This window comes from Bradyrhizobium sp., from assembly GCF_036009065.1.
Lineage (GTDB): Bacteria > Pseudomonadota > Alphaproteobacteria > Rhizobiales > Xanthobacteraceae > Bradyrhizobium.
Genome location: NZ_DASYMN010000072.1, coordinates 1 through 45,675, shown reverse-complemented (window position 1 = coordinate 45,675; position 45,675 = coordinate 1). Strand labels below are relative to the sequence as shown.

The 45,675-nt window shown below is 63.1% G+C and carries 45 protein-coding genes and 1 tRNA gene; 26 read left to right on the top strand and 20 right to left on the bottom strand.

The genetic code is table 11. The features are described from left to right. The 5 genes from VGP39_RS04960 to VGP39_RS04940 all read right to left on the bottom strand — a co-directional run. A partial coding sequence (locus VGP39_RS04960) for a D-alanyl-D-alanine carboxypeptidase family protein (protein WP_414644568.1) occupies window positions 1-359 on the bottom strand: 359 nt, incomplete at its 3' end. A 167-nt stretch (window positions 360-526) separates the two neighbouring features. Beyond that, entirely contained in the window at window positions 527-2,332 is a 1,806-nt protein-coding gene (locus VGP39_RS04955) for a glucan ABC transporter ATP-binding protein/ permease (protein WP_327566989.1), read from the bottom strand. A 94-nt stretch (window positions 2,333-2,426) separates the two neighbouring features. Further along, window positions 2,427-2,738 (bottom strand): HigA family addiction module antitoxin, encoded by a 312-nt coding sequence (locus VGP39_RS04950; RefSeq protein WP_327566988.1) that lies wholly within the window; start codon window positions 2,736-2,738, stop codon window positions 2,427-2,429. A 40-nt stretch (window positions 2,739-2,778) separates the two neighbouring features. Beyond that, the gene (locus VGP39_RS04945; protein ID WP_327566987.1) at window positions 2,779-3,054 is read right to left on the bottom strand and encodes a type II toxin-antitoxin system RelE/ParE family toxin; all 276 of its coding nucleotides are present in this window, start codon (window positions 3,052-3,054) and stop codon (window positions 2,779-2,781) included. An 83-nt stretch (window positions 3,055-3,137) separates the two neighbouring features. Next, window positions 3,138-4,208 (bottom strand): ABC transporter substrate-binding protein, encoded by a 1,071-nt coding sequence (locus VGP39_RS04940; RefSeq protein ID WP_327566986.1) that lies wholly within the window; start codon window positions 4,206-4,208, stop codon window positions 3,138-3,140. 228 nt (window positions 4,209-4,436) lie between these two features. On the opposite strand from VGP39_RS04940, the gene VGP39_RS04935 reads away from it, so the two are divergent. The 5 genes from VGP39_RS04935 (at window position 4,437) to VGP39_RS04915 (ending at window position 7,695) form a co-directional block, all read left to right on the top strand. Next, on the top strand, window positions 4,437-4,877 hold the full coding sequence (locus VGP39_RS04935) for a hypothetical protein (protein WP_327566985.1): 441 nt from the start codon (window positions 4,437-4,439) through the stop codon (window positions 4,875-4,877). A 120-nt stretch (window positions 4,878-4,997) separates the two neighbouring features. Further along, window positions 4,998-5,396 carry a phosphoribosyl-ATP diphosphatase gene (hisE, locus tag VGP39_RS04930; protein ID WP_327566984.1) on the top strand — a complete coding sequence of 133 codons (399 nt, stop codon included), beginning with the start codon at window positions 4,998-5,000 and terminating at the stop codon, window positions 5,394-5,396. A 63-nt stretch (window positions 5,397-5,459) separates the two neighbouring features. Beyond that, complete coding sequence (locus VGP39_RS04925) at window positions 5,460-6,041, top strand: YqaA family protein (RefSeq protein WP_327566983.1); 582 nt, start codon at window positions 5,460-5,462, stop codon at window positions 6,039-6,041. A gap of 44 nt (window positions 6,042-6,085) precedes the next feature. After that, window positions 6,086-6,622: a hypothetical protein gene (locus VGP39_RS04920; RefSeq protein ID WP_327566982.1), complete on the top strand. Its 537-nt coding sequence runs from the start codon at window positions 6,086-6,088 to the stop codon at window positions 6,620-6,622. Window positions 6,623-6,726: 104 nt separating this feature from the next. Next, window positions 6,727-7,695: a nitronate monooxygenase family protein gene (locus VGP39_RS04915; protein WP_327566981.1), complete on the top strand. Its 969-nt coding sequence runs from the start codon at window positions 6,727-6,729 to the stop codon at window positions 7,693-7,695. Between the two features lie 38 nt (window positions 7,696-7,733). Here the strand turns inward: VGP39_RS04915 and VGP39_RS04910 are convergent, their stop codons facing one another. Both VGP39_RS04910 and VGP39_RS04905 read right to left on the bottom strand, forming a co-directional pair. Beyond that, window positions 7,734-9,242 carry a sensor histidine kinase gene (locus VGP39_RS04910; protein WP_327566980.1) on the bottom strand — a complete coding sequence of 503 codons (1,509 nt, stop codon included), beginning with the start codon at window positions 9,240-9,242 and terminating at the stop codon, window positions 7,734-7,736. 14 nt (window positions 9,243-9,256) lie between these two features. Beyond that, the gene (locus tag VGP39_RS04905) at window positions 9,257-15,535 is read right to left on the bottom strand and encodes a HAMP domain-containing protein (protein WP_349256802.1); all 6,279 of its coding nucleotides are present in this window, start codon (window positions 15,533-15,535) and stop codon (window positions 9,257-9,259) included. Between the two features lie 444 nt (window positions 15,536-15,979). Between VGP39_RS04905 and VGP39_RS04895 the strand changes: the two genes are divergently transcribed. The 6 genes from VGP39_RS04895 (at window position 15,980) to VGP39_RS04870 (ending at window position 22,200) form a co-directional block, all read left to right on the top strand. Continuing rightward, complete coding sequence (locus VGP39_RS04895) at window positions 15,980-16,753, top strand: thioesterase family protein (protein WP_327566979.1); 774 nt, start codon at window positions 15,980-15,982, stop codon at window positions 16,751-16,753. Window positions 16,754-16,871: 118 nt separating this feature from the next. Next, a complete protein-coding gene (locus VGP39_RS04890) occupies window positions 16,872-17,315 on the top strand; it encodes a GFA family protein (protein WP_327566978.1) in 444 nt (147 codons plus the stop codon). 59 nt (window positions 17,316-17,374) lie between these two features. Further along, the gene (locus VGP39_RS04885; protein ID WP_327566977.1) at window positions 17,375-18,874 is read left to right on the top strand and encodes an ATPase domain-containing protein; all 1,500 of its coding nucleotides are present in this window, start codon (window positions 17,375-17,377) and stop codon (window positions 18,872-18,874) included. After that, window positions 18,871-20,925, top strand: a complete 2,055-nt coding sequence (locus VGP39_RS04880) for an ATP-binding protein (protein ID WP_327566976.1) — start codon at window positions 18,871-18,873, stop codon at window positions 20,923-20,925. The genes VGP39_RS04885 and VGP39_RS04880 overlap by 4 nt, the downstream gene beginning before the upstream one ends. Window positions 20,926-21,179: 254 nt before the next feature. Further along, complete coding sequence (locus VGP39_RS04875) at window positions 21,180-21,425, top strand: hypothetical protein (RefSeq protein WP_327566975.1); 246 nt, start codon at window positions 21,180-21,182, stop codon at window positions 21,423-21,425. Between the two features lie 118 nt (window positions 21,426-21,543). Then, window positions 21,544-22,200, top strand: a complete 657-nt coding sequence (locus tag VGP39_RS04870) for a hypothetical protein (protein WP_327566974.1) — start codon at window positions 21,544-21,546, stop codon at window positions 22,198-22,200. A gap of 189 nt (window positions 22,201-22,389) precedes the next feature. Here the strand turns inward: VGP39_RS04870 and VGP39_RS04865 are convergent, their stop codons facing one another. Then, window positions 22,390-23,298: a DUF72 domain-containing protein gene (locus VGP39_RS04865; protein WP_327566973.1), complete on the bottom strand. Its 909-nt coding sequence runs from the start codon at window positions 23,296-23,298 to the stop codon at window positions 22,390-22,392. A gap of 93 nt (window positions 23,299-23,391) precedes the next feature. Here VGP39_RS04865 and VGP39_RS04860 point away from each other — a divergent pair, with 93 nt between their 5' ends. Further along, a complete protein-coding gene (locus tag VGP39_RS04860; RefSeq protein ID WP_327566972.1) occupies window positions 23,392-24,297 on the top strand; it encodes an NAD(P)/FAD-dependent oxidoreductase in 906 nt (301 codons plus the stop codon). A gap of 303 nt (window positions 24,298-24,600) precedes the next feature. Here the strand turns inward: VGP39_RS04860 and VGP39_RS04855 are convergent, their stop codons facing one another. Then, the gene (locus tag VGP39_RS04855; protein ID WP_327566971.1) at window positions 24,601-26,097 is read right to left on the bottom strand and encodes an alkaline phosphatase family protein; all 1,497 of its coding nucleotides are present in this window, start codon (window positions 26,095-26,097) and stop codon (window positions 24,601-24,603) included. Between the two features lie 229 nt (window positions 26,098-26,326). Next, window positions 26,327-26,411: transfer RNA gene (locus tag VGP39_RS04850), tRNA-Leu, on the bottom strand. A 196-nt stretch (window positions 26,412-26,607) separates the two neighbouring features. Between VGP39_RS04850 and VGP39_RS04845 the strand changes: the two genes are divergently transcribed. Next, entirely contained in the window at window positions 26,608-27,147 is a 540-nt protein-coding gene (locus VGP39_RS04845) for a disulfide bond formation protein B (RefSeq protein ID WP_327566970.1), read from the top strand. 164 nt (window positions 27,148-27,311) lie between these two features. Here the strand turns inward: VGP39_RS04845 and VGP39_RS04840 are convergent, their stop codons facing one another. After that, the gene (locus VGP39_RS04840; RefSeq protein WP_327566969.1) at window positions 27,312-28,379 is read right to left on the bottom strand and encodes an AbrB family transcriptional regulator; all 1,068 of its coding nucleotides are present in this window, start codon (window positions 28,377-28,379) and stop codon (window positions 27,312-27,314) included. Between the two features lie 141 nt (window positions 28,380-28,520). Between VGP39_RS04840 and VGP39_RS04835 the strand changes: the two genes are divergently transcribed. The 5 genes from VGP39_RS04835 (at window position 28,521) to VGP39_RS04815 (ending at window position 32,059) form a co-directional block, all read left to right on the top strand. Continuing rightward, on the top strand, window positions 28,521-28,988 hold the full coding sequence (locus tag VGP39_RS04835) for a hypothetical protein (RefSeq protein WP_327566968.1): 468 nt from the start codon (window positions 28,521-28,523) through the stop codon (window positions 28,986-28,988). A 199-nt stretch (window positions 28,989-29,187) separates the two neighbouring features. Next, window positions 29,188-29,574, top strand: coding sequence for a CidA/LrgA family protein (locus VGP39_RS04830; RefSeq protein ID WP_327566967.1), 387 nt, complete (start codon window positions 29,188-29,190; stop codon window positions 29,572-29,574). Then, window positions 29,571-30,293: an LrgB family protein gene (locus tag VGP39_RS04825; protein ID WP_327566966.1), complete on the top strand. Its 723-nt coding sequence runs from the start codon at window positions 29,571-29,573 to the stop codon at window positions 30,291-30,293. Before VGP39_RS04830 ends, VGP39_RS04825 begins: the two co-directional genes overlap by 4 nt. A gap of 264 nt (window positions 30,294-30,557) precedes the next feature. Continuing rightward, a complete protein-coding gene (locus tag VGP39_RS04820) occupies window positions 30,558-31,337 on the top strand; it encodes a sulfite exporter TauE/SafE family protein (protein ID WP_327566992.1) in 780 nt (259 codons plus the stop codon). Between the two features lie 101 nt (window positions 31,338-31,438). Then, window positions 31,439-32,059 (top strand): DsbA family protein, encoded by a 621-nt coding sequence (locus tag VGP39_RS04815; RefSeq protein ID WP_327566965.1) that lies wholly within the window; start codon window positions 31,439-31,441, stop codon window positions 32,057-32,059. A gap of 113 nt (window positions 32,060-32,172) precedes the next feature. Here VGP39_RS04815 and VGP39_RS04810 read toward each other — a convergent pair whose 3' ends face one another. The 3 genes from VGP39_RS04810 to VGP39_RS04800 all read right to left on the bottom strand — a co-directional run bounded on the left by VGP39_RS04810 (window position 32,173) and on the right by VGP39_RS04800 (window position 34,793). Beyond that, window positions 32,173-32,379 (bottom strand): hypothetical protein, encoded by a 207-nt coding sequence (locus VGP39_RS04810; protein WP_327566964.1) that lies wholly within the window; start codon window positions 32,377-32,379, stop codon window positions 32,173-32,175. 197 nt (window positions 32,380-32,576) lie between these two features. After that, entirely contained in the window at window positions 32,577-33,455 is an 879-nt protein-coding gene (locus tag VGP39_RS04805; protein WP_327566963.1) for a hypothetical protein, read from the bottom strand. A 9-nt stretch (window positions 33,456-33,464) separates the two neighbouring features. After that, entirely contained in the window at window positions 33,465-34,793 is a 1,329-nt protein-coding gene (locus VGP39_RS04800; protein ID WP_327566962.1) for a hypothetical protein, read from the bottom strand. A gap of 140 nt (window positions 34,794-34,933) precedes the next feature. Between VGP39_RS04800 and VGP39_RS04795 the strand changes: the two genes are divergently transcribed. After that, complete coding sequence (locus tag VGP39_RS04795; protein WP_327566961.1) at window positions 34,934-35,251, top strand: hypothetical protein; 318 nt, start codon at window positions 34,934-34,936, stop codon at window positions 35,249-35,251. Continuing rightward, window positions 35,235-35,900 carry a nucleotidyl transferase AbiEii/AbiGii toxin family protein gene (locus VGP39_RS04790; protein WP_327566960.1) on the top strand — a complete coding sequence of 222 codons (666 nt, stop codon included), beginning with the start codon at window positions 35,235-35,237 and terminating at the stop codon, window positions 35,898-35,900. The genes VGP39_RS04795 and VGP39_RS04790 overlap by 17 nt, the downstream gene beginning before the upstream one ends. A gap of 22 nt (window positions 35,901-35,922) precedes the next feature. On the opposite strand, the gene VGP39_RS04785 is transcribed toward VGP39_RS04790, so the two are convergent. Next, window positions 35,923-37,011: a DUF2252 family protein gene (locus VGP39_RS04785; RefSeq protein ID WP_327566959.1), complete on the bottom strand. Its 1,089-nt coding sequence runs from the start codon at window positions 37,009-37,011 to the stop codon at window positions 35,923-35,925. A gap of 182 nt (window positions 37,012-37,193) precedes the next feature. On the opposite strand from VGP39_RS04785, the gene VGP39_RS04780 reads away from it, so the two are divergent. Further along, window positions 37,194-37,694 carry a GNAT family N-acetyltransferase gene (locus VGP39_RS04780; protein ID WP_327566958.1) on the top strand — a complete coding sequence of 167 codons (501 nt, stop codon included), beginning with the start codon at window positions 37,194-37,196 and terminating at the stop codon, window positions 37,692-37,694. An 89-nt stretch (window positions 37,695-37,783) separates the two neighbouring features. Here the strand turns inward: VGP39_RS04780 and VGP39_RS04775 are convergent, their stop codons facing one another. The 3 genes from VGP39_RS04775 to VGP39_RS04765 all read right to left on the bottom strand — a co-directional run bounded on the left by VGP39_RS04775 (window position 37,784) and on the right by VGP39_RS04765 (window position 40,412). Then, window positions 37,784-38,341: an HNH endonuclease gene (locus tag VGP39_RS04775; protein WP_327566957.1), complete on the bottom strand. Its 558-nt coding sequence runs from the start codon at window positions 38,339-38,341 to the stop codon at window positions 37,784-37,786. Window positions 38,342-38,444: 103 nt separating this feature from the next. Next, window positions 38,445-39,878 (bottom strand): alpha/beta fold hydrolase, encoded by a 1,434-nt coding sequence (locus VGP39_RS04770; protein ID WP_327566956.1) that lies wholly within the window; start codon window positions 39,876-39,878, stop codon window positions 38,445-38,447. A 264-nt stretch (window positions 39,879-40,142) separates the two neighbouring features. Continuing rightward, entirely contained in the window at window positions 40,143-40,412 is a 270-nt protein-coding gene (locus VGP39_RS04765) for a hypothetical protein (RefSeq protein ID WP_327566955.1), read from the bottom strand. Between the two features lie 478 nt (window positions 40,413-40,890). Between VGP39_RS04765 and hemC the strand changes: the two genes are divergently transcribed. After that, window positions 40,891-41,856: a hydroxymethylbilane synthase gene (hemC, locus tag VGP39_RS04760; RefSeq protein WP_327566954.1), complete on the top strand. Its 966-nt coding sequence runs from the start codon at window positions 40,891-40,893 to the stop codon at window positions 41,854-41,856. A gap of 129 nt (window positions 41,857-41,985) precedes the next feature. Then, a complete protein-coding gene (locus VGP39_RS04755; RefSeq protein ID WP_327566953.1) occupies window positions 41,986-42,975 on the top strand; it encodes a L,D-transpeptidase in 990 nt (329 codons plus the stop codon). Window positions 42,976-43,072: 97 nt separating this feature from the next. Here VGP39_RS04755 and hemE read toward each other — a convergent pair whose 3' ends face one another. After that, on the bottom strand, window positions 43,073-44,089 hold the full coding sequence (gene hemE, locus VGP39_RS04750; RefSeq protein ID WP_327566991.1) for a uroporphyrinogen decarboxylase: 1,017 nt from the start codon (window positions 44,087-44,089) through the stop codon (window positions 43,073-43,075). Window positions 44,090-44,245: 156 nt separating this feature from the next. Between hemE and VGP39_RS04745 the strand changes: the two genes are divergently transcribed. The 3 genes from VGP39_RS04745 (at window position 44,246) to VGP39_RS04735 (ending at window position 45,350) form a co-directional block, all read left to right on the top strand. Beyond that, complete coding sequence (locus tag VGP39_RS04745) at window positions 44,246-44,467, top strand: hypothetical protein (RefSeq protein WP_327566952.1); 222 nt, start codon at window positions 44,246-44,248, stop codon at window positions 44,465-44,467. Window positions 44,468-44,503: 36 nt separating this feature from the next. Next, window positions 44,504-44,638 (top strand): hypothetical protein, encoded by a 135-nt coding sequence (locus VGP39_RS04740; RefSeq protein ID WP_327566951.1) that lies wholly within the window; start codon window positions 44,504-44,506, stop codon window positions 44,636-44,638. A gap of 106 nt (window positions 44,639-44,744) precedes the next feature. Then, window positions 44,745-45,350 carry a nuclear transport factor 2 family protein gene (locus VGP39_RS04735; protein ID WP_327566950.1) on the top strand — a complete coding sequence of 202 codons (606 nt, stop codon included), beginning with the start codon at window positions 44,745-44,747 and terminating at the stop codon, window positions 45,348-45,350. Window positions 45,351-45,511: 161 nt separating this feature from the next. Here VGP39_RS04735 and VGP39_RS04730 read toward each other — a convergent pair. Beyond that, the coding region (locus VGP39_RS04730) for a SlyX family protein (RefSeq protein ID WP_327566990.1) at window positions 45,512-45,675 on the bottom strand (164 nt) is incomplete at its 5' end.

Here is a 45,675-nt window from a genome sequence, read left to right as displayed (position 1 = left end):
TTCACCATCATCATCTTCAACGCGTTATCGACGGTGACCTGAATGCCCGGCCGAAAGCCCATCTTCGATGGCGACTGCGAGGCCGCGGCAGGCGACACCGTCAGCACGGTGTCGAGCGAGATGCGCCCCTCCTTGACCGCCTTGAGCGTCACATAGGTCGTCATCAGCTTGGTGACCGATGCCGGATACCAGGGATAGGTGGCGTTCTCGGCCTGCAGCACCCTGCCGGTGTCAGCTTCGACGACCAGCAGCGCCTCGGCTTGCGCTGCACGCGGCGAGGTGGCCGTGATCGCAAGCGCAGCGGCGAGGGCCAACCAGATCAACGACGGCTTGCGAGGCGGCTTGGAAAAAAGATGCACGATCGATTCCGGTCCTTCGAGACCCGCCTTCTGCAAGGGGCCTTGGCATGTAACGTTCGGGTTTCAAGCGTGTCCGGCGGCGAACCCGAACCTATACCGGCTTGCAGGCCCGGAACAGGGCCCGCACGATTAAATCGTGGATGAAAGGGGCCGAATTTCGACGATATCTAGATCTCGACAGCGGCGGTGTCGGCCTCGGGCGAAGCCAGGCTGGCCCGCGAATTCTCCTGAACCATGAACTGGGCCCGCGCGAGTTCCGCAAAACGGCCGCCTTGGGCGACGAGTTCATCGAAAGTTCCGCTTTCGATCACCCGCCCGTTATCGAACACAAGGATTTTCGTGGCGTTGCGGATGGTGGAGAGCCGGTGTGCGATCACGAAGGTAGTGCGTCCCTTCATCACTTCGTCGAGAGCCGCGTTAACCTTCGCCTCGGTTACGGCGTCGAGCGCACTGGTGGCTTCGTCGAGGATCAGGATCGGCGGATTCTTCAGCAGCGCGCGCGCGATCGACAGCCGCTGCCGCTCGCCGCCGGACAGCATCCGGCCGCGCTCGCCGGCATTGGTCTCGAACTTGTGCTCGCCGCGTTCGATGAATTCCAGCGCCTGCGCGCGCCCCGCGGCGATCCGCATTTCCTCTTCGGTGGCGTCCGGCTTGCCGACGCGCAGATTGTCCGCGATCGAGCGGTTGAACAGCAACGCCTCCTGGAACACCACGCCGATGTTTCGCCGCAGCGCCGTCAGCTTGATGCTGCGGATATCCATGCCGTCGATCTTGATAACGCCGGACTGCGGATCGAAGGCGCGATGCAGCAGTGCAATCGCCGTGGATTTGCCGGCCCCGGTCGGGCCGACCAGCGCAATGGTCTGGCCCGGAAGCGCGGTGAAGGACATATCCTCCACGGCGGGTCGCTTGCCGTCATACGAAAACGACGCGTCGATGAACTCGACCAAACCTTGCAGCCGGCCGGGATCGATGGCGCCGGGCCGGTCGCGCACCGCCGGCACGGCGTCCAGTACGTTGAAGAATTCCTGCAGCCGCGGCGCTTCCATGAACACGCTGTTGATGAAACTGACCACCTGTTCGAGTTTCTGAATCAGCATGGTGGCAAAGCTGACGAACATCACGATCTCGCCGACGGTGGTGAGGCCCTGTTCGTGCAGCACGATGCCGACGGTGAAGATCGCCAGCACGGTGATGGTGGTCGAGGCGCGCGTGATCACGGTGACCAGCGCCCACCAGGACAGTACCGGCATCTGCACCGCCAGCAGCTTGTCGGCGACGAAACGCAGGCCTTGCACCTCGGCGTCGATGCGCACGAAGCTTTGCACCAGCGCGACATTGCCGAGCGCGTCGGAGGCGCGCGCGGACAGATCGCTGTAATGCGCCTCGACCTCGCTCTGCATGCCATAGGTCTTGCGCACCACCAGCGTCGTCAGCACGGTGAATACCACGCACAGAACGAACAGCAGCACCGCAAGCCGCCAGTTGATATAAAACGCCAGCGGCAGCAGCACGAGCAGCGACATGATGGCGGCAAAATGCTCGCGGAAAAATCCCAGCCATAGCCGCCACAGCGAATCGGTGCCGTTCAGCATCACCTTCATCAGCCGGCCGGAATGGGTGCCGGTGTGGAAGGTCAGCGGCAGCTGCATGATATGTTCGAAATAGTCGGTCAGCACGGCCTGGCGCTGGCGGTGCGCCAGCTTGTCCGCGTTGAGCGCGACGGCGGCGCCGCATCCGATCGTGAACAGGCCGAACGCGACCCAGGCCGCCAGCAGCGGCCACGCCGACGAGGACGCGAGCGGGCCGGTGGCGGGCTTGCCCGACAATACGTCGACGATCTTGCCGAACAGCACCGGTTCGGCGAATTGCGCGCCGGCCAGCAGCAGGTTGGCGCCGGCAAGGATCCAGCCCAGCCGCCCCTCTGTTCCCAGCAACTGCAGGACGCGGGTGTAGAGGCGAAAGAGAGACATGCAGTGTGGGCTCGTTGGTCAGGGGCGAAGGATTGTTCAAGCATGATCCAGAAAAGCGGGTGTCACAAGTTGACAAACCGATGCCTGCAGGGGATCAGGCCACTTTCAGCGTCGGAATCTTGCTGACATCAACGTTACGCTCCGCATGCCATGTGTCGTAGGCGCCCTGCATCCGAACCCAGGCGCCAGGACCGCCGCCGAATAGCTTGCCCACACGCACCGCCACTTCCGGCGACAATGGCTTTTTCTCCTCCAGGATGTCATGCAGGTGCTGCCGCGAGATGCCGAGCAGGCGGGCGATTTCGGTCTTGGTCTTTCCAGTCGCAGGGATCACGACCTCGCGGAGTAATGCTCCCGGATGAGAAGGGCAGCGATTCGGATTTCGCTTGGCAATATATTCGGCCATCTTTCATTCTCCGCAGGGCTGAGCCACGTTCGGCTCGGCTTCAGTGGTACTGTTCGTAATCGACGCGCCAGGCGTCGCCCCCGTAAAATTCGAAAGTGAGACACCACGGCCCGTTGACATGGACCGAGTATCGCAGAGGCTTGCCTCGCAGCGGGTGAAAGTTGAAGCCTGGAAGGTTCATTTCCTCCGGTGCGTTAACAATATTGAGGCGATCAAGTCGCAGCAAAATGCGCTCATGCATCTTTACGTCGATCTTCGACGTTTTGCCGTTCAACCATAGCTCGCCAAGCGGCTTATTTTTGAACGTCCTGATCACGCCGCTGAACCGCTTTGCGATGTCGTCGAGGTGTAAGCTATTTGCTTACGAATGTCAAGCGGACGGCTGCGACAGGCTCACGCTCAATGGATCAAACGCCCGCTGGATTCCGGCAGGAACGTGCCGTCGAAAATATCGGCCGACGTCGGTTTGGCGCGGAATTTGACATCCTCTGCCAGTTGATCGACCGATCGCGCAAAGCGGGCCGGGTCAATGCCGCCGATGCCGCTGCGTTTCACTTCGTCGGTCAAGATATTGTCGCTGATGACGGCGCGCAGGCGCGCCAGTTCCAGATCGCGTGATCCGCCTTCCATCAGGGTCAGGACGTCATCCACCGCCCGCGCCGGATCCTTGATGGCGAGTCGGGTGCCGCCGATGACGGCGCGCAAAAATCCCTTCACCGCTTCCGGCTTGCCGGCGGCGAAGGCGGGATTGACGATCAATGCAAAGCCGTAGGCCTCACAGCCATAATCGGCGTAGCGAAGCACGGTGAGGTCATCCGCGGGCACGCCGCGGTCCCTCAAATTGACTCCTGCCAAATAGGAAAATCCGTTGACGGCATCGACCTGGCCCGCCGACAGCATCGGCTCGCGCACCGCGGGGCTGAATTTGGCCAGCTTCACGCTGGCGAGCTTGATTCCGTTTTGATGCGCCAGCGCCGGCCAGAACCAGATCGAGAAGTCACCGTCGGCGACGCCGAGGGTCTTGCCCTCGATGTCGGAGAGCGCGCGAATGCCGCGGCTCCTGCGCGCGATGATCGCATAGGGCGCCTTGTTGAACAGCATGAACACCGCCTTGACCGGCGCCGCGTCGGCCTTGTCGCGAAAGCGGACCAGTACATTGATATCGACCAACGCCAGGTCGCTGCTGCCGGAAGCGACGCGCGCAATCGCATCCGCGGGTCCGCTGGCAATTTTGGTCCCGACCGCCAGACCTTCGGCGCGGAACAGGCCGTGGCTGGATGCCAGCACAAACGGCGCATTGCTCGCATCGAGCGGACGATCGAGGGTGAACTGGATGGCGGTCGGCGGCGCGGGCTCGTCCGCGGCTCGGCCGGTTTGCGCGCCGATCCAGGCAAGGTTCAGCGCCGTGATGGCCCAAATCGAAAATCGGGTCGGAAGTCGCTTGAGTGCGGTGGAAGATGCTACGCGCATGAAAGGCACAACTGAAAAGCCGAAGGGCAGTTGCCGCGCCCGGTATGTTTGTTTCATGTCCATCCGGACCGTACAGGGACAATGCCTGATCAAACCTGAACAGCAAGTGACTGCCTTTATTCCGCCACCGATCGTTCAGGTCCCATTCGTATACGGGAACTCATACTTCGCTCAGGGGTTAACTGGAGAAGGCCTGTCAGGCCAGATTACCCACCGGAGGACATCGAGATGTTCACGCGAAAAGCTTTGGTTACTTCATTCGGGCGCGCCGCCGCGCTGACGACAGTCGCGGCACTGGCGCTGACGGCATTCGAGCCGTCGGCGGCTCAAGCCGGTACGTCAACGCCTGCCAAGGTCTGGTCTGCGGCGTCCGGTACAAGTGACGCTACCGACATCAGCGCTCGCCGGCGGTATTATCGCGGCGGTGGCGGAGCGGCCGCTGCAGCGGCATTCGCAGGTATCGTCGGCACGGGGCTCGCCATCGCCGCGTCCCAGGACCGCGGCTATTACGGCGGCCCTGCCTATTATGGTGGCGGTCCCTATGAATCCTACGGCTACTACGGCGGTCCGCCGGCCTATTACGGCGGCGGCGGATACTATGGCGGCGGCTACGGCTATCGCAATTCCGGCGTCCCCCGCTATCACGGCCATCCGCTCGCCGGCTGGTAGTATCCGATCTCCCCGCCTGATCGCCGGTCGCTTCAAAGCGGCCGGCGATTTTCTTATGCGAGGGCGGCCTGGAAACCCGGCGTTAACACGCTTGCCATGGCTTTGGATTAAGTTCGAGGAATGAGTGATTCGCTCGAACGGCTCTATCAGGCGGTGATCGCGGCCAAGGATCTCAATCCGGCGACGTCGCGAACCGCGCGGCTGTTTCAGCGCGGGCCGGCCAAAATGGCCAAGAAGCTCGCCGAAGAAGCCATCGAAGTCGTGATCGACGCCGTCAACGGCAAGACCGAGGCGGTGGTCCGCGAGAGCGCCGACCTTCTCTATAATCTCACCGTATTGTGGGCTTCGGCCGGTGTCAGCCCCGCAGACGTCTGGCGCGAGATGGAGCGGCGCGAGCACCTGCTCGGCATCGCCGAGAAACTGCCCAAATCGGCCATGAAAATGCCAAAAGCAGCCCCGCCCCGCGCCCCGCGGCGACCAATTGTCGCGCTGGCAGCCCGCGCCCGCAAACGTCATTAGCCTTCACACCAATCCTGCATTAACCGGCATGGACAAATCCGCCGGACGGTGGTTCATCGCGCCATGCTGAGACGAATCTACGACTGGTGCATCGACGCCGCGCACAAACCATACGCGCTCTGGATCATGGGAGCCGTTTCGTTCGCGGAGAGTTCGTTCTTTCCGGTGCCGCCGGATGTGATGCTGATTCCGATGTCGCTGGCCCGGCCGGAGCGGGCGTGGTTCTACGCCGCGGTATGCACCGCGACCTCGGTGCTGGGCGGCGTCGTTGGTTATGCCATCGGTGCGCTGCTCTATGATTCAATCGGACACTGGCTGATCGAGTTTTATGGTCTCGGCGGCAAGGTCGAAGCCTTCCGGGCTTCCTATGCCGAATGGGGTGCATGGATCATCATCGGCAAGGGGCTGACGCCGATCCCCTACAAGCTCGTGACCATCACGTCCGGCTTTGCGGGTTACAACATCTGGCTGTTCATCCTGTGCTCGATGATCGCCCGCGGCGGCCGTTTTTTCGTCGTCGCGATACTGCTCAACCGGTATGGCGACACGATCCGCGCGCAGATCGAGAAGCGGCTCGGCCTCTGGGTAGCGCTCGGCACCGTCGTCCTCGTGCTCGGCTTCATCGTTGCGGCTCGATTGATCTAGCGACGCGCTTTTCCGCTCGGTGTCGACGGGATACGCTCATCATCATGTCGGATCGAATCGGCAATCTGATCGCGCGGATTCAACAGCCTGTCGCCATCGCCATGGTGGTGTTGCCGATGATGGCGATGTCGGATTTGGCATGGGCACAGGCCACACCCCAGCCGGCGCCGTCCCCGCAAGGCCCGCCGGCACAGTCCGCGCCGCAACGGAGCGAACCTGCGCCGAAGGAGAATTCGGGTCTCATCAACGAAATCGGAAAATTGCTCGAGAAACCGGCGGCGTTGCTGCCGACGCTGAAGGGCCCTAAGGAAACCATCGACGACGCGGCCGGTGCGCTGTCGCGATTGACGACATCTCCGGGCGTCAGAGGCCGTGCCGCGTGTCCGGTAGCCGCCAACGGCGCGCCCGACTGCAAAGCTGCCGCCGACAAACTTTGCCAAAGCAAGGGATTCAAGGAAGGCAAGAGCCTCGATGTCGATACGGCGCGCAACTGCTCGGCCAAAGCGCTGCTGTCCGGCCGCAAGCCCGAGGAAAGCGAATGCCGGACCGAGACCTATGTGACACGCGCGGTGTGCCAATAGCCCGATTTCTTGGCCTCCCCGCCTTGCGCGCCGTCGCTGCGCTTGCTTTGGTGCCCTCGCATCAAAGGTCAACCATCATGCATAACGCCAAAGAGGAATCCTGAATGTCCATGCCTGCTCTGTTCAAGGGCCGTCTGTCGATTCCGGTGATCGGTGCGCCGCTGTTCATTATTTCCGTGCCCGATCTGGTGATCGCGCAATGCAAGGCGGGCATCGTCGGATCGTTTCCGGCGCTGAACGCCCGGCCGCCGGCGCTGCTGGACGAGTGGCTTGCGCGGATCAGGCAAGACCTCGCCACGCATGACAGGGCGCATCCCGAGCGGCCCGCGGCGCCGTTTGCGGTGAACCAGATCGTGCATCGCTCCAACAACCGTCTCGATCAGGACCTGGCGCTGTGCGAAAAGCACAAGGTGCCGATGATCATCACCTCGCTCGGCGCGCGCGAGGAGCTCAATCAGGCCGCGCACCGCTGGGGCGGCATCGTGTTCCACGATGTGATCAACCAGAAATTCGCGCACAAGGCGATCGAGAAGGGCGCCGACGGGCTGATCCTGGTGTCGGCCGGCGCCGGCGGTCACGCCGGCGAAATCTCGCCATTCGCGTTCGTGGCCGAGACCCGGCAATGGTTCGACGGCCCGATCGCGCTGTCGGGCGCGATCGGCAACGGCCGTGCGATCCGCGCGGTGCGGATGCTCGGCGCCGACTTCGCCTATATCGGCTCGGCCTTCATCGCCACCACCGAAGCCAACGCGGTGGAGGGCTACAAGCAGATGATCACGACCTCGACGGCGGAAGACATCGTGTATTCGAATCTCTTCACCGGCGTGCACGGCAATTACCTGAAACCCTCGATCGTCGCCGCCGGCATGGACCCCGACAACCTTCCGGAGTCCGATGCCTCGAAAATGAGTTTCGGCACCGACGCGTCAGGCGAGCGCGCCAGGCCGAAGGCCTGGAAGGAAATCTGGGGCAGCGGCCAGGGCGTCGGCAGCGTCGGCAAGATTCTGCCGGCCGCCGAACTGATCGCACGGTTCAAGCAGGAATATGCCGAGGCTGTCGATCCGGCGCTGTGACCGCCCGTCACGGTGATCGCCGCCGCCGGAATTTCTTTTCAAATGTCTGCGGATCGTGCAATTCGTTTCGCGCCATTGCCGTTGACGGCTGTATTTTGGCGAACGTTCAGTTCGGATATCGCTGCATTCCGCGCCAGCGGAACCGACAGCCGGCAAATGAGACCTTCGGAGCGCCAGTCGAATTCGGCTTTGCCTCCGAGTTGCGATTCGATGCTGGCTATCACGCTTCTCGTTCCAAATCCCCGTGATATCGGCGTCTGAACCAGAGGTCCGCCTCTCTCTTCCCACGCCAGCACGAGAACATCGGCTTGAACCTCCCACTTGATGGAGAGACGGCCCGACAGCATCGACAGCGCACCATATTTGGCCGAATTGGTGACCAGCTCGTGCAGGGCGAGAGCCAGCGTTTGCGCGGTTGCGGGCTGCAGCTGAACCTCGGAACCGCAAAATACCGTCTGATCGCCCACCGAATAGGGCGCGAGTTCTTCATCGACCAGCCGTCCTATTTCCGCGCCCTGCCAGCTCGACAATGAAAGGATGGTATGAACCCGTGCAAGCGCGCTGATCCGCCCTTCCACCGCTTGAATGTAGGTTTTGACGTTTTCGCCTCGCGTCAATCGAACAATGGATTGCGCCAGCGCCAATGCATTCTTGGCCCGATGATCGACTTCCCGGGTCAACAGATTTTGACGTTCTTCGGCATGTTTACGGTCGGTGATATCGATGGTGACGCCGCTGACGCGCACCACGCGGCCGCCGCTGTCGAGCGTCGCGGCGGCCGTTCCGACACACCAGCGCACCTCGCCGTCCGGCCGGTTGATGCGAAACTCCGCCTCGTAGGATTTTGTACCCTTGGCGAACTGGGCCATGGCGTTGCCGAGTTGGTCGATATCGTCCGGATGAAGCAACGCCTGGACATTTGCCGGCGTCACTTCAAACGTCTGCGGATCAACTCCAAAGATATGAAATTGCCCGTCGTCCCACATCCAGTCTCCGTTGATCCAGTCCCAATCCCAAGACCCCATTTTGCCGGCTGCGATCGCCAGGTTACGGCGCTGCTCGCTTTCGAGGAGTCGTGCGTTGGTTTCCTGCAGCTCCGCGGTGCGGGCGCGAACGCGATCTTCGAGCTCGGCATTGAACCGCTCCAGCGCTCGGGTCTTGCGATACAGCTCGGCAAACACCTTGACCTTGGCGCGCAACACCTCCGGAATAACCGGCACCGGAACGTAGTCGACCGCGCCCATCTCGTAACCGCGCAGCCGGTCGATGTCGCTGACCTGGATTGCCGAGATAAAGATCATCGCCGTCTTCTGGAAGCGTGGATGCTCGCGGATCATGCCGGCAAGCTCGAAACCATCGAGCTCCGGCATGCAAACATCGACCAGAATGACCGCGACGTCGTTCTTGAGCAGGTACTCGAGCGCGTCCCGGCCGGAGGTCGCGACCACGAGATTCTCGCCGAGGTCCTTGAGAATGACCTCATAGGCAAGGAGCTTCGCCGGCTGATCGTCGACCAGCAGAATGTTGACTTTCTCGTGGTCGGTCATGTTGCCCAGGCCGGTCAGCGGTGTAGCCACATGCGGATGGCGAGCAGCAACTGTTCGGTATTCACCGGTTTGGCCAGATAATCCGACGCGCCGGCCTCGAGACATTTCTCCCGGTCGCCTTTCATTGCCTTGGCGGTAAGCGCGATGATGGGCAGCCGGCGGAACGCCGGGTTGTCGCGAATGACCCCTATGGTCTGGTAGCCATCCATCTGCGGCATCATGATATCCATCAGAACGATAGCGATTTCAGGGTTCGATTCGACCAGCGCCACGGCCTCGCTGCCGGTCGTGGCGCTAAGAACCTTCATGCCGCGACGCTCCAATACGCTGCTCAGCGCGAAGATATTGCGGGCATCGTCATCCACCAGCAACGCGGTTTGACCGACCAGATCCTCGTCCGAGCTGTTGAGCTTCTCCAGCATGCGCTGCTTCTCGACCGGCAGCTCCGTTATCACGCGGTGCAGGAACAGCGATGTTTCGTCGAGCAGACGCTCGGGCGACTCGACACCCTTTACCACGATACTGCGCGCCATCGTATGCAATTCGGCGTCCTCTTCCACCGAAAGCTCCCGGCCCGTGAACACCACTACCGGGACATTGGACAGCGAGTCATCCTTGCGGATCTTGTCCAGTACCTCGAACCCGCTCATGTCGGGCAGCCGCAAATCCAGCACGACGCAATCGCATGGGCTATCGCGCAACGTCGATAGCGCGCCGGCGCCGGTATCGGTCGTGACGATCTCGATGTCGTTATGATCGAGCAGCTCCTTGATGCTCATCTGCTCCGCCGCATTGTCTTCGACGATCAGCAGGCGCTTGCGGCGCGGCTTGGCGTATTCCTTGATTTGGGACAGCGCCGCGCTGACGCCCTCGGTGGTGGTCGGCTTGCTGACGAAGGAGAACGCGCCGCGCGCCAGGGCGTGCTGACGATCCTCGTCGAGCGTGATGATCTGGACGGGAATGTGCCGGGTAAGAGGGTTGTGCTTCAACTGGCTAAGCACGGTCCAGCCGAGCATATCCGGCAGGAACACGTCGAGCGAAACCGCCGTGGGCTGGAATTGCTTGGCAAGATCCAGAGCTTCGGCGCCGCGCGACGCGACCAGGACTTTGAAACCCTTGTCGCGGGCCAGATCAATCAGCACGCGCGCATAATGCGGATCGTCTTCGACAACCAGAAGGATCGCGTCGCCCGGTGCGAGGTCCAGCCGGTCATCCGGTAGTTGTTCGATGACGCGCTCTTGCGCCGTGATCTGCAGCGCCGGTGTGTAGGAGGATGGCGTCTGGACACGCGGCGCCACCGTCGGTCCCGAGTATTTCAGCGGCAAATAGAGCACGAACGTGCTGCCCTTGCCGGGCGTGCTGCGCAGATGAATTTCGCCGCCGAGCAGGCTCGCAAGCTCGCGGCTGATGGCCAGCCCCAGGCCGGTGCCGCCATATTTTCGGCTGGTGCCCGCGTCCGCCTGCTGGAAGGCCTCGAAGATCAGTTTCTGCTTTTCCAGCGGAATGCCGATGCCGGTGTCGGACACCTCGAAGGCTACCACGGCAGGGGAGTGGTTCAGGACCGGATGTTCGGCGCTCCAGCCGCCTACCGCGGCCGAAACATTGAGGCGGACCCCGCCCTCCGCGGTGAACTTGAACGCGTTCGACAGCAGGTTCTTCAGCACCTGCTGCAAGCGCTTGGAATCGGTGACGATGCTGCGCCCGAGATTGGGGTCGACATCGATGTTGAAGGACAACTGGCGGTTTTCCGCTTCGTGCCGGAACGGACGTCCGACGGTGTCAAGCAGATTGGCGGTGAGGATTTCCTCCGCGTCCACCGTCACGGTTCCGGATTCGATCTTGGACAGATCGAGGATGTCGCTGATCAGGTTGAGCAGGTCGGTGCCCGCGCCGTGAATCGTTCGCGCGAATTCCACCTGCTTCGATGACAGGTTGCCGTCCGGATTTTCGGTGAGCTGCTGGCCAAGGATAAGAATGCTGTTGAGCGGCGTGCGCAGCTCGTGCGACATGTTGGCGAGGAATTCCGACTTGTATTTCGAGGTGAGCGAAAGTTCGGTCGCCTTCTCCTCGAGCGCGCGCCGCGCCTGCTCGATTTCCTGGTTCTTGCGCTCGACCTCGACGTTGCGTTCGGCGAGCTGTTGGGCCTTCTGTTCAAGCTGCTCGTTGGTCTGCTGCAGTTCCTTTTGCTGGGTCTGCAATTCGCCTGCGAGCTGCTGGGATTGTTTCAGCAGACCTTCGGTCTGCATCGTCGCCTCGATGCTGTTGAGCACGATGCCGATGCTGTCGGTAAGCTGTTCAAGGAAGGTCATTTGCGACGTCGTGAATGAGCCCACCGAGGCCAGCTCGATCACCGCCTTAACCTGGTTCTCGAACAGCACCGGCAGCACCACGAGGTTTTTCGGCACCACGCGCAGCAGCGCGGAATTGATCGGGGTGGCATCGGCCGGGATGTCGGATACCAGCCGCTGACGCTTGTCCATCGCGCATTGGCCGACGAGACCTTCGCCGAATTGCACATATTGCGGATGCGGAATGGTGCCGTCGCCGGCATAGGCCGACAGCAGTCGCAGCTGTGGATTGTCCTCATTCTCGACCTGATAGATCACGCCCATATGGGCGTTCACCAGCGGCGTCAGTTCGGTCAGCAGCAGCCGGCCCACCGTGGCGAGATCGCGCTGACCCTGCAGCATGTTGGTGAATTTGGCGAGGTTGGTCTTCAGCCAGTCCTGTTCGGTGTTGACGTCGGTGGTGAGCCTCAAATTGCCGATCATCGTATTGATGTTGTCCTTGAGCTCGGCCACTTCGCCGCGTGCGTCCACCTGAATCGAACGGGTCAAGTCGCCCTTGGTCACGGCGGTCGCGACTTCGGCGATGGCGCGGACCTGCGATGTCAGGTTGGCCGCAAGCAGGTTGACGTTGCCGGTCAAGTCTTTCCACGTTCCGGCCGCACCGGGCACATTGGCCTGGCCGCCGAGGCGGCCTTCGACGCCGACTTCGCGCGCGACGCTGGTCACCTGGTCGGCGAAGATCGCAAGCGTATCGGTCATGTTGTTGATGGTTTCGGCCAGCGCCGCGACCTCGCCCTTGGACTTGACCGTCAGGTTCTGCTTGAGGTCGCCATTGGCGACCGCGGTGACCACCTTGACGATGCCGCGGACCTGCTCGGTCAGGTTGGCGGCCATGAAGTTCACGGTGTCGGTCAGGTCCTTCCAGGTGCCGGCGACGCCGGGGACTTCCGCCTGGCCGCCGAGCTTGCCTTCGGTGCCGACCTCGCGCGCGACGCGCGTCACCTCGCCGGCGAAGGCGTTGAGCTGGTCGACCATGGTGTTGATGGTGTTCTTGAGCTCGAGAATCTCGCCCTTCACGTCGACGGTGATCTTGCGCGACAGGTCGCCCCTCGCCACAGCCGTGGTCACCTCGGCAATGTTGCGCACTTGCGTAGTGAGGTTGGCGGCAAGCAGGTTGACGTTATCGGTCAGGTCCTTCCAGGTGCCGCCGACGCCGGGCACCACCGCCTGTCCGCCGAGGCGGCCCTCGGTGCCGACCTCGCGCGCCACGCGCGTCACTTCGGCGGCGAACGAGCGGAGTTGCTCGACCATGGTGTTCAAGGTGTCCTTCAGCAGCAGGATTTCGCCGCGAACGTCGACCGTGATCTTCTTGGACAGGTCGCCGCCGGCGATCGCGGTCGCCACCTCGGCGATGTTGCGGACCTGCGCGGTCAGGTTGGACGCCATGAAGTTGACGTTGTCGGTGAGGTCCTTCCAGGTGCCGGCCACTTCCGGCACTTCGGCCTGACCGCCGAGCTTGCCTTCGGTGCCGACCTCGCGCGCGACGCGCGTCACTTCCGAGGCGAACGAGTTGAGCTGGTCCACCATGGTGTTGATGGTGTTCTTCAGTTCGAGGATTTCGCCCTTCACGTCGACGGTGATCTTGCGCGACAGGTCGCCGCGCGCCACGGCGGTGGTGACTTCGGCGATGTTGCGCACCTGTGCGGTCAGATTGCCGGCCATCGAGTTGACCGAGTCGGTCAAGTCCTTCCAGGTGCCGGCGACGCCGGGCACGTTGGCCTGGCCGCCGAGCCGGCCTTCGGTGCCGACCTCGCGCGCCACGCGCGTCACCTCGCCGGCGAACCGGTTGAGCTGATCGACCATGGTGTTGAGCGTTTCCTTCAACTGAAGGATCTCGCCGCGGACGTCGACGGTAATCTTGCGCGACAGGTCACCGCCGGCGATTGCGGTCGCCACCTCGGCGATGTTGCGGACCTGGCCGGTCAGATTGCCGGCCATCGAGTTGACCGAGTCGGTCAAATCCTTCCAGGTGCCGGCGACGCCGGGCACGGCGGCCTGGCCGCCCAATCTGCCTTCGGTGCCGACCTCGCGCGCCACGCGCGTCACTTCCGAGGCGAACGCGTTGAGCTGGTCGACCATGGTGTTGAGGGTTTCCTTCAACTGAAGGATTTCGCCCGACACGTTCACGGTGATCTTCTTGGACAAGTCGCCCTGCGCCACCGCGGTCGCGACCTCGGCGATATTGCGCACCTGGCCGGTCAGGTTGGAGGCCATCGAGTTCACCGAGTCGGTGAGGTCCTTCCAGGTGCCGGCGACGCCGCGCACCAGCGCCTGACCGCCGAGCTTGCCTTCGGTGCCGACCTCGCGCGCGACACGCGTCACCTCGCCGGCAAAACCGTTGAGCTGGTCCACCATGGTATTGATGGTGTCCTTCAGTTCCAGAATTTCGCCGCGCACGTCGACCGTGATCTTTTTCGACAAGTCGCCATTGGCGACGGCGGTGGTCACCTCGGCGATGTTGCGGACCTGGCCGGTCAGGTTGCCGGCCATCGAGTTGACCGAATCGGTCAAATCCTTCCAGGTGCCGGCGACGCCCAGCACATTGGCCTGTCCGCCGAGCCGGCCTTCGGTGCCGACCTCGCGCGCCACGCGCGTGACCTCGCCGGCAAATGCATTGAGCTGGTCCACCATCGTGTTGACGGTTTCCTTGAGCTGCAAAATTTCGCCGCTGACGTTCACGGTGATCTTCTTGGACAGGTCGCCGCCGGCGATGGCGGTGGCGACCTCGGCGATGTTGCGGACCTGCGAGGTCAGGTTGCCGGCCATGGAATTCACGCTGTCGGTGAGATCCTTCCAGGTGCCGGCGACACCCGGCACCGCCGCCTGGCCGCCAAGCTTGCCTTCGGTGCCGACCTCGCGCGCCACGCGCGTCACTTCCGAGGCAAACGCATTGAGCTGATCGACCATCGTGTTGATGGTGTCCTTGAGCTCCAGGACCTCGCCCTTCACATCGACCGTGATCTTGCGCGACAGGTCGCCGCGCGCCACGGCGGTCGTCACTTGCGCGATGTTGCGCACCTGTGTGGTGAGGTTGCCCGCCAGCAGGTTGACGTTGTCGGTGAGGTCCTTCCAGGTGCCGGCGACGCCGGGCACGATGGCCTGGCCGCCGAGCTTGCCTTCGGTGCCGACTTCGCGGGCGACGCGCGTCACTTCCGAGGCGAACGAGCGCAGCTGGTCGACCATGGTGTTGATGGCTTCCTTCAGCTGCAGGATCTCGCCGCGCACGTCGACGGTGATCTTTTTGGACAAGTCGCCATTGGCGACCGCGATGGTGACTTCGGCGATGTTGCGAACCTGGCCGGTCAGGTTGTTGGCCATCGAGTTCACGCTTTCGGTGAGGTCTTTCCACACGCCGGTGACCTCGGGAACCTGGGCCTGACCGCCGAGCTTGCCTTCGGTGCCGACTTCGCGCGCCACGCGCGTCACCTCGGAGGTGAACACGCTGAGCTGCTTGATCATGGTGTTGACGATGTTGGCCGACTGCAAAAATTCGCCGCCCAGCGGGCGGCCATCGACATCCAGTTGCACGGTCTGCAGCAGATCGCCCTGGGCGACGGCGGCGACGGCCCGCGTCACTTCGCGGGTAGGCCAGAGCAAATCGTCTATCAGCGTATTGACCGAGCCTTCCATATCGGCCCATGAGCCGCTGGCCAGACCGAACTTGACGCGTTGCCGGGTTTTTCCCTCCCGGCCGACGACTTGACCCACGCGCTCCAGTTGCTGCGCCATCCGCTGGTTGGCGGCCACGATTTCATTGAATGTATCGGCAATTTTTCCCTCGATCCCGAGATGGTTGCCGGTCATCCGCACGGAAAAATCTCCGCTCCGCATCGCCTGAAGCGCGTGAAGCAGGTTTTGAGAGGGGTCGGGCTTTCCGTTGCCAAAGGATTTGCTTTTTGCGGTGCGGCGAGTGGCCGATGGCGCGGCAGGACCGAGATCGCTCATGAATTCCCCCTGGGCAACGTGCTCGAATCTGAGCAGTTCGTGTCATAGAAACGGCTGCGGACTCCCAGATCAAGTGAGAAACTTGCCCATGAGAGCACCGCCTCGCCGCACAATTCAGGCCGAGGTCATCAATGCGGTAGCAGGCGGTTTGTTCCCGTCGGTGCAAAATTAATGGAACTGGCCGAGTTCGAGTAAGCGCCGTCAGAAAGCGTCTCGGGTCCCGGTTCCACTGGCAGGCAAAGCTTCGGGACCCTTGGACTTGCATCGCTGACGGCTAGAATTTAATGCCAGAATTCGTCACCGTCGGCTGGCTGCGGCCGATCCCCCCTAAACTTGTACGACTCTGGGCTGCGTAAGAAAAGTTGCTCATGAATGCTTTGCATCGGCTGCAAGCGAAGCACCTAGGGCAATCCGCACTCCTGAAGAGACAGTGAAAGCCATGTGATGTACGCCATCTATCGCGTCGACGGCAAGCGCGCCGAAACCAGCCCCAACGCGGCAGGTCCCTGGGATTCGTCCATGCAGCATGGCGCGGCGCCGGCGGCGCTGGTGACATGGGCCGCCGAGGCGATCCCGACATCGGTTCCGATGCAGATGGTGCGCCTGACCATCGACCTGATGCGTCCGGTACCGGTCACAACATTGACGATCGAGAGCGAAGTACTGCGGGAGGGGCGCAAAATTCAGCTCTGCGCCATCAGGCTGCTTGCCGACAATGCCGTCGTGGTGCGTGCGACGGCGCTCAAGGTCCGCGCCGACAGCCTGCCGCTGCCTTCCGAACTCGCCGGCGCGCCGATCGATGTGCCGCCGCCGGACCAGGGCCAGCCGTTGCAGCCGCGGTTTTCACGCACGCCTTTCGTAACCGGGCTTTCCGTAAGCGTGGTTCGCGGCGGCTTTCTGCGACGGGGGCCGGGTGCGATCTGGTATCGCATCGACCGGCCGATCGTCGAGGGCGCGGCCATCTCGCAGATGATGCGGGCGGTGGTCGCCGCCGATTTCTGCAACGGCACCTCATCGGTGCTCGATTTCGATGAATGGACGTTTCTCAACGCCGACCTCACCGTAAGCCTGGCGCGGCCGCCGGTCGGCGACTGGATCTTGCTCGACGCAGAGACCTGGATCGGGTCCGACGGCGCGGGCATCGCTGCGGGCCGTCTTGGCGACATCAACGGCTACTTCGGCCGCGCTGTGCAGAGCCTCGTCATCGAGAAGCGGTGAAGGATTGCCGGTCGCGGCGCAACGATTTTGCGGATAGGCTAGGTGTATTTCGCGCTCCGGAGTCACGATGAGCCGAAAGCGGCCTATACTTCCGATGACTGGTGGTTGCGCCTGCGGCATGATCCGCTATGAAATCGCATCGTTTCCGCTGCTGGTCTATACCTGCAACTGCACCGATTGTCAGACCCGCAGCGGCAGCGCATTTGCTGTCAATATGCCGGTGACGGCGAGGGGTTTTCGCCTTCTCAAGGGGGAGCCGAAAGCCTGGCGCCATACCTCTGCGACAGGCGTGCCGGTCATCTCCTGGTTCTGCGGCGATTGCGGAGCCCGTCTCTATGGCGAACGTGCAGGCCGCGACCAAATCGTCAACGTCCGCGCCGGAACGCTCGACGACACCTCTTGGGTGGTGCCGGCGGCGCATTTTTTCACCCGTAGCACGAGCGCGCAATCGTGGGTCCGACCCGCGCCCGATGCGGTCTGCATCGAGACCCAGCCGGAAGGTTGGGGCGAGATGCTTCGCGCGTGGCGCGCATCATGGCCGGAATTCTTCCCCCAAAAATAGTTCCGTTTTCGCGGAACTGTTTGATGCCATGGGTGTTTAAACCCGGTTAAGGGGGTCGTATGAACGCAGTCGAACCTGTCGCCGGCAAGGCGAAAACCGGCATTTGGGGGCTGGACAATATCCTGGCAGGCGGATTTTCCCGCGGTCACGTTTTTCTGGTCGAGGGCGCGCCTGGCACGGGCAAGACCACCGTGGCGTTGCAGTTCCTGCTGGAAGGCGCGCGCGCCGGCGAAAAATGCCTTTACATCACGCTGTCGGAAACCGAACGCGAATTGCGTGAAGGCGCCGGCTCCCACGGCTGGACTCTGGGTGAGGGCATCGAGGTGTTCGAGCTGCTGCCGCCGGAAAGCCTGCTGGATTCCGACCAGCAGCAAAGCCTGCTCTATTCATCGGACCTTGAACTTGGCGAAACCACCAAGCAGATTTTCGATACGGTCGAACGCCACCGGCCAAGCCGGGTGGTTCTCGATAGCCTGTCCGAGATCAGGCTGCTGGCGCAGAGTTCGCTGCGCTATCGGCGGCAGATTCTGGCGATCAAGCATTATTTTACACAGTTCGGCTCTACGGTGATGCTGCTCGACGATCTCACGGCCGATGTCGCCGACAAGACCGTGCACAGCGTCGCGCATGGCGTGCTTCGTCTTGAGGAACTGGCGCCCGCTTATGGCCCGGAGCGGCGGCGCGCCCGGGTGATCAAATATCGTGGGGTGAAATTCCGCGGCGGATATCACGATGCGACGATTACGACCGGCGGGTTGAATATATTTCCGCGGCTGGTGGCCTCTGAATATCGTTCGACCTTCACGCGCACCACAATGTCGACCGGCATCAAGGCGTTTGACAAGCTTCTGGGCGGGGGCATCGAAGCGGGCTCCAGCACGCTGGTCCTCGGTCCCGCCGGTACGGGAAAGTCGCTGATGGTCATCATCTTTGTTATCGCTGCGGTCTCCCGCGGCGAAAAAGCCGCGCTGTTCGTGTTCGATGAAGAACTCGGCCTGTTGTTCGCGCGCATGAAAGGGCTGGGCATCGATCTTGAGGACCTGCAGCGCAGCGGCAAGCTTTTCATCGACCAGGTCGACGCCGCGGAACTGTCGCCCGGCGAGTTCGCCCATCGGGTCCGCAAGCGGGTCGACGAGGACGAGATCAAGACCGTGGTGATCGACAGCCTCAACGGCTACCAGGCCGCGATGCCGGAAGAAAATTCCCTGATTTTGCACATGCACGAATTGCTGCAATACCTGAACCGCCGGGGTGCGGCGACGTTCATGACGGTGGCGCAGCACGGCCTGGTCGGCGACATGAAGGCGCCGGTGGACGTGACCTATCTGGCCGACACTGTGATCCTGCTGCGCTATTTCGAGGCGCTGGGCAGCGTTCGGCGCGCGATGTCCGTCATCAAGAAGCGCACCGGCACGCACGAATCCACCATCCGCGAATATCGTATCGACAGCCGCGGCCTTACCATCGGCGGCCCGCTCGACGGCTTCCAGGGCATCCTGCGCGGCGTTCCGGTCTATGTCGGCACCGACAAGCCGCTGCTGGAAGAGCAGACCCCGTGAGGCCCGGTTCGTCCTCCGAACGCGCCGTCATCCTCGCGCCGACGGGGCGCGATGCGACCGTCGCCGCGGCGCTGATCCAGGAAGCCGGCTTCTACGCCAACATCGCAGGCGACCTTACGGCGATGATCCATGAGATCGAGGCCGGCGCCGGTCTCGCGGTGATCGCCGACGAGGCGATCAAGACCGCCGATCTGCGCAGCTTGGTGAAATGGCTGAACGAGCAGCCGTCATGGTCGGATTTCCCGATCGTGCTGCTCACCCATCAGGGCGGCGGGCCCGAACGCAACCCCGATGCCGCGCGGCTGGGGCAGGCGCTCGGCAACGTCACGTTCATTGAGCGCCCGTTTCACCCGACCACGCTGGTCAGCATTGTCGGGTCGGCGGTCAGGGGCCGCCGCCGCCAGTACCAGACCCGCGCCATTCTCGAAGATCTCACCGAAAGCGAAGGCCTGCTGCAGACCGCGCTCAACGCCGGCCGCCTCGGCGCGCTTGAGCTGCATTTGCCGGAGTTTGAGCTGGAAGCGTCCGACCCCTGCAAGACGTTCTACGGCCGCAAGCCGGGCGATCCGTTTTCGTACTCTGATTTGCTGGCGGCGGTTCATCCCGACGACCGCGCACGGCGGCAGGAAGCGCTCGACCGCTCGATCAGGAGCGGCAAGGATTACAGTTTCGAATACCGCAACATCTGGCCCGACGGCTCGGTGCATTGGGTCGACGTGCGCGCCCGCGCCGTGCGCCGGCCCGACGGCAGCATCAAGTCGCTGGTCGGCGTTTCCTCCGACATCACCGCGCGCAAGACCTCCGAGATCGAGCGCGAGAACCTGCTGGCGCAACTGGCCGCGGAGCGCACCGCGCTGGCGGAATTGACCGCGACGCTGGAGCAGCGCGTCGGCGAGCGCACCGCCGAGCTAATGAAGGAAGTGGCGGCGCGGGAAAAGGCGCAGGAACAATTGCGTCAGGCGCAGAAGATGGAAACCATCGGCCAGCTCACCGGCGGCGTTGCCCATGATTTCAACAATCTGCTGATGGCGGTGATGGGAAACCTCGATCTTTTGCGCAAGCGCGTTCCCGATGACCCGCGGCTGCACCGGCTGATCGACGGCGCGCTGCAGGGCGCCGAGCGCGGCGCCTCGCTGACCCAGCGGCTGCTGGCATTTGCCCGGCAACAGGACCTGAAGGCTCTGCCGGTTAATCTCGGCGCGCTGATCAACGGCATGATCGATCTGTTCGAGCGCTCGCTTGGACCGCGGATTGCGCTGAGGCTGGATATTCCGGAAAACCTGCCGCCGGCGCGGGTCGATGCCAATCAGCTGGAGCTTGCGATCCTCAATCTCGCCATCAACTCGCGCGACGCGATGCCCGACGGCGGCTCCATCGACATCAAGGTGGCGGAGCATCGTTCAAGCGGCGACGCGACGCTGCAGTCCGGCAACTATCTGAAAGTCTCGGTGATCGACACCGGCAAGGGCATGACGCCGGACATCCTGAAGAAGGCGATCGAACCGTTCTTCTCCTCAAAACCGCTGGGCAAGGGCACCGGCCTCGGGCTGTCGATGGTGCACGGCCTCGCGGTGCAGCTCGGCGGCGCGCTGCAGCTTGCCAGCACGGTCGGCAAGGGCACCACGGCGACGCTGATCCTCCCCGTCGCGACCGCGGCGCCGGAAGCCGAAAGCCCCGCACATGTGACGGCGAAGGTCAATCGTTCCGCGGTGATCCTGTTCGTCGACGACGATCCGCTGATCGCGATGTCGACCATGGAGATGCTGGAAGACCTCGGACACCGGGTGATCGGCGCCAATTCCGGCATGCATGCGCTCGATATCCTGCGAAGCGAACAGCCGATCGACCTGATGATGACGGACCATGTCATGCCCGGCATGACCGGCATCGAGCTCGCCGCCGCCAGGCGCGAGGTGCGCCCGTCGCTGCCGATCCTGCTCGCGACCGGCTACGCCGATCTGCCGGAAGGCGCCCAGCTCGACCTGCCGCGGCTGGCAAAGCCGTACCACCAGGACCAGTTGCGCGACCGGCTGGATCAGCTGCTGGGGTGAGATCGTGCCCCGGACGCAGCGCAGCACGCCGCTCTTCGAGGCGTGGTGCGCTGCAGAGCCGGGTCCAGCTTTTTTTACCGGGGTCCCGGCGCTGCGGAGCGGCATGAAGAATGCCGCACCGCGTCCGGGACAAGGCAAAAGCTCCGGCCTTAACGCTTCGTTAACCAGTCCCATTCCTACAATCGCCTCGCGCGGCCGTCCGCCGCGCTCGTGCGCCTGACGGCGCCCGAGGCGTCAGTTGAAGGGAGTGCGGCATGGATTTCGAGCTTTCCTCCGGAAAAACTCCGGCGACGATCCATGAGCTTCAGGCGCGGGTTGCGGCGGCCTTCGGGCGGCATCCGCTATGCCGGGACGTGCGGTTCGACATCGTCGGCATGCCCCGGACCGCGAAAGGCAACTGGACCGTCAGCATGCACTCGGTCGCCCCGGACGCGCTGTGGGAAGCCTCCGATATCGTCGCCGACATCCAGGACGCCTACGATCTCGCCGTGGCGGCCTGAAAGGCCCCCGCTACCCGGCTACCTGCAAATTCACCGGGTTGCGGCACGGTTAAGCCTTAATTAATGTTCATTTGTGAGGAACGTTGACTGCGGTTCGCCGGCTGAAGCGGAGTTTTGTTTGACCAGAACGATGACCATCCTGGCGCTGGCGTGTTTTCTGGTCGTCGGCGCGGCCGCGGCGAGCATTCTTGGCCGCGACAGCGTGCCGGTGGTGCGCTCCGAGATCCCGCCGGCCGTGGCCAAGGGCCCGGCCTCGAACCGGGAAGGCAAGAAGGACAAGCTGCCTTTGGCGATGGCGGCGCTACCGCCGGCCGCGGATAATTCTCAACAGCTGCCCGAGCCGCTCCGGCAGGCCTTCGCATCCGACAGCCCGTTCGACAGACAGCCCCCGAAGATATCAGCGCCGCTGACAGCGATTCCGCTTCCCGCCGATAAGCCGAAGGCCGCGGCAAAACCCGCGGTACAGAAATCCTACGCGCTGCTCAGCGACATCCAGATCGCCGGCATCAAGGAGCGCTTAAAACTCTCCGCGGCGCAGGAGCAGCACTGGCCCGGCGTCGAAAGCGCGCTGCGTGCCATTGCGCGAAAGATCCATGCGACCCGTCAGGCCAATCCCGCCGCCACCGGCACGCCGATCGATCCCGAGTGGACTGAAGTGCAGCAGTTGAAATCGGTAGCGATGCCGCTCTTGTTCCAGCTGCGCGAAGACCAGAAGCGCGAAGTCCGCTCGCTGGCGCACATCATCGGGCTTGGTTCGGTGGCGTCGCTGATTTAGCGCAAGTCGCGCGTCTCACGTTAGTGACCGCGAAGCCGCATCGGGGCGTTTCCCCGCAATTGCGGCAAACCTGCAGGCGGCGTCGCATTGCTCGCGGGCGGTTCGACGGCCGGTGTTGAATCAGGAATTAAAGTATCGATCGGTCACGAGAACGCGGCGTTGTTATGATACCAGTTTCAACGTCTCGTCTCACGCCATTAAGGATACGCGGCCGAGCATGCGCCGCAGAGCTGTCGCGTTTTTCGGGGCATGAGCGTCGTTGTCGTTATTGAAGTAAATCCAGGCTCTCTTGGCCCCGCTCGCTTTGATCCTGTCCGCCCAGGTCGCCAACTCGCTCTTTGAGTAGTCGTGCCGATACCAGCGCTTGGGACCATGCAGGCGAAGATAAACTTCGTCGGCTGTCCGGATAAGCGCGTCGGGCAGGCGCGGCCCGCTGCAGCTGCAGAAAATAATTCCGGCCTCTCGAAAGGCCCGATAAACTTCGTCATTCCACCAGCTGGCGTGTCGAAACTCCACGACGTTGCGGCGCGCAGGATCGAGCTGGCTCACGATCGCATCCAGCCGCGCTCTTGTGTAGCGGTGGCTCGGCGGCAGCTGGAACAGCAAGCAGCCCGTCCGTTCGCCCAGTATATCGGCGATGATGCCGAAATCCCGAATCAGCGTCTTTGTGCCCTTGAACCGTCTTACATGAGTGATGAGCTCGCAGACCTTGACGGTGTAAACGAACTTTTTCTTGCCGGGCTGGCGTCGCCAGGCCTGGACGTTGGCAACCGTCGGCCAGGAGTAAAACGATGCGTTGATCTCGACGCTGTCGAAGCGCTTCAGGTAGTGCGCGAACCAATCTTCCTGTGGCACACCCGCATAGAACGAATCCCGCCATTTCCAGTAACGCCAGCCCGAGCATCCGACATAGACCGATGGCTTCAAATCGGGCGGGCGCTTCCGGATCTTCGCGTCCATCCTGAGCCGGGCGGCGTGCATCTTCGCGGCGCGGCCGATATTGTCTTCGCGCTGCTTTTCGCGACGAAGTTGTCGCCGCTCGCGACGCTCCTCAAGCGTTAATTCGTTCCATTTCGCTGCTGTGTTCGCGCGCGCCATGATCTTCTTCCCAATCCCTAACGCTTGAATGGCCGCTAAGGGTTCCACCCGTTGCGAGGGGCCCTATATGGTTACGCAACGAAAGGGCTTGAAATGGAAGTCGATGTTCTCATTGTCGGCGGTGGGCCCGCCGGATTAAGCGCTGCGCTGATTCTGGGGAGGTGCCACCGCAAAGCATTGCTGTGCGATGAAGGGCATCAACGCAACATGGCTTCGCACGCGATCCACGGCCTGCTCGGGCGGGAAGGCCGTTCTCCCGCCGCATTCCTGGAGGAGGCGCGGCAAGAACTCACTCGCTACAAGTCTGTTTCGCTGCGGGGGACGCGGGTGACCGGCATCACGCCGATCGGCAACGAATTCGAGTTCGTATGCGCGGACGGCACAACCGGCATCGCTTCAAAAGTCCTGCTTGCGACGGGTCTCGTTGACGAACTTCCTGAACTCGCGGGAATCGAACCTCTATACGGCGTTTCCGTCCATCATTGTCTTTACTGCGACGGCTTCGAATACGCTGGAAAGCCCGTAGCTGCTTTCGGAAAAGGGGATAAGGGGGCGGAACTTGCAATCATGATGAAACACTGGATGGCGGATGTCGTGGCGTGCAGCGGTGGGACCGAGGTCAGTGCGCAAGCCACGCTCAAGCTCAAGGCACAGGGTATCCCGCTTCGCCTGGAGCCCATTGATAACCTCGAAGGCACCAATGGCGAACTCACCAGGATTGTATTTCAGAGTGGACCGGATTTGCCCCGGGCAGGTTTGTTTTTCTCGACCGGCTGCCATCAGGCTTCGGACCTATCCAAAAGCCTTGGCTGCAAGCGCGGTGCAAAGGGGAGCGTCGTGACGGACCCCGATACCGATGAAACCAGCGTGCCCGGTGTATACGTTGCGGGTGACATGTCGCGCGACGTTCTTCTTGTCGCGGTAGCCATCGCGGAAGGCGCGCAGGCGGCCGTCGCCATCAACAAGGCTTTCTTGCGCCGCGACGGATTTTGCGAGTGAGGAGGCAGGATGGTTAGCTTATCTTTCGCCCTTCTTCTCAGCTTCTGAAGCCAGCACCAGACTTCAAGCGATATGACTTAGGCAAGTCGTTATTTGAGAAAATGAATGTTGGTGGATGAGAGCGGATGCTCGAATGCTGCCGGTTCGATCGTGCGACCGCAGCTGCCGAGAGCCCGCATGGCGGACGGCTGGACGGTGGGAAAGTTCGGCGGCGAATCGGCCTCGCGATGCCATCGGCGGGAGAATACGAGAAACTCTCGGGTCCCTCCCGCCGTGTATTTTTCAGCAATCCCTCAACGCCGCTTAGGCTTCCTCGCCGCCTTCGGGCTGCTTCGGACCCTTCGGCATGCTCCAACCTTGGCCCCGTTGCCGCTTGCGCTCGATATGCTGGGTCCATGCCGCGGTTCGCGACTGGATATAGTCGCCGATTTGCGCGCTGGTCGAAAGATCGGGCGGGGTGTGACGGTCGTAACTGCCCTGGTCGTTGCGCAGCGGGAGCAGCGACACCTTGTGGGCATGAATGCTCTCGATCAGCGACGGCTCCGCCTGGTCCGGATGCGGAATGTTCGTCGTCGGAGCGGCCACACCCTCGATCGGATCGTCGGTCCGCGGCTTTGCGAGCGTCAGAACATCGCCCAGATCCGGCGCGGCCCTGTCGCGCGCGGTCAGCGGCGGGACACCCCAGCGCAGTTCGATCGTCTTCAGCACCGAGGTGTGATCGATGGTCCCGCTGTTTGCGCGAAACACCGTCCCGGCCGCTATCCGGGGCGAGATCAGAACTGCGGGGATGCGAACGCCGAACCGCTTGAAGTCGAAACCGAACTCGCCGACCGTGCCGTCGTCGGGAGGCGTCGCGTTCGACGGCGGGCCAACGTGGTCGTAATTGCCGCCATGCTCGTCATAGGTGATCAGCAGCAGCGTGTCGTCCCAGCCCGGACCGCTCCTCACCGCGTAATAGGTGTCGCGAATGAGCTGCTCGCCCAGCGCAACGTCGTAGTTCGGATGCTGGCTGTTGCCGCTTGCGCTCCAGTCTGGTTCGAGAAACGTGTAGGCCGGAAGCTTGCCCGCGGCGGCCCGCTTCTGAAAATCGCGGAAATGACCGAAATGGCTCTCGTCGGCGTACATGATGTCGGTGAAGTCCAGCCGCGTCAGGGGATCGCGGTTATAGCCGTAGATCGCCCAATCGACATTCTTTTCGGTGAGGCTTCCAAAAATGCTGGGGTAGGTGAAAACCTTGACCTGATTGTCGAGATGTCCCTGGCAGGTTGCGGCGGCTGCGAAGATACGGTTGGGAATGGTCTGGGTCGGCACGGATGCAAACCAGTGGTCGCAAACCGCGAACCCTCGGGCCAGGCCTGACATGATCGGCAGCATCTCCGGCGCGTACATGCCCATGATTTCGGATGGCTCGGTGCCGGGCAGCGTATCTTTGAAGCCCTGGGCTTCGTCAGACTGGATCGCGGCCTTGAAGTTGATGACAAACCCCTGGTTGGTCGGCGCCGCGCCCGGCTCCGGATCGTCGGTCGAGAACAATTGGTAGTTTGTATTCTGAAAGCCTTCCCCCGGATCGGCCCCCGGCATCAGATATGGATGCGGCGAATTGCTGTCGATCTTGTAGACCTTGATCTGCCGGCCGGCGGCGTCGGGATTCGACTCGTTGCCCGTCAATCCCTCGAACGGCTGATTGGTCGGCGATTTGTTGCCGTTGGCGGCGTACAAGAAGCCCAGCATCTGATCGAACGACCTGTTCTCGAGCATGAGCTGGACGATGTGTTTGATTGCCGGAAGCTGATTGGCCATGTTCGATCCCTGCTGCGATATTCAACGGCCGACGATTCGGAGTGTCCCCGCGAATGCGCAATGCGGCTTCGCAATGCGTTCGAACCGACGCCGGCGTGACGAAGCAATGTATCAAGAAATTGTCTTCAGCATTCATTGCAACCGCGGCGCGTGAAAACAAGATGATTTAACACTTGCCTTCGGTAACATTGCCGTGGGCTGAATCATGCGTCGCTATGCAAAGCGCTTCTGGTGCCCCTGGCCGGAATCGAACCAGCACTCCTTGCGGAACTCGATTTTGAGTCGAGCGCGTCTACCAATTCCGCCACAGGGGCTTTCGGACCGGGCCATCGGCCAAGGTCGCGAAGCCGGCGGAATATAGCGGGCGCGCGGTGCCGGTCAACCCGCGGTGGAAGCGGAGAGGCGGCCTCCGATGTGCTGTCGCCTTCCAAAACACTCCAGTGTGATCCCGCCCGTCTCGACAGTCCTAAGCGCGCGGGATAGGACGCTGTCACGGGCCGGAGAGATGATGTGACATTTCAAGCCACTGCAAAGCCGTGGCACGCGCGCGCCACCAATCCCGCGTTGGCGGCCGCGCTGGCGATAACAGCCATTGCCGCGGCGACGCTGGCGGGCGCGTGGTTTTTCGAGCGGGTACTGGACATCCGTCCCTGTCCGCTCTGCCTCGAGCAGCGCTATGCCTATTACCTGGCGGTCCCGCTCGGCGCGCTGGTCGCGCTCGCCGCGGCGAAGCACGCGCCGCGCGGGGTGCTCGTTGCGGGTCTCGCGCTTCTCGGCCTCGCGGCGCTCGGCAATGCCTGGCTCGGCGGCTATCACGCCGGCGTCGAATGGGGGTTTTGGCAGGGGCCGACCGAATGTAGCGGGGCCGTACTCGATCTCGGCAAGGCCGGAAGCCTGTTCGACAATCTCGACAAGGTGAAGGTGATCCGCTGCGACGAGGTGCAGTGGCGGTTTCTCGGCCTGTCGCTGGCCGGCTACAACGTGCTGATCTCGCTGGCGATGGCGGCGCTGGCGGCGTGGGGCATCGTCAGATCGGCTAGGCGGGCATAAAGCTCAAATGTGTCCCGGACGCGGTGCAGCGTCCTTCACGCTGCTCCGCAGAGCCGGGACCGTCACGAACACCTCGCTCTGTTACGGCCCCGGCTCTGCAGCGCACCGCTTCGCGAAGAGCTACGCGCTGCGCTGCGTCCGGGGCACGAATGACGAGCATCTTGTCAATCGTCCAGATCGTCCTGCGCCTTGCCGTAGAGGTGCACGATGCCGGGGGTGGCGATCGAGACGAAGATGAAGCGCGACAGATGATGCGCGCCGACGAACACCGGATCGACATGCAGCGTCAGCGCCAGCGCCAGCATCGCGTCCATCGCGCCGGGCGCAAACGCCACCACGATGTCGGAGAATTTCACCTGCGTGAGCAGGGCAATGGCGGCGACGAAGACCGCGCAAATCGCAATCGACACCGCGAACGAGCCGAGCGCGGCGGCAATGTGGCTAAGGATGGTGCGCGGGCTGATCTTGCCGAAACGCGATCCGATCAGGGTACCGATGCCGATCAATGCGGTGAGATAGGCCCATTGCGGCACGCCGCCTTCGACCCATCCGCCGCCGTGCATCACCGAGGAGCCGAGCATGGCGCCGAACATCCAGCTCGCCGGAAAATTCAGCCAGCGCAGGAATAGCGCCGCCGCGACCGCCACCGCCGCCAGTTCCGCCAGCGCGATCGGCGTCGCGGTGGGACCGCGCGATGGCAGCGGGCCGTGGCCCATCATGCCGACCGCGGCGAGCAGCAGCGGCACCGCCGCGGTGAGGATGATCACCCGCAGGATCTGCACCACCGCGATGCCGGCGACGTCGGCATTGCGCTCGGTGGCCAGCATGATGACCTGGGACAGCGCGCCAGGGCTTCCGGCCAACAGCGCGGAGGTGCGGTCCCAGCCGTGGACCCGCTGCAGGTAAAAGCTGCTGCCGAAGGTGGCGCAGAAGGTCGCCGCGGCCAACAGCGCGATGGTGACGGGATAGGCGCTGAGGTTCTTGATCATCACCGGCGACACCATCGAGCCCAGCGACAGCCCGAGCGTCATCAGGATGATGTGCGCGATCGGCTGCGGCAGGCCGAGCGGCCGCCCCGCAATGCCGGCGCCCGCCACCGCGATCATCGCGCCGGAGATCAGCCCACCCGGCAACTCAAGCCACAGGAACAGCAGGCCGCCGGCGCTGCCGAGGACCAGCGTCTCGAGCGCGCTGCGGATTTCGGATCGGCTGGGGAAGGCGAAGGAAAACATGAGCCCGCCTTATGGCAAATGCGAAGGCCCCGGACAAATGCGTTGTGGCACAGCAGCATTGCACGCGACGGGATATGTTTTCACCCGGCGGTGGTGCGTTAGGATGCGAATCTCCGAATTGGTGCTTAAGGGAGAATATCAATGATCACTCGCGTAAAAGTCGTGCCAGGGATTGCCGCGTTCGCGTTCGTCGCCGCTGCTGCAATGCCGGCGCAGGCGCTGACGATGCAGGAATGCAGTGCGAAGTATAAAGCGGCGCAAACCGCCGGCACGCTCAACGGCCAGAAGTGGAATGATTTTCGAAAGGCCGAATGCGGCGGCGATGCGGCTGCGACGCCCGCCGCCGCGTCTGCCGCGCCGAAAGCTGCCGAGGCAAAGGCCGCGCCCCCAAAACCCGCTGCCGCTGCCGCGCCGACCAGCCCCGCGGTATACCCCAGCGCCGTGGATTCAAAATATGCAAAGGAGCCGGCCTATAAGGCCCGGCTGCATACCTGCGCGGACCAGTGGAAAGCCAACAAGACCAGCAACGCCACCAGCGGATTGAAATGGATTCAGAAGGGCGGCGGCTACTGGAGCGAGTGCAACAAAAAACTGAAGGGTTCGGCTTGAGTCATGACGGCGTCATGGCCGGGCTTGTCCCGGTCATCCACGTCTTCCATGACGGTGCCGAAAATCTGATCGCGACCATGACCGGCACCTTGAAGGCGCTAGCGCGGCGGGGATAACCCTGCCGCTTCCCGTGTCGGAATGATTGACAAGCGTCCGCCGCGGCACCCTGATGCGGGAGCTTTCTGCCCGCGGTGCTGCCATGATCGCAAGCCTCAGCCTCATTCTGCTGTGCCAACTGGCCGGCGAGGTCGTCGTGCGCGGTTTTGCGCTGCCGATGCCGGGCCCGGTGATCGGCCTGGTGCTGCTGTTGGGATTGCTGCTGGCGCGCGACCGTTTTGCGGTTCTTGCGCGCGGCCCGCTGCGGCAGGACGGCGTGGAGACTGTCTCCAAAACCGTGCTGGCGCATCTGTCGCTGCTGTTCGTCCCCGCCGGCGTCGGCGTGGTGCAGAAGCTCGATCTGGTCGCCGAACACGGCCTTGCGACTTCCGCGGTCCTTGCGGCCTCCGTGGTCATCACCTTGCTGGTGACGGTGGCAACGTTCCTGATCGCGAGCCGGCTGCTGGCGCGGAGCCGGAGCGCGCCATGAGCGGCAATCCGTTCGCACTGTGGGTGTATCTGTCGCAGACGCCGCTGCTCTGGCTGACGGTGACGCTGCTGGTCTATGCCATCACCGACGCGGTGTCGCAGGCGACGCAGCGGCATCCGCTCGCCAATCCGGTGCTGCATGCGATGTGGATCATCGCCGCGTTCCTGCTGCTGACCGGCACTTCGTATACGACCTATTTTGGCGGCGCGCAGTTCGTGCACTTCCTGCTCGGACCCGCGACCGTTGCGCTCGCGGTGCCGCTTTACGAAAATCGCAAGGTCGTCATCTCGGCCATCCTGCCGATGCTGGCCGCGCTGATCGTGGGCTGCGCGACCGCGATCGTCTCGGTCGTGCTGCTGGCGGAAGCGGCGGGCCTGCCGCGCACCGTGGTGCTGTCGCTGGCGCCGAAATCGGTGACGGCGGGCGTCGCCATGGGGGTGAGCGAATCGCTCGGGGCCGATCCGTCGCTGACGGCGGTCGCCGTGGTGCTCACCGGCATCATGGGCGCGATCATCGTCACGCCGCTGATGAACCGGATGGGGATTGCGGATTTTCGCGCGCGCGGATTCGCGGTCGGGCTCGCCTCGCACGGCATCGGCACCGCGCGCGCCTTCCAGGTCGACGAGGTCGCCGGCGTGTTCGCCGGCATCGCCATGAGCCTCAATGCGCTGGTGACATCGCTGCTGGTGCCGGTGGCGGTAACGCTGCTGGTGCGCTGATTGTTTGCGGCGGTGCCCCGGACGCAGCGCAGCGCCAGCGCGTTTACGCGCGTCTTCGACGCGCTATGGCCCTTCGCGGCGTGGTGCGCTACAGAGCCGGGGCCGTAACGCGACGCGGAGTCGGGCACGGTCCCGGCTCTGCGGAGCGGCATGAAGAATACCGCACCGCGTCCGGGACACGAGTGTCTGGGTTTTCAACCTGCTGCCATGGAGATTCGCAGAAAATCCTTCTAAGCTCGCCGTGCAGGCGAGGTTTGCGCGTTGATCATCTCCACGATCCAGAGCGTATTGGGACTGGCGTCGGGGATGCTGGTCGGGTTTTCGCTCGGCCTGGTCGGCGGCGGCGGATCGATCCTCGCGGTGCCGCTGATGGTCTATGTCGTCGGCGTATCGGACGCGCATGTGGCGATCGGCACCAGCGCGGCCGCGGTCGCCGCCAATGCCGCAATGAATCTGTCGAACCACGCCCGCGGCGGCAGCGTGCGCTGGCCGTGCGCGCTGGTGTTCGCCGGCGCCGGCATCGCCGGCGCGTTCGCGGGATCGATTGTCGGCAAGATGATGGACGACCACCGATTGCTGACGCTGTTTGCGCTGCTGATGCTGGTGATCGCGGCCCTGATGTTGAAGACCCGGTCGCGGGTCGGCCTTCCCGACGCGCAAATGAGCTGGGCCAACACGCCCGCCATTGTCGGCCTTGGGCTTGCGACCGGAACGCTGTCGGGCTTCTTCGGCATCGGCGGCGGATTTTTGATCGTGCCTGCCTTGATGCTGGCGACCGGCATGTCGATCATGAATGCGATCAGTTCCTCGCTGGTCGCCGTCACCGCGTTCGGGCTGACCACGGCTGCGAGCTACGCCTGGTCCGGGCTGGTTTCCTGGAAGCTGGCGGGGCTGTTCGTGGCCGGCGGCATCGCCGGCGGGTTGCTCGGCACCCGCTTGGCGCGGGCGCTGGCGCACCGCCGCGGCGCGCTCAACATCGTGTTCGCGGTGGTCATTATTGCGGTTGCGCTCTATATGCTGGCGCGCAATCTGTCTCTACCCTGAGGGTTGATATCCAGCACACGTTCCGGCCGGAGGCCAACATGGTTAAGTTTTCTGATTCAGACCGGCGGCCCACGACATCAACGCGGCGCGGAGCGCTTGGCATGCTTGGCCTCGGCGTGGTCGCGCTCGGCCTCGACATCGCGCCGGGATCGGCATTGGGCCAAGGCGACGCCGCCGATAATGTGCTGACGGAAAGCGCGGTCTTACGCGATCCGGATATTCCGGTGGCGGGGAACGCCGAGGGCGACATCACCATCGTCGAATATTTCGACTACAATTGCCCCTATTGCCGCAAGCTCGAACCGGAGTTGCGGCAGGTGGTGCAGGACGACGGCAAGGTCAAGCTTGTCTACAAGGACTGGCCGGTGCTCGGGCCTGTATCGATCGCAGCGGCCAGAATGGCGCTGGCGACGAAGTACCAGGACAAATACGTCGCCGCCCACGACGCGCTGATGGGGACCGCCTCGCGGCTGACCGAGCCGCGCATCCGCGAACTGCTCGCCGGTGCCGGCATCGATGTCGATCGCGCGCTGCGCGATCTCGAAACCAACGCAAAGGCGATCGACGCGATTCTGAAGCGCAACGACGAACAGGCCACCGCGTTCGGCTTCAAGGGTACACCGGCCTTCATCATCGGCAAATTCCGCATTCCCGGCGCGCTGACCATGGCGCAATTCGATCAGGCCATTGCCGACGCGCGAAAGGCCGCGGCGAAGAAATAAGTTGGATTGTAGGATTGTAGGGTGGGTTGAGCGGAAGCGAAACCCACCGCAAGCAGTTCACGCGAAATGATGGGTTTCGCTTCGGTCAACCCATCCTACAGGATTTTCGGGAGTTACTTCGACGACAGCTTGACCCAGTCGTCATGGGCGCGCGACTTCAGCGCGTTCCAGTCGGTCGCCGCGACGTCCCAGTTGACGATGGTGCGGCCCGGCTGCGCCACCTGGCCGCTGGCGACCGTCGAGGTCGACATCGAATCGCGGATGTAAACGCCCATGGTCAGCAGCAACGCACCCAAAATCATTCCCAGAAACACGCGCATGACAAACCTCCGATGATCGCGAATAACGTTGTCGGCGGGCGATGGTTCCAGCGCCTGAAACCGTACGCGCTACACACACCACCGTCATCCTGAGGAGCCGCGCCCTTGCGCGGCGTCTCGAAGGATGGCCGCGGGCACCTATGGCCCTGCTTCGAGGCTCGCCGAACACGGCGAGCACCTCAGGATGACGCTTACACTTACGAGCGAGTCTTCGGCGTGACCGACAACGAACCGGACGCAGGCGCCGCCGGCGTCGGACTTGCAACGGGCGTCGCGCCGGTCGTTACGATATTCAGCGACTTCAACTCATCCGGCTTGAAGATGAACAGCTTGTCATGCGGCGTCTCCATGGCGTGCACCCAGGCTTGCAGGTTGATGCCCATGTCGCCGAGGTAACGCTGGCAGCGCGCCGAAATGCGCTGCGCAACGTCCATTTCGTCGCGCGGCGCGGCACTAGCCGAACTGATCGCGGCGATCTGGTGCACTCCGATGGTTGCGTTGTCGCCGGCGCGGCGCTCGACGCCGCCGGCGAACAGCAGCGGGCACGAGGAGGCGCAGTATTTTCCGGCCTCCACCTCGGTTGCGAATTTTTTCTCGCGAATGAGACGGCCCATCGCCAGCGCGTCGGTCACCGAGCCGCCCGGCGAATTCAGCACCACGGTCCTGATGTAGTCGCCGCGCTTGCCGACTTCGGCCGCGAACGCTTCCGACACGCCCGGCGTGATGCTGCCGGTCGCCATCAGCCTGCCGCCGTTGACCAACTCGAACGTCATCGGTTTGGCCATCGCGCCGCCGGGTTGCGGCAACGGCGTGAGGCGCTTGTCGCCGCCGGGCAGCAACGGAGCGAGGATGGATGGCACGGGCAGATCGAGACCAGGTGAAACCTGCCGCGTCTCTGTGGGACTGACCGCCGCATCTGGCGTACTGATCCACCCGTTGCTGGTAGCGAGATCGGCGGCGAGCGCCGCGACGGTCACCGCGACGACGCCGCGAAAGACCCAGCGCAGGACATGCTGGTCGGGATTGTCCGACAACCAGGCGTGAAATCGTTGCGACATCGTCACGGATTGCGGCATGGGATGCGCTTACTTGAGCTGTCGCGCCGACGACAGCGAGGTGACGTTTTCGTCCGCGGCAGCAGTGGGCTCAAGCGCCGGCTCGCCGTCAGGCCTGGCTTCGCCAGGCACCATTCGTCGCGCTTCTTCCACCTCGCGCGCCATCTGCAACGCCGCGACCAGTTCGCCCGCGGTCATCGCCGATGCGCTGACGGCGGGAAGCCCCTCGCGCCGGATCGCGGCGTGCACCACGCAGAGGATCAGCACCAGCACTGCCGGCATCAGGTCGATCGAAATCGCGCCGGCCCAGCTCGGAATGAAATCGCCGGCGTAACGCAGCACCGCCTCCGCGGGCGACATCGCCTGAAACCGCGCCGGTTCGACCTTTGGCGTCGCCAGGATTTTTTCCGCGGCGTCCGAGAGCGACGCCGCCTGCGCCGCGATCGAGCTTTCCACCTTGCCGACCACGGCGGTCTGCCGGTCGGCGAGATCGGCGGTGCGCCCGCCCGCGGCCGGCGCAATGAAGCTAGATGAGAGCGACGCCGCGGCGCGTTTCACCGCCGGCGCCACCGAGGTCTGCTGCAGATTGGCGATCACTCCCATCAGCGCCAGCGATTCGGTTGCGAAGGCATCGCTGCGCGAAGAGATCGGTCCGCGGTCGGAAATCAGCTCGCGCATCTTTGCGAGGTTCTTGCTGCCCTGCTCGAACAGCGCCGAGACGCGCTTGCCGGAGGCTTGCACTTCCTGGCCGAGGCTGTCCAGTTGCCCGGACATTTGCGTCAGAAGCTGCACCACGGTGCCGGAGCCCGCGGTGCCGGTCAGCGACCCCGCGCGTTCGGCGTCGGCGAGTTTTGCAAAGCGCGACGACGCCAGCTGAATATCCGGCAGCAGGCCTTGCGCCGCGATAGCGTTGGAGTTGGCGGTATCGAGATCGCGGGTGTAGTTCTGCACGGTGATGGCGAGATGCTGCTGGATCGCGGCGGCGCCCGCCAGCGCCGAGGCATTGAGCCACGACGACATCGCCACGATCATCAATGAGCCCAGCAGCATGCAGCCGAACATCAACCCGCGGCCGCGGCCGGCCACGTGCGGCATGAACTGCATCAGGAATATCCAGAACGCGTAAATGCCGACCGACACCGCGACCGAATAGATCACCGCTGCGAAGAACACCGTGGTCGGGCTGCCGTTGAGCAGTTCGCGCACCCCGAGATAGGTGTAGACCCCGGCCGCCAGCGCCAGGATCGCGGTGGTGAGTTTCAGGGTGACTTCGAGGCGCGCGACACCCTTCGACAGCAGCAGTGAGGTAGAGGCGTGCGAAGGGGCGGCGTGTGAAACAGAGGCTGGATTGGAGGGCATCGGCGCATCCCGTTACGACGTGAAAATCAACTGGACCAGCGCCCCCGCTGCTCGCTAAGTACCTCGTTTCTGAAGATAAATTCCGACCAGATTATGTCTGCGATCGTGGAAAACAGACGCCGGATCTGCTACCGTGACCCATGGCGACGAATGATACCGCACAGCAAACGATCGCGGAATTTGGCCGCAAATACCTCTGGTGGGAGCCGGTCGGCGGGCAGCCGCATTCCGAAGACCGCATCATCGCGCAAACCATGAATCTCGGAACCTGGGACGACATCCTTGTGCTGGAACAGACGGTCGGCCAATCGCGTCTGATCGAAATCATGCTGCGCGCCGAGCCGGGCTGGATCAATGACCGCTCCTGGGAGTTCTGGCGCGGCCGGTTATCTTTTGCCACGGGAGCGGCGATCCCGGACAAGGCTCCGCGGAGATCGATTCATGCCGCAGCGCCTTGATCCGAAGCTCGGCGTGCTGCCTCCGGCGCAACGGGAAATCTGGACCAGCCTCGAGCCAGCCCCTCAATTGAATTTTGTCCTCTATGGCGGCACCGCCATTGCGCTTCATCTCGGACACCGGGAGTCGCTGGATTTCGACTTTTTCCGATCCGATCCGCTGGACAAGGATCGGATACGCGCGGCGTTCGGGTTTATCAGCGGGGCCGCCATCTTGCAGGATGCGCCGGATTCGCTGGTAGTGCTTGCCGAAATGCCATCCGGGCCGGTGAAAATCTCATTCTTTGGCGGCATCGGGTTCGGCCGCGTCAACGATCCGCTGCAGACCTGCGACGGCATATTGCTCGTCGCCTCCCTCGACGATCTGATGGCGACCAAGTTGAAGGCGACGCTGGATCGCGCCGAAGCCAAGGATTATCGAGACATCGCCGAAATGATCTCCGCGGGCGTTTCATTGCCGGCCGGTTTGAGTGCTTTCAGGGCAATGTTCGACGGCGAGCCGGCCCAGGTGTTGCGCGCGCTCGGATTTTTCGGAGACGGGGACCTGAACACGCTCGGCAGCGCAGATCAGGAGGTCCTGCGAAACGCGCGGGATCGAGTTGGACCCTTGCCGGACGTGGTTGTGAAGCAGGGATCGTTGACGGGACGTTGAGTTGCGTCGGCCCGTGACGCGGCTACTTGCGCGGCCCGTCACGCCGCCACGCCTCGTAGTCCTTCATGACCGAATCCGCCGCGACCTTTGCGGCCTCGTAGAGCCAGTCATTCGGCCGCCTCTTCAAGTCGCGCCTCAGGACATCGCCGCCGGCCGAACCGGCGGCATGAATCGAGGCAAGGTCGAAGGCCATCGCTTGCAGCAAATCGCCCTTCAGACGCGTGGCGGCGTCCTTGTCGAGTTCGATCTTGCGGCAATCGGGAGCAAGACGGCGGATGATCCACTTGCCCTCGATATCGAGGAAGGGATCCGGCGCGCGATGGGGGCCCCTCGCAAGTTTCAGCAGACCCGAAGGTTGCACGCCATGCACATAAGTCCAGGCCGACGGCACCAGCGCCTTGGCCTCGCGCAACACCCGTCCGCCGCGCCAGTCGGCGATCGCGACATAGCGCGGCCGGCCTAGGCTGCCGCCGCCGGCAATGCGCCGCCGATAGAAAATGTTGGCCGATCCCTTCGGCAGGCTTGCGTTCAGGATTTGCACGACGTCCCGCGGCGGCCTGCCATCGGCCTTGCCGTCGATCAGCGGATATTTTTTGGTCTTGCCGAGCTTGTCCCAGAACTCTCCTGAGTCCAGTGCGGTCCCGATGGCGTAAGGGCGCAACCATGTTTCGCCTTCATCCAGCAGCGCCGGCTGCGCTACCCGAAGTCCTTCGCGATAGCCCGCAATCAGGATTTCCGCCACCTTGTCGTTGGATATCGATCGATCAGGCGCAAGCCTGATGCTGGTCGCGATGCGCACCAGATCGAACGCGTAAGGCATGACGGCCGCTTCATCGAAATCGTTGACGCCCCAGACGAGGCGGCCGTCGGCATCGCGCCAGGTGCCGAAATTTTCCAGATGCAGATCGCCGATGCTGAGCACCTGCGGCGCGTCCATCAATTCCGGGCATACCGTCCCGATCCGCCTCGCCCAACGGAAATAGGTCGCCCTCAGGAACATGAAGGCGCTGTCCTTCATCAGCTTGTGTTTGGCTTTGATATCTCGGGTGACCACGTCGCACTGCGTCGCCAGCCAGGCCTCGTATGCGGCATTATCGTCGCGAAACGACATCGGGTTCTCGTTGCTCGATCGTCAACCGCGCGACCCTATCTCAGGATGCGCCATCGTGAAACCTTTTGCGCGACACCGGGAATAGCATTGGCGAGCCATATTCCCCCGTCGTCGGTGTTACGCTATTGTCGATTCGGCAAGGCCGCGTTTTTCCCGCCAGCACGAGCCGCGCGGAGGGCGCAATGGGGATCACGGAATGCGAGATCACTGTCGCTACAAAGGTCGACGTCCCGGGGATTCTTGACCTGCAAGAGCGCAACTTGCGCAGTAACGGCGGGGCGCTTTCGGTTCCGTTCTCCCGCGAGTGGTTCGAGGCGGCAATTGCCGATATGCCGATTATCGTGGCTCGTAGAGAAGGGCGCGTGGTCGGCTACGTCGTTTCAACTCCGCTCACGGCCCAAGCCCACAATCCCATTGTTCGAGCGATGTTGCGCGCCTATCCCGGCTCCCCCGGCGCGTACAATTATGGGCCAATCTGTGTATTGGAAAGTGAACGCGGACGAGGTCTGGCTGTCGCAATGTTCCAAGCCCTGCGCGTGCGGTTGCCGGCAAGGGAGGGCTTCACTTTCATTCGGCGCGACAACACGGCGTCGTTGAAGGTCCACACGAAGATGGGCATGCACGAGGTCGCAGAATTCATACAAGACGGCGTCGCTTATGTCGTCGTAGCCTATGTCGGCTGATAAATTCATTTCGTCGGACTTAGCGAACTCGCCATTCTGCGACCCGTGCCCGCACCAGCGGCGCCAACGGATAATGAAGCTTCCACGCCTCACGGCTCCAGCTCGGTGTCCCAATACAAATAATCCAGCCAGCTGTCGTGCAGATAGTTCGGCGGGAACAGCCGGCCGTTGCGATGCAGCTGATGCACCGTCGGCGCGAACGGGGCCTGCTTTGGAAACATCCGCGACTGCTGCGGCGTCAGATTGCCCTTGCGCAGATTGCAGGGCGAGCAGGCCGCGACGACGTTTTCCCAAGTGGTCTGGCCGCCCTTGGAGCGCGGCACGATGTGGTCGAAGGTGAGGTCGTCGTCGGCCGAGCAGTACTGGCAGACGAAGCGGTCGCGCAGGAACACGTTGAAGCGGGTGAAGGCGGGATGGGTCAAGGGGCGCACGAAGGACTTCAGCGACACCACGCTCGGCAGCTGAATCTCGAACGAGGGGCTGCGCACCGCGCGGTCATAGTGCTCGACGATATTGACGCGGTCGAGGAATACCGCCTTGATCGCGTCCTGCCACGACCAGAGAGACAGCGGATAGTAGCTCAGCGGCCGGAAGTCCGCATTCAACACCAACACCGGCCAACCGCCCTGCGAAACGTGTGCGTTCAAGTAACGCTCCCGGCCCCCATATTAGCTGCGAAGCAGCTTGCGTCCACATACTACAGGCAGCGTGACAGGATTGTGAAGAGCATTGAAGGGCTTATCCTGCGGGTCAGTGCCCGGCCTTCGGCCCGATAAAAGCCTTCAGTTCCTCGAGGAAAAGCGTCAGCGCCGGTTCGCCTTCCAGCATGATATGGTTTTCGCTCTCGAGCGGAACGAGGCGGGCGCCCGGGATGCCCGCAGCCATACGCCGGCCCAATTCGAACGGCACCCGGGCGTCGTGGCGGGCATGCATGACCAGGGTCGGCACCGTGACCTGCGACAGCAGCGCACTCACGTCGCCTTCGCCGTTGGCCTGAAGATTGCGCGCAGCATCGGCGGCCGAACAGCAGATTCGTTGAAACTCATTGAACCAGTCGGCCTGCTCCTTGTTGGCGCCCGGGATGAACTGGGACGTGAACATTTGCCGGAATGCCGGGTTTTCCTGGCCCCATCCGAGCCGCATCAAGGTGAGCATCGCTTCGCCGGCTTCCTTCTCCGCTGCGGTCCGGGCGCGTTTCTTCCAGCCGACGGCAAAGCCGCCGTGAAGCACGAGGTGGGAGACGCGCTCCGGATGGCGGACCGCATAGGCGATCGAAACCGCGCAGCCTTGCGAGATGCCGAGCAGCGCAAAACGTTCGATGCCGGCCGCATCGACAACCGCTTCGAGGTCGTCCACGAAATTCTCGAATTTGACATCGGGGACCTCGCGATCCGACAGTCCGTTGCCGCGGGCGTCGTAGCGATAGAAAGTGTGATCGCGCGAAAGTTCGTGGTAGAAATGCCGCCAGATCGGGCTTTCGAAATCATATTCGAGATGGGTCATCCAGTGGCCGGTCTTCACCAGGGGAGGACCCTGGCCGGTTCGCGCATAGGCCAGTTGCACGCCATCCTTGCTCTGGCAGAAGCGGATTTCCTGCTGATATGGGATCGCCGCGGCTTGAACCGTTTCCGCCGGCGTTGCGGCGACCGAGGCGGGAAGCGCCTCGATATCCTTGGCGGTAAGTCCGAAAACGCCCACCGCGCGGGAAATGTTCTTTACGGCCTGCTCGCCGAGATCGGCGAAGGCGATCGACAGCTTGTCCCTGATCTGGTCGTTCGCCGTCCTTGAAATGCAGACGCCGCCGGGCTCGCACAGCGTCTCCAGCCTTGCTGCGATATTGACGCCGTCGCCGAATATGTCGTCACCGTCGATGATGATATCGCCGACGTTGATGCCGATCCGGAACACGATCTGCTTGTCGGCGGCAATACCGGCGTTGCGCCCGACCATGGCGCGCTGAATGTTCACCGCGCAGCTCACCGCATCGACCACGCTGGCGAACTCCACCAGCATGCCGTCGCCGGTGGTTTTGACGATGCGGCCCCGGTGGTCGGAAATACCGGAATCGATCAGCTCGCGGCGGTGCGACTTGAGAGCGGTGAGGGTCCCCATCTCATCGGCGCCCATCAGGCGGCTGTAACCAACCACATCGGTGGCCAGAATCGCAGCAAGCCGGCGTTGCATGAGTGTTCCTCGGTAAAACCGTGTCTGCCGATAATGTTGCCTGCGATTGAGCGCCGCGACAAGCATGAAGAAGAACGATGAGCTGTCACGCGCGAACTCCGCCGGGGGCGGGTTGCGGCGTTTGTGCACGGAGGCTTCGCCGCAAGCGTCCGGGGTGCAGAGGCGAGGGCTCTTGCGTACAAGATGTGTTTTCGGGCCCTAACCTGAATGCACAACATCGGCCACCGACAGATTGCCGTTTCGGCGGCATGGCCCCTCGCCGGCTCAACCGTTGGCTGATGCCGACCTGGATTTCGCGGATTTCCTGACCGATCGAGACTTCAGGCGACCGCTGCGCCCGACGTTGATGGCCGCATTCTGGTTTTGGATTTGGCAACCGGGGCGGCTTGGATGTGGCCAGATCGTCCAGCGATATCGCCAGCGCTCGCGCTGCGGCGGCGAGAGTTTGTACATCGCCGGTCTTTGATCCGTTTTCGATTCGGAAATGAAGCCCTGGGCCACGCCAACCAGCTTCGACAGGGCTTGCTGCGTCACGCCGCGATGCTTCCGCCAGAATGCCGGGGGCGTCTTTCCATCTGCATCCAACCTTCAAGCCGCCAGTCGAAACGGTTGAGGCCAAGGGGGAAGGGCGACCCTGGACATAAGGTCCATGGGCGCGTTCACCCTCGGGGTCGAAATCGCAAATGAAAAGCAAAAATTCGAATTGGATATCGCGACCCTGTCCGACCTGCCGACCTGGTTCCGGCGGCGGTAGCTTCGCGCATTTGACGGTCAATTGGCGCCCGGGCGACACGGAATTTATTACCGAAATCCGCTCAAGGCCCTATGTCCGCGATCTGAGCGCCGGCGATGCTGGAGGCCCGGGCGCATGACCCGTTTGCATTCCGTTTGCACTCGTTTGCATCCCCATTTGCATTCCGTTTGCATTCTCGTGGCGGTTGGTCTTTATCTGCGATGAGGTGATTGCCGTGGCCTCGGCGCGGTTTTTCCGAATGGAGCGTCAGTAGTTTCAATGCGGATCGGCACGCGCAAGAGCACGATGGCGCTGGCCCAGACCGCGGAAATCGCGCGCCGGCTGTCCGCGGCGGCTCCCGACATCAACGTCGAAATCGTCACGTTCGAAACCGTCGGTGATACCGATCAGACCGGCAAACTGTTGATGCATGGCGGCAAGGGCGGCGCGTTCGTCGCCGAGATCCGCACGGCCATCCTGGCGGGCCAGCTTCACGCCGCGATGCATTCCTTGAAAGACATGCCCGGCAATGAAGACACGCCGGGCCTGGTGATCGGCGCGACGCTTGAGCGGGATCCGCCCACCGATGCGCTGGTGCTGCGGCCGGGCCTCTCGCTCGACGATTTCAGGCGCTCGCGCGGCAGCGGTTTTAGGATCGGCACCAACGCGGTGCGGCGTGCCGCCTATGCGCGGCGGCTGTATCCGGAGTGTGGGGTGATTCATTATCGCGGCGCCGCCGATACTCGCGTCCGCAAGCTCGACAACCGGGAAATGCAGCGGCTGCCCGGCGGCGGCGAGGTCGGCCCGGCCGATGCCTTGATCATGGCGCGCTCCGGGCTGGAACGTGTCGGGCTTGGCAGTCGCATCGCCTATGAATTTTCACCGCGGGAAATGCTGCCCGCGGTCGGGCAAGGCATCGTCGCGGTGGAATGCGCCGCTCAGGACTGGCCGACGCGGCGTATCCTCGCGCTGATCGACGATCCGACGGCGCATCTGTCCTGCGATGCCGAGCGCGAAGTGCTGTGGGTGCTTAACGGCCACTGCAATTCGCCGATCGCCGGCTATTCGACCGTCAGGGGGGCCGAGATGACGCTGACCGCGTCGGTGCTGGATGAAACCGGGTTCATCGAGGCCACGCGCTCGGGGCCCGCGAACCGTCCGCGCGAACTCGGCCGCGCGGTCGGACTTGAGCTGCTCGGCAAGGGCGCAGCTGCGATCATCGCACGCACGCGACCGCAGCCCTGAAGACGTGGCGGCCGATCCGCTATCGGCTCCGCACTGCAAAATTGGCGCTCGGTTGGAACCCAGTGATCGGCAAAGCCTTGTCATGAGAGCGCACCGAGTGCGATAAATGGCAGACAGGGCACGCACACGATGACTCGCTGGTTTCTCGGTCTGATCTTGATGGCCGTCGTTCAGCATCCGGCGTTCGGCGCAGAACTCACGGCGGACAAGATCAACAGCGCCAATTTCACCGGAAAACTGCCTTCGGAAGACAGCGTCAGCCCTCTCGCCGTCAAGCTGCAGGTCCTGCTCGATCGCGCCAGATTCTCGCCCGGCGAAATCGACGGCAGATTCGGGGACAATGTTGAGAAGGCTCTTCAGGCCTTTGGCGAAGCAAACAATCTCGCTTCGAGCAAGGTCCTGACCCCAGAGATATGGTCGAAGCTGCAGCAAGTCTCCAGCGATGCGGTCATTGCCGAATACGTCCTGTCCGAGCGTGACATCAAGGGTCCGTACATCGAAAAACTACCGGCAAAAATGGAGGACATGAGGTCGCTCAAGGCCTTGAGCTTCACCGGGCCGAAGGAAGCCTTGAGCGAACGTTTCCACATGAGCCAGGACCTGCTGGCCGCGCTCAATCCGGGCCAAAAGTTCGACCGCGACGGCGCTAGGATCAGCGTCGTCAATCTTGCGAAGGAAGCGCCGACCAAAGCCGCGCGCATCGAGGTCGACAAGGCCCGCGAAACGGTGCGGGCCTTCGCAAAAGACGGAACGCTGATCGCGTTCTATCCGGCCAGCGTCGGCAGCGAGGAAAAGCCGACACCGGCGGGCACCCTGAAGGTCGTTTCGATCCAGCCCAATCCGACCTACCGCTACGATCCGAAATACAAATTCAAGGGCGTCGAATCGAAAGAGCCGTTCACCATCAATGCCGGCCCGAACAATCCCGTCGGCGCAATGTGGATCGGTCTGTCGCAGGCGAGCTATGGCATTCACGGCACCAACGAGCCTTCCCGGGTCAGCAAAAGCGAGTCGCACGGCTGCGTTCGGATGACCAACTGGGACGTTGCGCGACTGGCGCAATCGATCAAAAAAGGCGTCGAGGTCAGCTTCATGGAGGGCAAGCAGGCATCGCGTTGACGGCGTCGCTTGGTAGGATGGGTTGAGCGAAGCGAAACCCACCACCTCGCCTCGAGTGTATCATTGATGGGTTTCGCTGCGCTCAAACCATCCTGCTCTAACCCCGATAACTCCTCACCCGCTTCACCATCTGCTCGACGTGCGCGATCGAGGTTTCCGGCTGGATGCCGTGGCCGAGGTTGAAGATCAGCCGGCCTTGTCCATAGTTCGCCAGCACGTCATCGATCGCCTGATCGAGCGCGGCGCCGCCGGCGATCAGCGCCAGCGGATCGAGATTGCCCTGCACCGCGACACGGCTCTGCACGCGCGTACGGATCAACTCGGGCTCCGCCGCCCAGTCGATGCTGAGGGCATCGACGCCTGTCGTCTCGACGTAGCCGGGCAACAGCGCGCCGGCGCCACGCGGAAAGCCGATGATCTTCGCGTCAGGCACGTGGCTGCGCACGCCTTCGACAATGCGCCGTGTCGGCTCCACCGACCAGCGCTGGAATTCCCGCGGCGGCAGCACGCCGGCCCAGGTATCGAACAGCTGCAGCGCGTCGGCGCCGGCGGCAAGTTGCCCGAGCAGATACCGGATCGAATTCCCCACCAGCACGTCGATGATGCCGGCGAAGGCGTCGGGGTGGCGATAGGCCATCATCCGCGCCGGCGCCTGATCCGGCGTGCCGTGTCCCGCGACCATATAGGTCGCGACCGTCCACGGCGCGCCGCAAAATCCGATCAGCGCGATTTTCGGATCGAGCTCGCGCCGCACCCGGCGCAGCGCCGCATAGACCGGCTCGAGTTTTGTGAAATCCGCCGACGGCGACAGCGTCCCGACCTTGCCCGGCGTATCCAGCGGATCGAGTTTCGGGCCTTCACCAACCTCGAAACGAACGGAGCGTCCCAGCGCGTAGGGGATCACCAGAATATCCGAGAAGATGATCGCGGCGTCAAAATTGAAGCGGCGGATCGGCTGCAGCGTCACCTCGGCGGCTAGCTCCGGCGTGAAGCACAGGTCGAGAAAGCCGCCGGCCTTGGCGCGCAGCTCGCGGTATTCCGGCAGATAGCGGCCGGCCTGGCGCATCATCCACAGCGGCGGTACCGGCTGGCGGCGGCCGGACAGCACTTCCATGAAAGGTTTGGCGGTTGGGGGATTGGTCAAGCGGCATTCCGGTTCGAAAGGCGTGTTTGCCGCTCCTGATACACTGCCGATCTGCATTGGCCAATGCACTGGAACCGGGGGGGAACCTCCGGTTGACACAAGCGTTAACACGGGGAGGAGCATCCAATGGCCAAGAAATTCGATCCCGCGGCACACGACAAACACGCCGACGACCCCAAGGAAGCGGCTTTGGCCGATATGGAAACCCATGCGCGCCTGGAAGCCGGCCTGATCGATACATTCCCGGCGTCCGACCCGGTGAGCGCGGCGCAGCCGGCGCCGTCAAAACCTGACGGCGATCGGCACAACGAAACGCTGTGGGATAAGGTGATGGCGGTATTCCGCTAGCCGTCTTTGCACGCGCTGCGTGCGAGGGTTGCCGCGATGGACGACCAGTTCAACCACGCGCCGAACGACTCGCCGCGCAGCGGCAGTTCGAAGAAAGTCACGCCCGTGGTCTGGGGCGCGATCACCGTTGTGCTGGTGGCGCTTGTGATCTGGTTTGTGATGAAGACATAAGCGTTCGCCCCGCATCAACATCGAATCCCCAACGGCCTCCCTCGCGGAGGCCGTTTGTTTTTGCTAGCACTCGCAGGATGATTGGTGCTGAAAAAGGTGAAGCAACATGGATGACGACCTGCGCGACCGCCTCGCGATCCGCGATCTGATCGAGAATTGGGTGGTATGGCGCGACGCCGGCGACTGGGAGCGGTTTCGATCGGTCTGGTTCGACGACGGCCGCATGATGGCGACCTGGACCCAGGGGACCGCCGACGAATTCATTGAGATGAGTAAGCAAGGCTGGGCCAAAGGCGTCTCCATCCTGCATTTCCTCGGCGCCCAGTCGATAGATCTTGCCGGCAACCGCGCGATCTCGCAGACCAAGATGACCATCTCGCAACGGGCATCGGTACACGACGTGCTGGTCGACGTGGTCTGCACCGGGCGGTTCTACGATTTTCTCGAAAAGCGCGGGGGGCGCTGGGGCTTGGTGCTGCGCCAGCCGATCTACGAAAAGGACCGCATGGATCCGGTCGACCCCGCGGCATCGCTGACGCTCGACGCAAAACTGCTGGCGAGCTTTCCGGAGGGCTATCGGCATTTGGCGTATCTGCAGAGCCAGATCGGTTACAAGATAAAGACCGACATGCCCGGCTTGAAAGGCGAAGCGGTAGCGCAGCTTTATGCCAGCGGTGCGAAGTGGCTCAAGGGCGAGCCACTGGATCGGTAATTTCGCGCTCCGGCGTCATCCTGAGGAGCCGCGCTCTTGCGTGGCGTCTCGAAGGATGGCAGCGAGCGCGGACCTCTTCATCCTTCGAGCTCGCCGAATGCGGCGAGCACCTCAGGATGACGGCGGTGAGTGTGGCTTACACAGTAACTCGTCATCTCACTCTAGTAACGCGGCGGCGGCTCGTTCGCGGCACCGGGTGCCGCGGCCTCCGCCTCCTGCAGCCGCTCGCTCAATGCCGCGAGCTGGCGCGTCAGCGCGTCGATCTTGAGCCACTGCGCGGTGATGGTCTTGTTCAGCGCCTCGATGGTCTCGTCCTGAAACGTCA

Bases quoted from the DNA above. Each gene is read 5' to 3' on its own strand.
- VGP39_RS04955 (WP_327566989.1), bottom strand. From the start codon at position 2,332: ATGTCTCTCTTTCGCCTCTACACCCGCGTCCTGCAGTTGCTGGGAACA.
- VGP39_RS04950 (WP_327566988.1), bottom strand. From the start codon at position 2,738: ATGGCCGAATATATTGCCAAGCGAAATCCGAATCGCTGCCCTTCTCAT.
- VGP39_RS04940 (WP_327566986.1), bottom strand. From the start codon at position 4,208: ATGCGCGTAGCATCTTCCACCGCACTCAAGCGACTTCCGACCCGATTT.
- VGP39_RS04935 (WP_327566985.1), top strand. From the start codon at position 4,437: ATGTTCACGCGAAAAGCTTTGGTTACTTCATTCGGGCGCGCCGCCGCG.
- hisE (WP_327566984.1), top strand. From the start codon at position 4,998: ATGAGTGATTCGCTCGAACGGCTCTATCAGGCGGTGATCGCGGCCAAG.
- VGP39_RS04925 (WP_327566983.1), top strand. From the start codon at position 5,460: ATGCTGAGACGAATCTACGACTGGTGCATCGACGCCGCGCACAAACCA.
- VGP39_RS04920 (WP_327566982.1), top strand. From the start codon at position 6,086: ATGTCGGATCGAATCGGCAATCTGATCGCGCGGATTCAACAGCCTGTC.
- VGP39_RS04915 (WP_327566981.1), top strand. From the start codon at position 6,727: ATGTCCATGCCTGCTCTGTTCAAGGGCCGTCTGTCGATTCCGGTGATC.
- VGP39_RS04910 (WP_327566980.1), bottom strand. From the start codon at position 9,242: ATGACCGACCACGAGAAAGTCAACATTCTGCTGGTCGACGATCAGCCG.
- VGP39_RS04905 (WP_349256802.1), bottom strand. From the start codon at position 15,535: ATGAGCGATCTCGGTCCTGCCGCGCCATCGGCCACTCGCCGCACCGCA.
- VGP39_RS04895 (WP_327566979.1), top strand. From the start codon at position 15,980: ATGTACGCCATCTATCGCGTCGACGGCAAGCGCGCCGAAACCAGCCCC.
- VGP39_RS04890 (WP_327566978.1), top strand. From the start codon at position 16,872: ATGATCCGCTATGAAATCGCATCGTTTCCGCTGCTGGTCTATACCTGC.
- VGP39_RS04885 (WP_327566977.1), top strand. From the start codon at position 17,375: ATGAACGCAGTCGAACCTGTCGCCGGCAAGGCGAAAACCGGCATTTGG.
- VGP39_RS04875 (WP_327566975.1), top strand. From the start codon at position 21,180: ATGGATTTCGAGCTTTCCTCCGGAAAAACTCCGGCGACGATCCATGAG.
- VGP39_RS04865 (WP_327566973.1), bottom strand. From the start codon at position 23,298: ATGGCGCGCGCGAACACAGCAGCGAAATGGAACGAATTAACGCTTGAG.
- VGP39_RS04860 (WP_327566972.1), top strand. From the start codon at position 23,392: ATGGAAGTCGATGTTCTCATTGTCGGCGGTGGGCCCGCCGGATTAAGC.
- VGP39_RS04855 (WP_327566971.1), bottom strand. From the start codon at position 26,097: ATGGCCAATCAGCTTCCGGCAATCAAACACATCGTCCAGCTCATGCTC.
- VGP39_RS04840 (WP_327566969.1), bottom strand. From the start codon at position 28,379: ATGTTTTCCTTCGCCTTCCCCAGCCGATCCGAAATCCGCAGCGCGCTC.
- VGP39_RS04835 (WP_327566968.1), top strand. From the start codon at position 28,521: ATGATCACTCGCGTAAAAGTCGTGCCAGGGATTGCCGCGTTCGCGTTC.
- VGP39_RS04830 (WP_327566967.1), top strand. From the start codon at position 29,188: ATGATCGCAAGCCTCAGCCTCATTCTGCTGTGCCAACTGGCCGGCGAG.
- VGP39_RS04825 (WP_327566966.1), top strand. From the start codon at position 29,571: ATGAGCGGCAATCCGTTCGCACTGTGGGTGTATCTGTCGCAGACGCCG.
- VGP39_RS04815 (WP_327566965.1), top strand. From the start codon at position 31,439: ATGCTTGGCCTCGGCGTGGTCGCGCTCGGCCTCGACATCGCGCCGGGA.
- VGP39_RS04810 (WP_327566964.1), bottom strand. From the start codon at position 32,379: ATGCGCGTGTTTCTGGGAATGATTTTGGGTGCGTTGCTGCTGACCATG.
- VGP39_RS04805 (WP_327566963.1), bottom strand. From the start codon at position 33,455: ATGCCGCAATCCGTGACGATGTCGCAACGATTTCACGCCTGGTTGTCG.
- VGP39_RS04800 (WP_327566962.1), bottom strand. From the start codon at position 34,793: ATGCCCTCCAATCCAGCCTCTGTTTCACACGCCGCCCCTTCGCACGCC.
- VGP39_RS04795 (WP_327566961.1), top strand. From the start codon at position 34,934: ATGGCGACGAATGATACCGCACAGCAAACGATCGCGGAATTTGGCCGC.
- VGP39_RS04790 (WP_327566960.1), top strand. From the start codon at position 35,235: ATGCCGCAGCGCCTTGATCCGAAGCTCGGCGTGCTGCCTCCGGCGCAA.
- VGP39_RS04785 (WP_327566959.1), bottom strand. From the start codon at position 37,011: ATGTCGTTTCGCGACGATAATGCCGCATACGAGGCCTGGCTGGCGACG.
- VGP39_RS04780 (WP_327566958.1), top strand. From the start codon at position 37,194: ATGGGGATCACGGAATGCGAGATCACTGTCGCTACAAAGGTCGACGTC.
- VGP39_RS04770 (WP_327566956.1), bottom strand. From the start codon at position 39,878: ATGCAACGCCGGCTTGCTGCGATTCTGGCCACCGATGTGGTTGGTTAC.
- hemC (WP_327566954.1), top strand. From the start codon at position 40,891: ATGCGGATCGGCACGCGCAAGAGCACGATGGCGCTGGCCCAGACCGCG.
- VGP39_RS04755 (WP_327566953.1), top strand. From the start codon at position 41,986: ATGACTCGCTGGTTTCTCGGTCTGATCTTGATGGCCGTCGTTCAGCAT.
- hemE (WP_327566991.1), bottom strand. From the start codon at position 44,089: ATGGAAGTGCTGTCCGGCCGCCGCCAGCCGGTACCGCCGCTGTGGATG.
- VGP39_RS04745 (WP_327566952.1), top strand. From the start codon at position 44,246: ATGGCCAAGAAATTCGATCCCGCGGCACACGACAAACACGCCGACGAC.
- VGP39_RS04740 (WP_327566951.1), top strand. From the start codon at position 44,504: ATGGACGACCAGTTCAACCACGCGCCGAACGACTCGCCGCGCAGCGGC.
- VGP39_RS04735 (WP_327566950.1), top strand. From the start codon at position 44,745: ATGGATGACGACCTGCGCGACCGCCTCGCGATCCGCGATCTGATCGAG.